Here is a 55,239-nt window from a genome sequence, read left to right as displayed (position 1 = left end):
GAGCAAAAGCAAGAGGATGGCTGGTTTCATGCGCCCCCGCGGACTGGCTATGGAGCCCGAGTCAGCGGGCGATTGCCGGCCATCATGCCGGCATATCGATCTCTCGACAAACCTCTAGACGACCAGCTGGTCTCTAATCGCTCGCCAGCGTGTCCAATCGGGCGCAATGCGGTCGGGCGCCGACAGGGACGATCTCATAGCCGGCGGCGATCAATTGGAGTTTCATCTCGTCGAAATGCCGCTTTGAGCCGCTGACGATCGATTCAGGCGTGTAGTTCCAGCCATTGCGGGCTGCACTGGCTAGGATGTCGGCATAGAGGCGCATGCTGGTGATTTTCACGTTCGATTCCAGCAATTGCCTGCATCCGCTTGCGAATGACGGCGACGCGGAAGAAAAACCCAGGATCGCGCATGCCAGCACTATGGAAACACGTCGCATGGAAACCTCCCTTGATTGCAGCCTGTTGCTGCAAGGGAGTTTGCGCCCTGTGCGCCTGCGGCGGGATCGGCCAGATGCGGTGTTTTGGGTCCTGCATTTGTAGTATTTTGCCGCGGCAGGCGTTGATAATGTGCCTGTCCGCGGGCAGGGGATCGGCATGAGCCACAACGCGACACCGGCCACGTCTTCACCGTCCTCGCCGGCGCTGTCCGAGCGCGAGCGTGCGGTGGCGGAGAAATTCGCGGCCGGCCTGACCTATCGCGAGATCGGCGAGGCGCTGTTCATCGCGCCGTCGACGGTGCGCACCCATCTCGCCGCGATCTATGAAAAGCTCGGCGTCCGCAACAAGGTGGCGCTTGCCGCGCATGTCAACCGCGCCGCGGGCGTGGACGTGCCGTCGCTCTTGCCTGACACCAGGCCGGTGCTGGCCGTGTTCCCGATCGAATGTCTGAATTCGGAGGAGCGCTGGCGCCGCTTTGCCGATGGCCTGTCGTCGGACATCACCATCGACCTGGGGCGCTACGCGGATTTGCCCGTCATCGCCTTCCACACCATGAAATCGCTGGGCAGCAAGCCAGCCGACTTCGCCGCCGACGGCAAGGCGCTGGGCGCTACCTATATTCTGTCCGGCCAGCTGCGCGCCGACGACACCCGTATTAGGCTGACCATCGAACTCGCCGATGCGAGGAACGGCGTCAGCCTGTGGAGCGAACGCTACGACCGTCCGGTCGAGGACATCTTCGCGCTGCAGGACAGCCTGACCGAAACCGTCATCAATGTACTCGCCGGCTGTTTCGGAGCGATCGCCACGATCGGGCGCAACGCGGTTCGCCGCAAGCCGCCGGCCAGCCTGCGTGCCTATGATCTTTATCTTCTGGGCGTCGAGCAGCACAACACCTTCAGCCGCGCCGGCAACGCGGAAGCGATCCGGCTGTTCTCACGCGCTCTGGAGCTCGACCCGACCCTGGTCAGGGCCTGGACCGAACTCGCCTACGCCTATTCGATCGAAGCCGGCAATTGTTTTGGCCGCGATCCCAGGGGATCGATCGAGAAATGGCGCGCGGCGGTCGAAAATGCGATCCGGCTCGACCCGTACGACAGCAGCGCCTGCAACTGCCTTGGCGATCTCATGGGATGCCTCGGCGACTTCGACGCGGCCGAGCGCGCCTACCAACGAGTCTACCAGTACGGCTCCAACCACGCCGACACGCTGGCGCTGCTTTCCGGCAGCAAGGCGCTGGTCGCCGGCGATCCGGCCGAGGCGATCCCGCTGATGGAGCGCGCCATGCGCCTCAATCCGCTCGCTCCGCCCTGGTATTTCGGCATGCAAGGCCGCGTCCTGTTCTGCGCCGGCAGGCACCGGGAAGCCATCGCGGCATTACGCAGAAGCACACTGGATTCTCCCAATGTGCTGATGTTCCTGGCTTTGGCGCACGCGGCGGCGGGTGAGGACGCCGAGGCGGCCGGATTCGTGGCCCGGCTGCGTGCCGAGTTTCCCGACTTCTCCGTCGAGGGCTTCATCTCGGGCTATCCCGTGACCAACCCGGATGCCGTCAAGGCCATCCGCGAAGCCGCGAAGCTGGCGGAGCTGGGCTAGGCCGGTGAAGCTGCCAATCTCCCCCGCAAGCGGGGAGATTGCGCGTTCGACCGCTTTGCGCATAGCCTCAGCCCAGCCTGGCGGGGAGGAGAATCGCTTGGACACCAATGTCGTCATTGTCGGCGCCGGGCCGGCGGGTCTTGCCGTTGGCGCCTGCCTGAGGCGGGCGGGGGTGGACTTCATCATCCTCGAAAAGGCCCATGAGGTGGCGTCGGCCTGGCGTCGCCACTACCGGCGGCTGCATCTGCACACGGTGAAGTCGTTCTCCTCGCTGCCCTTCGTGCCGTTCCCACGCGATCATCCGCGCTATGTGCCGCGCGAAAAGGTGGTCGCCTATCTCGACGCCTATGCCGAACGGTTCGAGCTCCGGCCGCGCTTCGGCGAGACGGTGACGGCGATCCGGCGCGAGAATGGCGGCTTTGTCGTCGAGACCGGATCGGACAGGCTGACATCGCGCCACGTCGTCATCGCCACCGGCAACAATGCCGAGCCGATCGTTCCCGGCCTGCCCGGCATCGAAGCTTTCAAAGGCAAGGTCCTGCACAGCGCCGACTATACCGAGGCAGCACCGTTCATCGGTCATCAGGTGCTGATCGTCGGCATGGGCAACACCGGCGCCGAAATCGCCCTCGACCTTGCCGAGTCCGGCGCCCATCCGACGCTGTCGGTGCGCAAGGGCGTCCATATCGTGCCGCGGCAATTGTTCGGCGTGCCGATCCAGATGGTCGGCATCGCGAGCCGGCCGATGCCGCAGGCGCTGAACGACTGGATGTTCCCGATCGTCCTCGACTTCGCACTCGGCAAGCTCGAGAAATACGGCATCGTCAGGCCGAAGCAAGGCATCCTCAAGCAGGTCGACGCCGGGCGCATCCCGGTCATCGATGTCGGCACGGTGGCGGCGATCAAGTCCGGCAAGATCAGCATAGCGCCCGACATCGCCGGCTTCACCGAGCATGGCGCCTCCTTCACCGATGGGCGGCAGGAGGCGTTCGAGGCCGTCATCCTCGCTACCGGCTACCGGCCGGCATACGACAAATTCCTGCCGGCGGAGCTGCGGCCGGCCAAAAGCGGCGTCAACCCACGCGCCTCCGAACTCGGCCTCTATCTGGTCGGCTTCCACAATCCGGTCACCGGCCTGCTGCGGGAGATAGGCCGCGAGGCGACCGCGGTGGTGGCCGACATCGAACGGCGGGGCTGAGGCGCCGCCGGCGAGGCCGACCGGGTCGATCCGGCCGTCGCGCTCATCAGCTGCTGCCGACATTTATCGACAACGCCGACTGGCCGGGCGTTGACGTTACCGAGCGGCAAAGACGCTGGATCGACCGGCCGATCGCCGAATTCTCGCTGGGCACGCGGGCCAAGATCGCGATTGCCGCCGCACTGCTCGGTGCGCCGCCGCTGCTGATCTTCGATGAATCGCTGAACGGGCTCGATCCGCTCGCCGCCTGGGAGATCAAGCGCATCATCCCCGCCGTGGCCGCAAGCCGTCGCCACGCCGTCATCATCTCCACCCATGTGGTGGAGGCCGTGCCCAGCCTGTGCAACCGCGCCGTGCTCCTGGCCGAGGGTTGCATCGCCCGCGACTGGGATGCCCGGCAATTGGCCGAGGCGGACGGCGATGCCTTCGAGGCCGAAGTCATGCTCGCACTGAAAGCCGGCGCATCCGCACCGGCGTGACGCGTGCCGAACCGGCGGCCAATCAGTCCGCAATGGTACGGATCGCTTCGCGGCCAGCCTCATCCAGCAGCCATTGCCGCACGGCCTGCGTCGGCTCGGGATGGCGCTGCTTCCTCGGCATCACGACGTGGAAATCATAGGTGCCGCGCATTTCCGCGCCGACCGGCTGGATCAGCCGGCCGGCCGCGATGTCGGCCGCGACGAGGAAGCGGCTGGCCAGCGCGATGCCCTGGCCGGCGATTGCCGCGTCGATCGCAAGACCGGTCTGGTTGAAGCGCATGCGTTTGGCTTCCGTCGCCATCTTCAGGCCGAGCGCCCGTTCCATGAATTCCGGCCACAGATTGTGCGTATCGTGCATCAGGACATGATGCTGGATGTCGGCCGGCGCGATCCCGCCAACACCGGGCGGCAGCAGGGCAGGGCTGCACACGGCGATGATCTGTTGCGGGAACAAAAGGTCGACGATGAGGCCGGGGCCGAACGGCGGCTGGCCCTGCCGCACGGCGATGTCGACGCCGTCGGCCTGGAAACTGGACAGGCTTTCGCTGGCCAGGATGCGCAGGTCGACCAGCGGATTGTGCGCCACGAATTCCGGCAGTTTCGGGATCAGCCATTTGGTGGCGAAGCTCGGCGTGACGCTGATCGTCAGCCGCGCCGGTTCGGGACGCAGCAGCGCCGTCGCCTCCGAGATCAGCTCGAAGGCGCGGCGGATATTGGGCACATAGGCACGGCCCTCGTCGGTCAGCGCCAGGCCGCGCGGTAGCCGCTCGAACAGCTTTGCGCCAAGGCTGGCCTCCAGCCCGCGAATGTGCTGCGCCACCGCGCCCTGGGTCACGTTGAGTTCATGCGCGGCGAGGCGGAAGTTGAGATGCCGCGCCGAGGCCTCGAAGGCACGAAGCGCGTTGAGCGGCGGCAGGCGGAGGAAGGCTTCGGGCATCGAGGAGTTTTTCTACAGTCTGATTTCAGGCTTTCTGGTTCGAGCCAGAGGCGAAAACCGGATATATCATGGCGGAGACGTCGAAGATATTGCGGCTTGCCGCTCAGGAAGGACAAAAAAGTGAGTGTAGAAAAAGTAGCAGTGGTCGTTGCCGGGGGCAGCGGGATGGGTGCGGCGGCGGCTAAGCGCCTGGCAGCGGACGGCTTCAACGTCGCCATTCTGTCCTCATCGGGCAAGGGCGAGGCGCTGGCCAAGGAACTTGGCGGCCTCGGCGTCACCGGGTCCAACCAGTCGAACGACGATTTGCAGCGCCTTGCCGACCTGACGCTCGAACGCTTCGGCCGCATCGACGTGCTGGTCAACAGCGGCGGCCATGGGCCGCGTGCGCCGATCCTCGAAATATCGGACGAGCAGTGGCACACCGGTATGGACGTCTATCTGATGAACGTCATCCGGCCGGTGCGGATCGTCACGCCGCACATGGTCAAGCAGAAGGCCGGCGCCATCATCAATATCTCGACGGCATGGGTCGTCGAGCCGAGCCCGATGTTCCCGACCTCGGCCGTGTTCCGCGCCGGCCTTGCCGCCTACACCAAGATCTTCGCCAACACCTACGCCGCCGACAATGTGCGCATGAACAACGTGCTGCCGGGCTGGATCGACAGCCTGCCCACCACCGAGGAGCGGCGCGACAGCGTGCCGATGCAGCGCTACGGCACTTCGGAGGAGATCGCCGCGACGATTGCCTTCCTGGCCTCGGAAGGTGCCAGCTATATCACCGGCCAGAACATCCGCGTCGACGGCGGCATCATCCGGGCGGTCTGACGGCCACCGCGTGCAGGACTGCGGCTTCCTGCTGACCGATTATCCGGCGGTGCTCGCCTGGACAGGCCGCGTGCTGAAGGCCATCGGCCCGGGCTACCCCGTGCATCCCTACAGCACAGATCCGCATTCCGGCGCCTGAGCAGCCGGGCGCACGAGGCGCCCGGTTCCGGTATCGTCAGTGCTTGCTCTTGCCGGTTCCGACGTTGCTGCCACTGATCGGAATGCGCCTGGATTTGGCCAGGGCGCGCTGGGTCTTCGGCAGCGTCACGGTGAGCACGCCATTGTGGAAAGCGGCACGGACCTTGTCTTCCTCGACCTCGGTGCCGAGCGGGATGCGCCGCTCGAAGCGGCCGTAGAAGCGCTCGGAGAACTGCTTGTCCTTGTCCTCGGTCTCGGCGCGCTTTTCGCCGCGCAGCGTCAGCATGCCGTCGTTGAGCATCACCTCGACGTCCTTTTCCTCCATGCCGGGGATGTCCGCCGTGACGCGGATTTCCGTCTCGCCATCGGAGATTTCCACGCTCGGCCAGTTGGCCCGAGCACCAAAACCCCCGACGAAGGACGGCAGCCGCGTCTCGAAGCCGCGCATGGCGTCGTCGAACAGGCGGTTCATCTCGCGATGCAGCATCATGAAGGGATCGCGCTCGCCCTCGCGATAGAAGTTCGGAGCCTGACTGCCTTCCCGGCTCCAGGGCATGAGATCACGAATAGCCATTTCATTAGCCTCCTTTTCTCGACTGGTCACATCAGGCGATGCCGGCCCGCATCGCGTGTTCAGCCTGGATCCGCAGACTCTCAAGTCGAACCGTGCCGCCGCTCCGGGTTCCAGGCAGGGCGGTCAAGGAGCCGGCGCTCCCTGCGCCGGTTCCGTTCGGCAAACCGGCAAATGTCGAACTGGAGGTTGCCGGCTCGAAGTCAAGCCCCAGATTCCATCCCGCGACACATTTTACCGATGCCGGTCTTCGGCTGAGCGCCCCCGGCGTCGTATCGTCACCCTTGCATCAGGCACGGAGGACACCATGACACGCAACGACATCATTTCGGTTCTGGGGCCTGTGGACGAGGCCGTCATCGCCGACATCGCGCTGACCGGCGCCAGCCTCGAGGAATTGCGCGAGGCCTTCGCCTGGATCGGCGCTGAGGAGGCGCTGGTCAATGAGGGCCATCCCTTGCCGGATGCCAGGGTGGCGCGGCTGATCGAGATTCTTGAAGTGCCGGAGGACGAAGATGGGCCAAGGGCGCCGGCGGCGCAGGGGTAGGGCAGTAGGGCAGTAGGGCAGTAGGGCAGTAGGGTTATGCACGGGTCCGCACCACCTTACTTCCCCAACTCCCCAACTCCCCAACTCCCCATTCCCCTTGCCCTTACGCCCCGACAGCACCCTGCGCATGATCAGCGAGGCGTGGCCGCCCACGCCATGCGCAGCTTCCCGCTTCTCGACCACTTCGAAGCCGTGCTTGCGGTAGAAGGCGATGGCCCGGTCGTTGCCTTCGATCACTTCCAGCGCAATGCTCGCAATACCCGCATGGGCGGCAAGCACCGCATGCAGCATGTCGGTCGCCAGCCCCGAGCCGAATTCGCTCCTGTCCACGTGCAGCCGGTCGAGCATGACGTCGCCCTTTTCGTCCATCGCCGCCATCGCGTAGCCGGCGATCGAGCCGTCGAGCCGTTCCGCCACGAAGGACATCTTGTTGTCGTCCTTGAGTTCCGCCGCCAGCCGCTCCGGCGCGTGCTTGTCGTCCGACAGCCGTGCCGTGGTCTCGGCGCCCATGATCGGCGCATAGGTCCGGCGCCAGGATTCTCCCAGCAGCCTTGATGCCGACGCCACGTCCTGTTCGGTCATCGCCCTGATCCGGTTCATCGCCAACTCCTGTCCTGGGTGACTTCGAAATTCACCGCCTCAAGCGCGACTTCAGCCAGCGATGGCGAAGGTGAGGATCAGATGCTTTGCGTGTGGAACGCAACGGCACACCAGCTGTTCCGCTGCATCGTTCTCCTCTGCTCGACGCCAGCCAGGCGATGCTAGCCAAGGGCAGGAGATCTCGCAAGAACCGTGAGGGCCGCAGCCGCACAGCGCCGAATCTGCCAATCTCCCGACAAAGGGACAGCGCGCGACGCGCGCCGCTCGCTTCTTGAAATAATAACTTTACAAAAATTCGTAATTATGTGAAGTAACGCAACTGAAAGGCCATCCATGACATCGCACCGCTTTGCCACCCGTCTGAATTCCTTTGCCTCGCGGCCCGAGGCAGAATGGCCCGGCCTTGCCGGCAAGCCGTCGCTGATGCAGATGGCGGCGCGCGCAGCCAAGGTCGAAGGACTCACCGACCTCGACCTCAACTTTCCCGACCATGTCGGTGAAAAGCCAACAGAAATTGCCCGGAAACTGGGCGATATCGGGCTTTCCATCAATGGCTTCGCCATGCGCTACTACTCCAATCCGGCTTTCAAGCTCGGCGCCTTCACCAATCCGGACCCGGCGGTGCGCCGCGAAGCCATCGACCTGACAAAGGCCGGTATCGACGCAGCGCGTGAAGCCGGCGCCAGCCTGATGACGCTGTGGCTCGGGCAGGATGGCTTCGATTATGCCTTCCAGGCCGACTATGCGACGCTCTGGCAACACGAAATCGATGGAATTCGTGAAGTTGCGGCGCATGATCCCGGTTGTCAGATCAGTCTGGAATACAAGCCGAACGAGCCGCGCTCTTACTCGCTGATGCCGGACGCTGCGACGACCTTGCTGGCGATCCGCGATGTCGGCCTGCCCAATCTCGGCGTCACGCTCGACTTCGCCCATGTGCTCTATGCCGACGAACAGCCGGCCTTCGCAGCCGCGCTCATTGCCCGCCACAGCAAGTTGCTCGGCGTCCATCTCAACGACGGCTACGCCAAGCGTGACGACGGCCTCATGGTCGGTGCTGTGCACACGTTGCAGACGATCGAATTGCTTCGTCAGATCCATCGGGATGGCTACGCCGGCGCCATCTATTTCGACACATTCCCCGACATGACCGGGCTCGATCCCGTGCGTGAGTGCGAGGTCAACATCGCCACCGTCATGCGCATGCTCGGCGTCGTCGAGCGCCTCGAGAAGGACAACCGCCTGTCCGCTGCCGTCGCAAGCCAGGATGCCGTCACCTCGCAGGCCATCGTCCAGGAAGCCATGCTTGGGCGCGACACGCCCGGAGTCACCTGAAGCGCCCGGCGTCGCCATACGCCGTTTTTCACCAAGGGAGGAATGACCATGAAACTTCTGCTTGCCGCCGCCACCGCTGCCCTGATGGCTTTGTCCAGCGGCTCGGCCTTTGCCGCCGACCTTGCGCCGCTCAACTCCGATACCGAGAAGGACCGCATCGACTGGTCGCAGCTGGAAGCAAAGTTCGGCGCGTTCCCCAAATTGCCCGACGGCACCAAGGCCGGCGCCGTCTCCAAGACGCTGACCAACGAATACTGGCGCTCGCTGGGCGAGGGCTACAAGGCATTCGGCGACCGCGTCGGCGTGCCGGTCGTCTATCAGGCGGCGCAAAGCGAGGGCGACCAGCTCGGACAGCTAACCATCGCCGAGGGCTTGGTGACGCAGGGCTACAATGTGCTGCTCGTCTCGCCGCAGACCGACTCCAATCTGCAGCCGATCATGGAACAGGCCAAGGCAGCCAATGTGCCGGTCGTCAACGTCAATGACGCCGTCATCCCGCAGGCCGAGCACTATGTCGGCAATGTCCAGCGCGACAATGGCGTGCGCGTCGCCAAATGGTTCATCAAGAACCGGCCGAATGGTGGCAAGGTCGCCATCGTCGAGGGCCAGGCCGGCGTCTATGCCGCTGTCCAGCGCACCGACGGCTTCAAGACCACCATCACCGAAGGAGGCAAGTTCGAGGTCGTCGCCAGCGTGCCCGGCAACTGGGACCGCCAGACCTCCTATGATGCGGCCACCAACATCCTGCAGCAGCACCCCGACCTGATCGGCTTCTACGCCAACAATGACGGCATGGCGCTGGGCATCGTCGAGGCGATCAAGGCGGCCGGCCTGCAGGACAAGGTCGCCGTGTTCGGCACCGACGGCATCTCCGACGCCTATGCCTCGATCCGCGCCGGCGAATTGACCGGCACTGTCGACAGCTTCCCGGTGCTGACCGGCGAGGTGGCGCTGGAAACGGCGCTGCGTCTCGTCGCCGGGCAGAAGCTGCCGCGCGTCGTCGCCACGCCGCAGGCGCTGATCACCAAGGACAATGCCGACCGCTATTCCGGCCCCGATGCACGCAAGGCATTGCTCGAGGACGCGGCCGTCGGCCAGTAGCACAAAAGACAGGGCGAGGCGGCGGGTGTCGGCAGAGCATTTTCGCTCGGCTGAGACTTGCCCGGAGAATGGTACCTATGTCACCCCGGCTGCAATTCGCAGGTATCTCCAAGCTGTTTCCTGCCGTGCGGGCCCTCGACGACGTGTCCTTCTCGGTCGGCGCCGGCGAGATCCATGGCCTGCTTGGCGAGAACGGCGCCGGCAAGTCGACGCTGCTGCGCGTCCTGTCGGGGGTCTACCGGCCGACAGCGGGAAGCGTCCTGATCGACGGCCAGCCAGTGACGCTGAACAACCCGGTCGCGGCGCGCGCCGCCGGTGTCGCCATGATCCATCAGGAACTGCAGCAGGTGCCGCGCCTCAGCGTCGCCCAGAACATGTTTCTCGGCCATCCGCTGACCCGTGGCGGCATCTTTGTCGCCAGAGGCGAGCAGGAACGCCGCGCCGCTGAAGCCCTTGCCGCCCTCGACCCATTTATCGATCCGGCAGCCCCGCTCGGCAGCCTGAAGGTGGCGCAGCGGCAGATTGTCGAGATCGCCCGCGCGCTGCTCGATCGCGCCAGGATCGTCGCCATGGACGAGCCGACATCGAGCCTGACGCCGAGCGAATTCGAGCGCCTGGCCGAGGTCATCGTCGGCCTTGCCCGCGACGGCGTCGCGGTCGTCTATGTCTCGCACAAGCTGGACGAGGTGTTCGGCATCTGCAAGCGCGCCACCATCATGCGCGATGGTGCCGTGGTCGATTCCGTTGATCTCGCGCAGGTGTCGGAAAAATCCGTCGTCGCCATGATGGTCGGCCGCGAGCTTGCCCAGGAACAGCACCGTTCTCATGCCACCGGCGATGTCAGGCTCATCGTGCGCGGGCTCGCCTCGGCGACCAAGGTGCACGACGTGTCCTTGAACCTCAATCGCGGCGAGGTGCTGGGCATTGCCGGCCTGGTCGGCTCGGGCCGCACCGAGTTGCTGCGGCTCTTGGCCGGCGCCGACCGTGCGTCGTCCGGTACCATCGAGATCGACGGCAAGGCGGTCAGGTTTTCCGGCCCGCGCGACGCCATCGCCGCCGGCATCGGCCTGGTGCCGGAGGAGCGCAAGCGCGAAGGCATCGTGCCGTTGCGCTCCATCACTAGCAACATGGCGTTGGCCTCGATGGGCGTGTTCGCGCCGCGCAGCGTCATCGATCATCGCCGCCTGAAGCGGGTGGCCGCCGAGAAGATGAAGCGGGTCAATCTCAGGCCGTTCCTGCTCGACGGGCCGATCCGCCTGTTCAGTGGCGGCAACCAGCAAAAGGCGATCATCGGCCGCTGGCTCGCGGCAGGGACCCGCATCCTTCTGTTCGACGAGCCGACGCGCGGCATCGATGTCGGCGCCAAGGCGGAGATCTACCACCTGATCGAAGAGCTCGCCGCCGAGGGCCATTCGGTTGTTGTCGTGTCTTCCGAACTGCCCGAGGTGATCCGGCTTGCCGACCGCGTGCTGGTCATGCGCGACGGCACGGTCGCTGCCGAGCTCGACCGCGCAAGTCTCAGCGAACAGGCGATCGCGGCGCATGCCATACCACAAACGCAAATGCAGGCCGGCAAAACCGGACCGCAGGCAAGGCAGTAGATGACGGACATATCGGAAAATACAGCAACGCGGCCCAAGGCGGATTTCCTGCACCGGTTTTCCATGCGCGACGCGGGCACGCTGATCGGCCTGATCGTCATCCTCGCCGTCTTCGGCGCGCTGGTGCCGGGCTTCTTCGCCGAGCGCAATTTGATCAACATCCTGCAGCAGTCGAGCATCAACGCTTGCCTGGCGCTGGGCATGACGCTGGTCATCATCTCCGGCGGCATCGACCTGTCCGTCGGGCCGACAGCTGCACTTTCGGCGGTCATCTCGGCCTCGATGCTGGTCGCGGGCGTGCCGTTTCCGCTCGCCATCGCCTCGAGCTTTGCCATCGGCCTTGCCTGCGGCGTGCTCAACGGCGTGCTCGTCGCCCATGTCGGGCTGCAACCCTTCATCGTCACGCTGGGAACGCTCAGCACCTACCGGGCGCTGGCGCTGATCTACACCGGCGGCAATCCGGTACTTGGCCTGCCGGCCGGCTTCCGCGCCATCTTCAACGGCTCGCTGTTCGGCCTGCCGCTGGCGGTCGTCATCGTCGCCGTCGTCGCGCTGGTCGCCTGGATCATCCTCAAGAAGACGCCTTTCGGCGAATATCTGCTCGCCGTCGGCGGCAATGAGGAGGCCGCCTACATCGCCGGCGTACCGATCGCCCGCACCAAGATCGCCGCCTACATGATATCGGGACTTCTGGCGGCCCTTGCCGCGCAGATCCTGATCGGCCGGCTGGGTGCCGCCGAGCCCATCCTTGGCAATCTCTGGGAGCTTGACGCGATTGCCGCGGCCGCTATCGGAGGCGCCTCGCTGATGGGCGGCAAGGGCAGCGTCATCGGAACCATTCTGGGCGCCGTCATCCTAGGCGCCATGCGCAACGGCCTGACGCTGATGAACGTCCAGTCCTTCTATCAGCTGCTTGCAACTGGCCTTATAATCCTCGCCGCGATGCTTATCGATCGCGTGACGAGGGGACGTGGATGACCTTGAGCAGCCTGGATCTGAAAGCCGTAGGACCGCGCATCCGCATGATGATGCCGCATCTGACCCCACTGGAGGCGAAGGTGGTGGAGACCGTCTTCGGCCGGCGCGGCTTCGACGACACCATTCCGCTGAAGCAGATCGCCGAGGAGGCCGGCGTCTCGGAGGCGATGGTGGTCAAGATCGCCAAGAAGCTCGGCTTTTCCGGCTATCGCGACTTCCGCACCGCCGTCTACGAGTACAGCCGCCTGCCGACCGCCGAGATGCATCAGGAACTGTCGGCCGACGACAGCTCGGCCGAGATCGTGCAAAAGGTGTTCCGCACCTCGATCCAGGCGCTGGAGGAGACGCTGGCCATCCTCGACATGGAGGATTTCGACCGCGCCGCCGATCTGCTCTACAGGGCGAAGAACCGCGACTTCTACGGTGTCGGCGGTTCGGCTCAGATCGCCCGCGACGTGTCGCACAAATTCCTGCGCATCGGAATCCGCGCCTCGGTCTACGACGACTCCCACATGATGCTGATGTCGGCCTCGCTGCTCGGCGCCGACGACGTCGCCGTCGGCTTCTCGCATTCCGGCAACACGTCAGCCGTCATCGACGCCATCCAGCTTGCCAGGAAGAGCGGCGCCCGCACTTTAGCCATCACCAATTACGACAACTCCCCGCTGGCCCAGATTGCCGACATCGTGCTGTGCTCGACGGCGCAGGGCTCGCCGCTGATGGGCGAGAACGCGGCCGCGCGCATTGCCCAACTCAACATCCTCGACGCGCTGTTCGTCGCGGTCGCGCAGCGCGACTACCAGGCGGCGGAGCGCAATCTCGGCCGCACCATGTCGGCAGTGACGTCGAAACGAAAAGACCGGGGCACATGACGCCGTCGACAACGCCGCTGGTCACCGTCTTCGGCAGCCTCCATTACGACATCATGGTCGATGCGCCCGACCGCCCGCGCAAGGGTGAGACGGTGACGGGCCATGCCTGGCACCCCAAATGTGGTGGCAAGGGCGGCAACCAGGCGGTGTCGGCGGCGCGGGCCGGCGTGCGTGCGGCGATGATCGGCGCCGTCGGGGACGATGATTTCGGCAGGGCGCTACTCACCAATCTCGACCGCAACGGTGTGAACCGCCGCTTCGTGCGGATCGAACCCGGCGCCGGCTCCGGCATGAGTGTCGCGATCTTTGACGCGAGCGGCGACTATGGCGCGGTGATCGTCTCGGGCAGCAATCTCACTCTGGGCGAACAGGACATCGCCGCCGCCCGCACAACGATCGCCGAAACCTCGGTGCTGTTGTTACAGAACGAGGTGCCGGAAGCCGCCAACATCGCCGCCGCCTGCGCCGTGAAGTCATCCGGCGGCTGTATCGTTCTTAACGCCGCCCCGGCTCGCGAACTGTCGGGCGAATTGATCGCGCTTGTAGACATCGTCATCGTCAACGCCATCGAGGCAGAGTTCCTGGCCGGCGTGCCGGTCGTCGACACGCTGCAAGGCGCCGTCGAAGCGGCGCGCCGCCTGGTAGATGCCTACCCGGCCGCGATCGTCACAGCCGGTGGGGATGGGGTCGCCTATTGCGACCAAACGGGTGAGGCCCTCGCGCTGGCGGGCATTCCGGTGAAGGTCGTCAGCACCCATGGCGCCGGCGACGAGTTCGTTGGAGCGTTTGCGACCGCACTTGCTCGTAGCGAGCCGGTCGAGGCGGCACTTGCCGCCGCCAACGCCGCCGCAGCTAGGCTGGTGGCGACGCCGGAAGGGGAGCGGTGAGGGGCGAGATGGTACGTGAAATCAGGGATTTGATTGAGTTTTTCAGGCCACATGTTCGCGAAGCTGAGACACTCGATAGGCTGCGCAAGATGGTCGACAACCGCGGTTCCTGGTCGAAGGCGTATCACCTATTCGGTCACATCCGGCATAAGACGCTGCGTGCAGAGAGGGCCAAGGACAATCAAGCCATTGCGCAGTACATGTTCGAGGAGGCATGCGCAAAAGCTCTCTTCAATCTCACACGCGGTGCGGCACCGTTCGATGCTGACTCGCCATACTGGGTGGTGCCGAATGCTCTGGTCTGCGCACGCAGCCTTGGGCTCGATCAGATGGAGGTGGTGAATATCGTCACCGCCGGCGATTGACGGCCCGAAGCGTCATTGGCCGCGGACGCCCAGACCCTACCGATCGATCATCGACATCGTCCGCTCGCCGTAGCGCGGGCCTGCGACCTTGCCTGGTGCCAGCGCCACGTCGAGTGCCAGCATTTCGGTGGCATCGAGTTCGATCGCGGCCGCCGCGACGTTTTCCTCCAGATAGTGTCGCCGCTTGGTGCCGGGGATCGGCACGATGTCGATGTCGAAATCATTACCCTTGTGCAGCAGCCAGGCCAAAGCGATCTGCCCGGGCTTGACCCCTTTGACACCGGCGATGTCGCGCACGGTTGAGGCCGCCGCGACATTGGCGTCATAATTGGCGCCCTGGTAGCGCGGGTCGCCGCGCCGGAAATCGCCTTCCGGATAGTCTTCGGCGCGTTTGACGTCGCCGGCGAGGAAGCCGCGGCCGAGCGGCGCGAACGGCACCAGGCCGATGCCGAGTTCCTTGAGCAGCGGCATGATCTCCGGCTCCAGATTGCGCTCCCATAGCGAATATTCGCTCTGCACCGCCGACACCGGATGCACGGCGTGCGCGCGGCTTATGTTGGCCGCACCTGCTTCCGACAGGCCGAAGAAGCGCACCTTGCCCTCGGCGACAAGCTGGCCGACCGCACCGGCCACGTCCTCCATCGGCACATCCGGATCGACGCGGTGCTGGTAGAGCAGGTCGATATGGTCGGTGGCGAGCCGGCCGAGCGAGCCTTCCACCGCCTCGCGTATATGTTCGGGCCGGCTGTCGCGGTCGGTGCCGACCTGCTTGCCGTTCTCGATGCGGAAGCCGAATTTGGTGGCGATCGTCACATCGGCGCGCCGGCCCTTCAGCGCCCGGCCGAGCAATTCCTCATTGATGTAGGGGCCGTACACTTCCGCCGTATCGAGGAAGGTGCAGCCGAGCTCGATGGCACGGTGCAGCGTCGCGATCGACTCCGCCTCGTCGGCCGGCCCGTAGGACTGGCTCATGCCCATGCAGCCGAGGCCGATCGCCGATACCTGCAGCCCCTGGCTGCCGAGTTTGTGTGTGCCGAGGGTCATCTGCCTATCTCCGGAGAAAAGTATCTCGGTGAAACTATAGGGGCCGCCTGCCTTGCGTCCAGCCGGCCGAGGGCGAGGCGAGGGGGAGATCGCGCGTCGCCGCCTCGCAAATTGACTCAATCGACGCTCTCCGCCATCCTTAAGGCAGGTCGCCCATGGCGGCCATGTGTGAAGAGTGAGCCGATGGCCAGTCCTGTCACTGCCCAGAAATCCAAGCGCGCCGCGGTGCGCAAGGCGCTTGATCGCCACAAGGTCTATGTCACCGCGCAGAGCTTCTCCGGCGGCGCCTATCAGGCGCGCGTGCTGGTCGACGGCGAAGCCTATTGGGTCGATGAGTTCCGGCTGAGCCAGCTGCAGCGGGGCTTGTCACCTGCCGAGCTCGAACTGACGCCGGCCACCGACGATTGAGCCGCGTGATCCCTTCGTCATCCCAGGGCGGAGCAGGAGCGAAGCGACGTCGCGCAGACCCTGGGATCCATGCCGTGACGTGGATCAAAGAATGCGAGCGGATCAGAAGTAGCGCTCTGTCGCGCCCCCCTCTGTCCTGCCGGACATCTCCCCCACAAGGGGGGAGATCGGCAGTTCCGGCGCTCCGCTCCTTGCAACGTTACCGATTGGCGAAATCGGCGGTGACATCCAATCTCCCCCCTTGTGGGGGAGATGTCCGGCAGGACAGAGGGGGGCGCGAAGGAATGAGGCGATTGTTCCCGTCTGCCGCGCGCCTCGGTTTCTGACATGCCAGCCCCTTCCAAACTCAAAGCCTATCGCGCCAAGCGCGAATTCACCAAAACGCCGGAGCCGGCGGGCGGGCTGCTTGCCGATGAGGGCAACCGCTTCGTCGTCCACAAGCACCACGCCACCGCCGACCATTACGATCTGCGCTTGCAGGTTGGCGACGTGCTGAAGAGCTGGGCGGTGCCGCGCGGTCCTTCGCTCAACCCGGCCGACAAGCGCCTGGCGATCGAGACCGAGGACCATCCGCTCGAATATATCGACTTCGAGGGCGTCATCCCCGAAGGCGAATATGGCGGCGGGCCGATGATCGTCTGGGACACGGGCACCTGGGCGCCGATGGACGATGTCGAGAAGAGTTTTCGCACCGGCGCCTTCAAGTTCCGCCTCGCCGGCGACAAGCTGAATGGCGGCTGGATGCTGACCAGGCTGAAGCCCAAGCCCGGCGAGGACGAGGGCAAGAAGAACTGGCTGCTGTTCAAGGAGCGCGACCTCGCCGCCGACACCAGGCTCGACATTCTCAGCGAGCGGCCGGAAAGCGTGAAATCCGGCCGCCGCATCGAGGAGCTGGTGGCGCCGCCGAAGCCTGCGGCAAAACCTGCCAAACCGCTTGTACTGGAGGCCGGCGCGCTGCCCGGCGCCGTGCAAGGCCCGGCACCCACCCGCATCGAGCCGCAACTGGCGACGCAGATGGCAAAACCGCCAGGCAGCGACGATCCCGCCGAACGCACCGGCGAGACCTGGCTGCACGAGATCAAGTTCGATGGCTACCGCACCGCGGCGCATCTGGCGGACGGGCAGGTCAGGCTGATCACCCGCGGCGGCATCGACTGGACGAAGCGCTATGGCGACCTGCCGCACGCTTTCGCCAAACTGCCGTGTCACGATGCCATCATCGACGGCGAGATTGTCGTGCTCGACGCCAAAGGCATCAGCCGTTTCGCCCTGCTGCAGGATGCGCTGGCCGAAGGCGCCGGCAACAAGCTGCATTTCTATGCCTTCGACCTGCTTTATCTGGACGGCTGGGATCTGAGGAAAGCGCCGCTCATCAGGCGCAAGGCGCTGCTTGCGCAACTGCTCGCCGGCCTCGGCGCCAACTCCGCCATCCAGTTTTCCGACCATGTCGAAGGCGGCGGGCAGGGGCTTTACGACCAGGTGACGGAGCTGGGATTGGAAGGCGTCGTCTCCAAGCGCGCCAGCGCCAGCTATCAGAGCGGCCGCACCAAGAGCTGGACCAAGGTCAAGGCGCTACAAAAGGACGATTTCATCATTGCCGGCTATACCACCTCCGATGCTGCCGAAGGGCTGGCCGCTCTGGGCATGGCCGAATTCGAGGACGGCGAGTTGCACTATCGCGGCAAGGTCGGCACCGGCTTCGATGCCGAGACGGCACGAGAATTGCTCGCCCGGCTGGAGCCGCTCACCGCAGGCGCCACGCCGCCGGAGGGCGTGCCGCGCGAGATCATGCGCGAGATGAACTGGGTGCGGCCGCTGCTGTCGGCCCGCATCCACTATGCCAACCGCACCGCCGACAATGCGTTGCGCCACGGTGTTTTCCGTGGCCTCAGGGATGTCGGCCTGTCGACGCCGGTCTCGGCCAAGCGTAAACGCCTGATTTCGGAGGCCGACCTCGCCACCATCTGGGTCACCAATCCCGAGCGGCGGCTGTTCGGCAAGACCGGGCCGACCAAGCTCGACATCGCCGTCTACTACGCGCTGGTCGGCGACTTCATGCTGCCGCACATCATCGGCCGCCCGGTATCACTGGTGCGCTGCCCGACCGGCCTGCCAAAGGACTGTTTCTTCCAGCGCCACGCCTTCACCGGCATGCCGCCTTCGGTGGCTGTCTTCGAGTCGATCAATTCCGAGGGCGAGACCAAAACCTACCTGTCCGTGGAGGATGCAAAAGGCTATCTGGCGCTCGCCCAGTTCGGCGTCGTCGAGTTCCACACCTGGGGCACGCACCGCACGAAACTCGACAAGCCCGACCAGATCGTCTTCGACCTCGACCCGGGCGAGGGGATTGCCTGGCGCGAGGTGGTGGAGGCAGCCGTGCACATCAAGGGCGGATTGGAGGCGCTGGGACTGGTGCCCTTCGCCAAGACGTCCGGCGGCAGCGGCATCCACATCACCGTGCCGGTGACGCAGAAGCAGAACTGGAAGAAACTGCACCAGGCGACCAGCGCCATCTCCACCCATCTGGCCGCCACCGCGCCCGACACCTTCACCACCACCATGGGCAAGGAAAACCGCAAGCGCCGCATCTTCATCGACTACCATCGCAACGCCCGCGGCCATACCTCGGCCGCGCCCTATTCGCTGCGCGCCCGCACCAATCTGCCGGCCTCGACCCCGGTGAGCTGGACGGATCTGGAGTCGATCGATGCGCCGCAGGATTTGAACTATGCATCGCTGCCAGGGTTGCTGGCGACGTCGGGCGATCCCTGGGCCGAGATCGATGAGTTTGCGCGGGATTTGCCGGTGTTTGAGGGAAAGTAGCTCAGGAGCGTCAGCGCAACCTCAACGCGTTATCATCCTAGAGCGTTGCAAGGAACGAAGCGACGCGGCACCCTCCCGGTGGCTGAAGAATGCAACGGACCTGAATGGTCGCTCCATGGGCATTGAGTCCCCTAAGGTCGCGATAACCGTTGGGTGCGAGAAATTGTGAATTGTGGGTGCGAGCGGTCTTGCGTCGCCTCAAGAAGTTGCCGACCCGTCCATCGTGCGGCATTGTGCGGCGACATGGCCAAGAAATCTACTTTCGAATACGATGTCGCCCTGTCGTTCGCCGGCGAGGACAGGGCAGTGGCTGAGGCTGTAGCGACAATCGTCAGACACCACTCTGTGCGGGTGTTTTACGACGAATTTGAGGTCGTTTCACTTTGGGGGAAGGACCTCTATCAGCACCTCAGCGAAATCTATCAATCCAAGGCACGATTTTGTGTGATCTTGTCATCCAAGCACTATGCCGACAAGCTCTGGACGAAGCATGAGCTAAAACAAGCGCAAGCGCGTGCGTTCAAACAAAACCAAGAATACATTCTTCCTGTTAGATTGGACGACACAAGCCTTCCTGGGATCAGTCAGACGATTGGCTACTTGGATCACAGGAAGGTAGGCGACGAGGGTGTTGCCGCTCTGCTGCCTAAGAAGCTTGGGATCAAAGAGCCCTCACTGCCTGAATCGCTCTCAACTCAACCGGAGTTTGTAGAGTATCAAGGCCAACGCATGCACCGTGCTCATCCTGCACAAATCGTCCTTGCTCAAACACAGCCGCATACACTGATAACGCAGGCGCTACCTAGAATACGTTATGGCAGCGAGCCTTGGATTATAGAAGACGGAATAACCCCTAAGCAGCACTGTCATGATTGTGGTGTTCTTGTGGGACAGTACCATACTCACGGATGCGATGTTGAGGTCTGCAGTCTCTGCAATGGGCAAGCAATTTCTTGTGGCTGCGTCCACAGGCCAATTACGACCGAACAACTTGCTCGATGGGAAGACGGTGAGGAAGACGTCTATTTTTGGGTCAGACTTCTCGGTGGCGGGACACGCGTCGCCTCTCCGGTCGTCATCCTCGGGCCTGATCCGAGGAGGAGGGGTGCCATCGACGCTTCCTACAATTTGAATTATTCTCCATCGTCAGCCCCATCCGTCGGCAACCCAACCCGCGCTAAAACATTTCGCTAGGGATTTGCCGGTATCTTGAGGCTCGATGTAGGAGTTCCGCAGCCTCCTTCGTCCTTCGGACGAAGCGCTGCAAAAAGTTTGTCAGTGCATGGCCGCGTAGGAGTGTTTCATGGCGCCCAGGGCAAGTTGGAAAGGTTACCTCAAGCTCAGTCTGGTCAGCTGTCCGGTGCGGCTATACCCCGCCACCAGCGCGAGCGAACGCATCAGCTTCAACCAGCTGCATAAGAAGACCCACAACCGCATCAACATGAAGCCGGTCGACCCCGAGCTCGGCCTGGTCGAGCGCTCGGACCTGGTCAAGGGCTACGAATACGAGGACAAGCAGTATATCATCATCGATGATACCGACCTCGACGCGGTCAGGATCGAATCCAACCACACGATGAACATCGAGGCCTTCGTCGACGAGGACGAGGTGGATGTCATCTACCAGGACGCGCCCTATTATCTGGCGCCGGACGGCGCCATGGCGGAAGAGACCTTCGCCGTGCTGCGCGAAGCCATGCGCAAATCCGGCAAGCTGGCGATCGCCCGCCTGGTGCTGTCCAGCCGCGAGCGCGTGGTGACCATCGGCGCGCGCGAGAACGGTATGTTCGTCTGCACCTTGAGGAACCCGAACGAAGTGCGTGGAACGGCTGAATATTTCGGCAACATCCCGGCCGGCAAGCCGGATGCCGAAATGCTGCAGCTCGCCGAAGCGCTGATCAAGCAGAAGGAAACCACCTTCGATCCGAAGAACTACGAGGACCGCTACGAGATCGCGCTGATGGCGATGATCCGCGAGAAGCTGAAGGGCCACAAGCCGATCATCGCGGCGGCCCCCGAGCGCGGCAACGTTATCAACCTCATGGATGCGCTGAAGGCCAGCCTGTCGCAGCAGGCCAAGCCGCCGGCCAAGTCGAAGAGCAAGGCGGACGAGGCCGAAAAGCCTGCCGCCAAGGCCAAGGCAGGCGCTGCCAAGGAAAACCCGTTGAAGGCCAACCTTCTGAAGGCCGTCGGCAAGAGCAAAGGGTGACGGCGGCCACCGGTATAGTTCCACCCGGCGCCGTCTTCGGCGTCGTCGGCGCGCTGGCGGCGTTTCCGCTCAGGCTCGCCGCGCGCGAGGTCGAGCGCCGGCAGGGCCAGTTGCGGCGCGGCGTCACCCGGCGCACGACCCATGTCGTGTTCGGCCGCGCGCTGCTCGCCAAGGCAGCGATCACCAAGAACGGCGACGCCCAGATCGAGCGCCGCGTCCTGGCCGAGCGCGCCGCCGACCGCGCGCTCGCCAGCGAAAACGGTTTTTTGCGCCTGCTCGGCCTGATGAAAGCGCCGGAGGCGTCCGCACTTTCAAGGCAGTCGCTCCTCGACCAGTCTCGGCTAGGCGCCACCGATCTCGACCTGCTCTCGCTCTTCGATGCCTTCGAGCACGATAGCGAGCCCTATTCCTTCCGCGACCTCATCCTCGCCCGCAAATATGCCGGGCTGATATCGGGTGGCGCGTCCTGGGGCGCGATCGCGCGCTCGGTGCACCGCTCCGGCCCGGTCGCTTCGCTTACCGCCAAGTCGCTCAATGTCGGCTCGCAGCACGGGCGCCCGGATGCGATCTATCTCGAGGATGGCCAAAGCGAGCTCGACGGCCAGCTGCTGTTCGATCTCGGGTCCCCTGACGATGACACGCTTGAGGAGCTGTTCGCGGAGGCCGAAGCGGCGGAGGAGGACGGCCGTCACGACGATGCGACGGCCCTCTACCAGCGTTGCCTCGCCATCGATCCGACCGACGCCATCGCCGCCTTCAATCGCGCCAACTGCCTGCGCGGCGCCAGCCGCACGGCGGAAGCAGCACACGACTATGCCCGCGCCATAAAACTCGACCCAGCCTTCGTCGAGGCCTGGTTCAACCTTGCGGGGCTTATGAGCGACGAGGGCCGCGTGGCCTCGGCCCGCCGGCATCTGCAAAAGGCCATCGCGCTCGACAAGACCTATGCCGATCCGGTGTTCAACCTGGCCCGGCTGGAATTCGATGCCGGCAATTTGCTAGAGGCGCGCCGCAACTGGGCGCGCTACCTCGAACTCGACGCCAGTTCCGAATGGGCGCGTATGGCGACCAAGGGGATCCAGTTCGTGGATTTGCAGCTGGCACGGACGGCGGGGTGACGATGGTTGGCGAAGGCCGAGATGACGGCCAATCTCCCCCCTTGTGGGGGAGATGTCCGGCAGGACAGAGGGGGGCGCTGTCCCGCCGACCGATCGGCTCGTTTCAGAGCGTATTGTTCCGGGGAGATTTGACCGAAGGCCCGCGTTCCTTCGCGCCCCCCTCTGCCCTGCCGGGCATCTCCCCCACGAGGGGGGAGATCGGCGCCGTCACCGTCGCGCGAAGGGCCACCCCATGACCTATTTCCTCTTCGACGGCGACGACAACGCCCCTGTCACCATCCTGCTTGCGCATGGCGCCGGCGCGTCGATGGACTCAACCTCGATGACCGCCACGGCCAAGGCACTGGCAGCGGCCGGCTTCCAGGTTGCGCGCTTCGAATTCCACTATATGGCCGCCCGCCGCTATGGCCACCGCAAGCCGCCGCCGCGCGCCGAGACGGTGAACCCGGAATACATCAAGGCGATCGCCGACCTCAGGGCAAAGGGCGTGGGCGGCCCGCTGATCATCGGCGGCAAGTCGATGGGCGGGCGCGTCGCTTCGATGGTCGCCGACGAGATGTTTGCCAAGGGCGAGATTTCGGGCCTCGTCTGCCTTGGTTACCCCTTCCATCCACCCGCCAAGCCGACGCAGTTGCGGACAAAGCATCTTGCGGAGCTGAAGACGCCGACGCTGATCTTCCAGGGCACGCGCGACGAGTTCGGTACGCCGGACGAGGTCGCGACCTACGATCTCTCCGACCGCATCGAAATGGTCTGGCTGGAGGACGGCGATCATGACCTTAAGCCGCGCAAGAGTATCTCCGGCTTTTCCGCCGCCGATCATCTGAAGACACTGGCCGAGGCGGTCAAGGTGTGGACGGGCAGGATCACCGCCTGACGCCGCCCGATGAAGATCGCCAGCTTCAACATCAACAACGTCAACAGCCGGCTGGATAACCTGCTGGCCTGGCTCGCCGCAGCAAAGCCCGACATCGTCTGCCTGCAGGAGCTGAAAGCGCGCGACACGCAGTTTCCGCGCTCGGCGCTTGCCGCGGCCGGCTATGGCGCGGTGTGGAAGGGCGAGCCGACCTGGAACGGCGTCGCCATTCTCGCGCGCGGTTCCGAACCGGTGCTGACCCGCGATGTCCTGCCCGGCGACGAGGCCGACAAGCAGAGCCGCTACATCGAGGCGGCGGTCAGCGGCATCGTCATCGCCTGCCTCTATGCGCCGAACGGCAACCCGCAGCCCGGCCCGAAATTCCAGTACAAGCTCGCCTGGCACGAAAGGCTGGAGGCGCATGCCGAGCAGCTGTTCGACACCGGCCTGCCGGTGGCGCTGGTCGGCGACTACAACATCGTGCCCGAACCGCGCGACATCTACCCGACCCGCTCCTATGACGACAACGCGCTGGTGCAGCCGGAGAGCCGGGCGTCGTTCCAGCGGCTGCTCGACCAGGGCTGGCTCGACGCGCTGCGCAAGAAGCATCCGAAGGAAACGCTCTACACATTCTGGGATTATCGCCGCAACCGCTGGCCGCGCGACGCGGGGCTCAGGCTGGATCACATCCTCCTGTCGAAGAAGCTCGCCAACAAGCTCACCGCCGCCGGCATCGACCGCGCCGTGCGCGGGCAGGACGGCGCCAGCGACCACGCGCCGGTGTGGGTGGAGTTGCGGTGAGGGAGACGCCTTCCCCTTCTCCCCTTGTGGGAGAAGGTGGATCGGCGCGCAGCGCCGAGACGGATGAGGGGTACTGGAAGAAATGAGGCGTCAGCGATCAAGCCACCGATGCGGCATTCTGGCTCGGTTGGAGACAGAAGTATTCGCCAAGCTGGAGCACCCCTCATCCGACCGAGCTTCGCTCGGCCACCTTCTCCCACAACAAGGGGAGAAGGGGAGGCGCTATCTGTCCAGCGGCCACATCCCAAGTTAGGTTGCGGGCAAAGCACCACCACGGATCGCAACGATGCCTAGCCTATTCGCCAAATCCGACACGTCCCCGCCGAGAGGTGCCGGGCTTGCCTGACATCGGCCTGACCGCAATCCTCGTCACCTCTTGCGTTATCCTCACCGCCGCCGCGCTGCTTGCCGTGCTGCTGCGGCAGGCGCGTGAGCGCAAGATCGCCCGACGCCGGGCCAATCCCGCCGGCGACTATGCGGTGCGCACGCGCTGGGCCCCCAGCACCACCAGCACGCTCAACTTCTCGTCCTTCGTCTATATGGACGTCGACGGAGACGGCAAATACGGCCTTGCCGACCGGCCAATGGCCGGTATCATGGTGCGGCTGTTCGACGAACGGGGCGCCTTCGTCAAGGCGGCGCGCAGCAACAATGGCGGCTTCGCCAACTTCACCATGTCGACGAAGCGGCGCCGGACCGCGCTCCGCGTGCCCGGCCTCTACCGGTTTTCGGTCTCCGTGCCGCCGGGCTGGCGCGCCAGCGGTGCCAACGAGAACCAGTCGATACGCTTGCACGCCGCGCCCGAATCCCTGGTCGGCCTCGCCGGCGATAGCCTTCCGACGCCGGTCGGCCTTGTACCCGGCCGCTACCTGGCGGGCAGGATGCCGGCGGCAGCGCAAGCGACGCTTTCGGTGATGGGCAAGGGCGAGGTTCTCGAAAGCCGGACACTGGCTCCAAGCTCGTCGTTTCGCGTCGATCTCGCCAGCCGGGCAGATGCGGTGGAGATCTCCGGCGACGGCCTCGACCGGCGGCTGGCGCTGTCGTCCTATCCGACCGATCTCGGTCTGCTGTCGCCCGGCTCCGTCGCGCCGGACGCACCGCTGCGGACGATCGGCTTCGACGACGTCACCAAGCGCAGCCTGCGCAAGGTCCCCTGCGGCCACGCCGGGCTCGACTGGCGCAATCTCAACGCCATGTCGCGTGACAACACGAAGAACAGCGAGGGCTACGTCAACGGCAACGTTTCCGGCGATCACTTCGCCTACACCAGCAGCGGCCATCCGGCCGAATTCGGCCGCGATCGCCCCTTCGGCTTTCATTCGGTGATGCTGACCGCCGCATGGCTGGCCTGCGAGGGCGAGATTGCGCTGGTCGAAAGCTGGCTAGGGGAGGAATTGCTGCGCAGCGACGAGATAGTCCTGTCGGCACTGACGCCGTGCCACTATGCCCCAATGCTCAAGGCCGTAACACGAGTTCGCCTGTCGACCAGACACCATTGGCAGCTTGTCGTGGATGACCTGGTTCTGGTCTTCTGAGATCAATCAGAGTGTTGGGTTCGAGAGCGCGCCGTTGGCCGTGATCGCCGAAAGCCTGTCCTTCTTGACAAGCGTCGGCTTCTCATAGGTCTTTTTCATGCCTGACCTCTCCAAAATCTTGTGCCGGCAACATCGGCTTGCCGTCAATCGCGGAAGGGCGCCTGGCCCGCCGAGATTATTGCGGCGTGATGACAGGTCCGGAAGCGCCGTTGACGGCGGTGATCGCGGAAAGCCTGCCCTTCTTGAAAAGCGCCGGCTTCTCATAGGTCTTTTTCATGTCCAAGTCCTCCAAGGATCTTATGCAGTCAGGTTGCCATCTTCGCTCAATCAAGGATGCTGAAATCAGCCTGCGGGCCCGATGGGGCCGGAAGCGCCGTTGCCGGCCGTGATCGCGGAAAGCCTGCCTTTTTTGACAAGCACCGGCTTCTCGTAGGTCTTCTTCATGCCCAACGCTCCAAGATTCCCAGCCCGGCAATGTCGGGCTGCCGTCTTCCGTCAATCATGGGTGAGTGTCTGCCCGGCTGAGATCAGCCCGGCAGCACAACAGGACCGGAGGCGCCGTTGGCGGCGGTGATCGCGGAAAGCCTGCCCTTCTTGACAAGCACCGGCTTCTCATAGGTCTTCTTCATGATCGAACTCTCCAGAATATCCCGCGTGGATAATGTCAGACTCGTGTTTCCTGTCAACCATGCCGGCCGCTGTTGCCCTCTATTCTTGAAGAAGTCGGCATTTCTGCTCTCGACGCCCGTGCGGAGTGACGCGAAAGACACAGGCAGCAGCGCGTTGCGCATTCGGATATTCGCGCGTCGGCCGCATAGATCTGTGATTCCAAGGTCTTTCCCGAAAGCAGTAGGCCCGCAATGGCTCCCTGATGGAGACGTCCCCGATCTCGCAATTTCCGACACTTGGATAGGTTCAGCTTTTGATCGAATTGATTGAATCGCCGACCTGCTCTAACTATTTGTTTTTACGCAATTACGGACGGAAAACCGCCGCGCGCTTTTCCTGGAATTGCTCTAGCCTTCGCGACGAGCTCGGCTAGGATGTTGATATCGCTTTCTTCCCGCGGGGGAGACTGGCGCCGCTGCGGGGGGAACCGATGAACAGGTCTGTTGACAGGCTGCTGGCGTTTCTTGTGCTGGCCGTTGCCTTGGCCTGTCTGGCGCATCTGTACCTGCTGCCAGGCACTTTCGCCTTGAGCCGCCTGGCGCATCCGCTGGCGGATGCGGCGTCCCTGCGGCTCGTGGCATTCCTGGCGGCGGCGCTGGTCTGCGCGCTTGGTGCGCTGCTGTTCTGGCAAGGCCTGTTGCCGGGCTGGCCGGGCCGCCAGCGCGGCGCGCGACTGTTCGGCCGGGCGGCGGAAGTGCAGGTTTCGGGCAGGCCGCGCCTGCGCCTGGTTTTCCTTGCCCTGCCGATGCTCGCCGTGCTGGCACTGCTGGCCGACCAGTTCGGTCCATGGCGGACGGGCGGGGAGGTGCCCGCCGAGCCGAAGGGTCAGGATGTCGCCGATGCTCCGCCGCCGGCGCCGGCGGCCCCATCGCCCGTCACGCCGGCTCCGCCACCAGAGCAGGTCGTCAAGACACCGCCTCCAGCCGAGCCGGCGCCGGTCACGCCGCCAGCTCTTGCGCCGGCCCCGGAAGAACCGCCAAAGACGGCACTGGCACCTGCGCCGCCGCAGGCTGCCCCGCCGCCACAGACCGTGGCGCCCCCGCCACCATCCGCGCCGCCGCAACCCACCCAGCCCGACGGCCATCGCGATGCCGTGGTCTGGCTGGCGGTGTCGGCCGACGGGCATCAGATCATGAGCGCCAGCACCGACCGCATGATCAAGCTCTGGGACATCGACGGCAAGCGGCTGATCCGCGATCTCGGTGTCCACAAGGACATGGCGCGCACGGCGCTGTTCATGCCCGACGGCAAGCGGGCACTGACCGCGGGCGACGACGGCGAGATCGTGCTGCGCCAACTTTCGGATGGCGCGGTGCTGCACGTCTTTTCCTCAGGCACGAATGGTGGCGTCAGGAACCTGGCGATCAGCCCGGACGGCAGACTGGCCGTCAGCGGCCACGACACCGGCAGCGTCATCGTCTGGGATATCGACAAGGGCAGCGTGCTGCATGTGCTGCCGGGCCACGACTGGTCCGTCAGCGCCGTCTCGCCTGACGGCACGCGCGCCATCTCGGGCAGCATCGACGGCGAGTTGAAGCTCTGGGACATCGTTTCAGGCAAGCAGTTGCGCAGCTGGCACGGCCACGAGCAGGGCACCTATGGCGCCGTCTTCACCGCCGACGGCCACCATGCGGTGACCGGCAGCGGCGACTACACGATCAAGCTCTGGGATCTCGACACCTTCAAGGAAGTGCGCCGCTTCGAGGGCCATTCCGGCACCGTCTATGAAATCGCGCTTTCCTCCGACGGCAAGCGGCTTGCCTCGGTCTCGCTCGACGGAACGGCGCGGCTCTGGAACATGGACACCGGCGCCGAGATCGCCGAGTTCGATCCAGGCACCGGGCCGCTTTATTCGGTCGCCTTCGCCGCCGACGGCACGCTGCTCACCGGCGGCTACGACCGCGCCATCAGGGACTGGCCAGGGGCGGGCGGCGACGGCGTGGTGCTGTTCGCCGGCGCGCCGGAATAGCGGAGGTATCCACAACCGCGGATATTCCACATCAGCGCGGCTTGCGCTAATGATTGCTGGGGATCGCAAATGGGTTGGGGACCGTGAGCAACAACGACTGGCCGCTTGAAGCGGATACGACAGTTTTCAGTCCGACCGCGCCGCGTCGCCGAAGAATTGTTCCGATCGTCTTGCTTGTGCTGACTGCGGTCGTGCTGTTTTGGCCGGCTCGCAATTATTACGTTCAGTGGTCTGCCATAAGAAAGGTGCAGGCGGCATTCCTCGCCAAGGACTACATCGAGGCATACCGCCAGATGTCGCTGTTGGCGAAGATGGGCAATGCCGATGCACAAGGCCAGCTCGGCGCGCTGTACTGGCGCGGCCAGGGCGTGGCGCAAAATGACGGCCAAGCGGTGTATTGGTGGAAAAAATCCGCCGAGCGCGGCAATGCGGAAGCCATGGCCGCACTGGGTCAAGCCTACTTTATGGGCAGGGGAGTCGAAAAGGACAATCAGCTTGCCGAGAGTTTTTCACGAAAAGCCGCCGACAAAGGCAACATGAATGGGCAGTACCAGCTCGGCGTCTTGTACTGGCATGGCCAGGGTCTGGCGCAAAGTTATGAGCAGGCTCTCTATTGTTGGCGCAAGGCGGCTGATCAGGGGAGCGGGGAAGCCGAATATTCTCTCGGCCAAGCCTACTCCAACGGCCAAGGGGTCGAAAGAAACGATCAGCTGGCGTTGAAGTTTGCCAGGCAGTCAGCCGACAAGGGCAATGCGAATAGTCAGTACGTCGTCGGCGTCCTGTATGCGAAGGGCCAGGGTGTTACGCAAAGTTATGAGGAGGCCCTCTCCTGGTGGCGCAAGGCAGCCGATGGCGGGAGCGCCGAAGCCATCTTCTGCATCGGCCGTGCCTACTATCTCGGCCAAGGTCTCAAGAAGGACGATCAGCTCGCCGTGATGTGGACGCGAAGGGCGGCCGACAAGGGCGAGCCGAATGCCCAGGCTCTGCTGGGCACTCTCTATTCGCTTGGCCACGGCGTTGGTCAGGATGACCGCCTGGCATTCGAATTGTGGATGAAGGGCTGCAACTGCCGGTCTGGCCGATGCGCAATACGCGGTGGCGGCTGCTTATGGGCAGGGAAAAGGCGTCGCCACGGACGACGGCCAGACATTTGCGTGGATGAACAAGGCTGCCAATCAGGGCTATTTGTTCGCTCAGTCGAATCTGGGCGGATATTATTCGATGGGCCGAGGCGTCGCGAAGAGCGACGAGCAGGCGGTCTATTGGTGGCGCAAGGCCGCGGAAGCGGGGAATGCCGAAGCCGGTGCCAATCTGGCCCGGGCATATTCCCTTGGCGAAGGCGTCAGGCGGGACGATGCGTTGGCCGCGACTTGGGCACAAAAGGCGTCAGACGGCGGAAACGCCGACGCTCAATACCTGCTTGGCATCCTTTACAGCCAGGGTCACGGCCTCGCGCAGAACGATAATCTGGCCTTCCAATGGTGGATGAAGGCCGCCCTCAAAGGCCATGTGGTCGCGCAGTACAATGTCGGGGTCGTGTATCGGGACGGGCAGGGCGTCGGGAAGGACGAGGGGCGGGCATTCGATTGGCTGAGCAAGGCGGCCGACAAGGGCAACGACCTTGCGCAGTTCGCTCTCGGTGGACTGTATTGGGATGGTATGGGAGTGACGAAGGACGCCTTTCGGGCGGCAAGGCTCTGGCGCAAAGCCGCCGACCAGGGCAATGCCTTCGCACAGAAAGCGCTCGGCACAGCCTATTCCGAGGGTGTCGGCGTTCCGCAAAGCGGTGCGGATGCGGCGGCATGGTGGCTCAAGGCGGCGCGACAGGGAAATCGATGCCCAGCTCAGTCTGGCCTACGCCTCCGCCAACGGCGTGGGCATTGCAAGAGACGACAAGGCTGCCGAGTCCTGGTGGCTGGAAGCTGCAAAGGCGGGCAATGTCGATGCCGAGTTCAGCCTGGGCACGCTCTACTATCGCGGGATCGGCGGGAAGCCCAACTACAAGGAAGCCGCCAAATGGTTCTTGAAGGCGGCGGGGCACGGCAACGCCAGTGCCAAGACCTGGATTGAGCTGATGAAGGAAAACGGCCAGCTCGACAGCAAGATGTTGTGAGCTGAGTGCCCAAGCAACGCTGCGAAATCGGCGAAGCTTCCAAATCTCCCCCTTGCTGCGGAGATGCCCGGCCGGGCAGAGGTGAAGAAATGCCATCCGAGTAGTATCCGATGACCAACCTCCACCTCGTCGAAGCCTCAATCGCCGACCTGCGCCGTGCGCTGGAAGAGGGCACCGTCACCAGCGTCGAACTGGTTGGCGCCTATCTCCGGCGCATCGCCCAGTACGACCGCCATGGCATTGCCCTCAACGCCGTGCCCGTCCTCAACCCCAAAATGTTCGAGGAGGCGGCTGCCTCCGACCGCCGCCGCAGGGCTGGCGCGACCCGCGGGCCATTGGACGGCATCCCCTACACCGCCAAGGACAGCTACAAGGCGGAGGGACTGACTGTAGCCGCCGGCTCGCCGGCCTTCGAGCATCTCGTCGCCAGTGAGGACGCCTTCACCATCGCGCGCCTGCGCGCCGGCGGCGCTGTGCTGATCGGGCTGACCAACATGCCGCCGATGGCCAATGGCGGCATGCAGCGCGGCGTCTATGGCCGCGCCGAAAGCCCCTACAATGGCGACTACCTGACCGCCGCCTTCGCCTCCGGATCGTCCAACGGATCGGGGACGGCAACGGCCGCGAGCTTCGCTGCCTTCGGCCTCGGCGAGGAGACATGGTCGTCCGGCCGGGCGCCGGCCTCCAACAACGCGCTGGTCGCCTATACGCCGTCGCGCGGCGTCATTTCGGTGCGCGGCAACTGGCCCTTGGTGCCGACCATGGACGTGGTGGTGCCGCACACCCGCTCGGTGCCTGACATGCTGGAACTGCTCGACGTGATCGTCGCCGACGACGCGGAGACGCGCGGTGATTTCTGGCGCGCGCAGCCCTGGGTGGCGCTGCCGAAGTCCAGTGACGTGCGGCCGCAAAGCTACACCGCGCTCGAGCTGAAGGGCGCGCTGAGTGGCAAGCGGCTCGGCGTGCCACGCATGTATATTGGCCGCGATACGGAAGCCGCCAAGCCGATCGAAATCCGCGCCTCGGTGCTGGACCTGTGGCAGCAGGCGGCGCGCGATCTGGAGCGGCTCGGCGCAAAGATTGTCGAGGTCGATTTTCCCGTCGTCTCCAACTACGAGCGCGACCGCCCGGGTACGAAAACCATGGTCGAGCGCGGTCTGCTGCCGCAAGAGTTCGCCGAGCGCGAGATCTGGGATCTCTGCATCTTTGCCTGGGATGACTTTTTGCGCGCCAATGCCGATCCGGCCATTCCCGATCTTGTCTCGGTCGACGGCCCGAAGATCTTCCCGCAGCCGCCGGGGACGCTGCCGGATCGCTATGGCGAGGACGGTTTCGACCTGGCGGAGTATGTCGAGCGGGCGAAGCTGGGCGTGACGCCCTTCGCCGACATCCCGACGCTGGAAGCGGGCCTGAAAGGCCTGGAGGCGACGCGACGGATCGACTTCGAGGACTGGCTCGACGATCAAGGCCTCGACGCGGTGGTGCTACCGGCCGTGGCCGATGTCGGGCCGGCGGATGCCGATATCGACAAGGCCTCGGCAGCCCTTGCCTGGCGCAACGGCACCTGGGTCGCCAACGGCAATCTGGTCTGGCGTCACCTCGGCATTCCGACCGTCACAGTGCCGATGGGCACCATGGCCGATATCGGTATGCCGGTCGGCCTTACCTTCGCCGGCAAGGCTTATAGCGATGTGGAACTGCTTCGCATGGCCGGCGACTATGAGCGCTCAGCTGCCCGCCGCACAAGCCCGCCGCGCACGCCGGAATTGCCGGACGATGTGTTTTCCGCTGGTCGCGGCCGGGTGGGTGACTGGCAAGGCGAGCCGCTCAGCATTGCGCTTGCTGCCGAGAAGCGAGATTCCGGCGATCAGGACCAGATCGTTGTCACGCTCGACTTGCAGGTCGATGCAGACGAAGCATCAACGGCGAGCGTAACGCTTCACGTCAATGGCGAGCTCGTCGCGTGCGAGCGCATCGGCAGGCGCTTCACCGGGCGCGTGCTGGTTCCGGCGCGCGAGCACGCCGGGTTCCACAGCATCTGGCGGAGCGCCTACGGCTCCATCGTCACCGCGCTGGTGCGAGCTGAGGACGGCCGCACCGCCGGCGCTTATGCGGTGACCGGCGGGATCGGGTGAGGGGCGGAAGCTGCGATCTCCCCCCTTATGGGGGAGATGGCCGGCAGGCCAGAGGGGGGCGCTGTCCCGCCAGCCTCTCAGTCAACCTATCCGCCATCCTCGCGGGCTTTCGGATGGGCGAATGCAGGAAGGCCGCGATCCTTCGCGCCCCCCTCTGCCCTGCCGGGCATCTCCCCCACAAGGGGGGAGATTGGCTGCTTCAGCGTCGCCCTATCCTTGACCCACCCGCCACCCACGCTATGTTCGCGCCATGCCAGAACCAGCCCTCGCGCCCCTCATCGTCATCGATCTCCAGACCGGCATGTTCGACGGTCGCTTCGAGCCGCCTATCCATGATGCCGACGGCATGGTTGCCCGCGCCCGCGCGCTGATCGACTGGGCGAGGCGGAGCGGGCGCAAGGTGGCCTTTGTCAGGCATGATGGGCCGACGGGCGATCCGCTGGCGCCGGGCGAGCCGGGCTGGCCGGTGTGGCCGGCGCTCGGCCAGGCCGGGGATGAGCCGACTTTCGCGAAGAGTGTTCGCAATGCTTTCAGCAACTCAGGCCTTGGCGAATGGGTGGCCGGGCAAGGCGCCGGCGAGGTCGTGCTTGCCGGCGCGCAGACCGATTTTTGCATTGCCGCGACGGTGGAGGGTGCCTTTGCCGAAGGGCTCGGCGTCACCGTGGTTTCCGACGCCCACTCGACAATGGACACGCCCGGCGAGACCGCCGCCGAGATCATCGCCCGCCACAACGCGGCCTTCACGGAGGCCGGCGTCACGCTGGTTACGACGAAGGCGCTGACGGGGAACTGAGCTCCCCTTCTCCCCTTGTGGGAGAAGGTGTCGCCGAAGGCGACGGATGAGGGGTGTTCCAGGGAACGCCAGCGTCTCACTCCGCTGGAACACCCCTCATCCGTCTCGGCGCCCTCGCGCCGATCCACCTTCTCCCACAAGGGGAGAAGGGATAACGCAACCATGGAGGCCACCTTGCCACACCTGACCTTGCCGGCCGAAGGCGGATGCCGTTGCGGGCGCGTGCGGCTGAAGATTTCCGCGCCGCCCTTGCTCACCATGGCCTGCCATTGCACGGGCTGCCAGTCGATGTCGGCCAGCGCCTATTCGCTGAGCGCCGCCATTCCGAGCGACGGGTTCGAAGTCATTGAGGGCGAACCGGTGATCGGCGGCCTGCACGGCGCCTCGCGGCATTTCTTCTGCCCGCATTGCATGAGCTGGATGTTCACGCGGCCGGAGGGGCTCGACTGGTTCGTCAACCTGCGCCCGACCATGCTCGACGATCCAGGCTGGTTCACGCCCTTCGTCGAGACCTGGACCAGCGAGAGGCTGCCCTGGGCGACGACGCCGGCCGTGCACAGCTATGCGGCGCTGCCGGCGATGGAGGAGTATGAGGCGCTGACGGCCGAGTTTGCCCAGAACTTTGTGAGAGGCGGCTCCGCCGGCTGATCGCTTTTTGGTCGCGCCGGTGCCGACGGAGCAGGGGTGGTTGCCACCACATATTGCCTGATGGGGGCGCGGGCCTGCCGTGGTCGACGCGGCTGCGGGGGCGCATGTTGGGGTGTGCTCTGAGCTCGCGCCGACCAGGGCGGCTCGTACCGCCGCAAAATCAGCATCGCACATCGCTGGTTCGCCGAAACTTCCGCGAAAGCGGAATATGCGGGCGCTAAAGAACGGATTCGGCGCAAACACTTTCTCGCCTTTCCCGCATTGACCTCCTTCGAACGAGCGGCGACGACTGGCGCTTCAACCGATGGACGGCGCCCTTGACCGAGCAGACGATTTTCCTGAACGCAAAACTGGCCGATGGCGCGCTGGTCGATCTCATCGTCACCGACGGGCGCTTCAGCGCCATCACCCCGGCAGCCGAGCGGACGCAAGCAACCGCCGCCGCCACCATCGACCTCGGTGGGCAGCTCGTCGTGCCCGGTTTCGTCGAGGGCCATATCCATCTCGACACCTCCTTTTACGGCGACGCCTGGCGTCCGCACATCCCGTGCACCGACGGTTTCGACGTGCGCGAGCGCGTCGCGTTCCAGGCACAAAACCTCGCCGCCGCCGCGCCGATGGCGGAACGCGCGAAAAGCCAGCTCGAGCTCTGCATCGGCAATGGCAGCCTTGCCATGCGCAGCCATGTCATGGTCGATGGCTCGGTCGGCCTGAAGCACCTCGAAACAATCCTTGCCGTGCGCTCGGCCTATCACGACCTGATCGACATCCAGCTCGTCGCCTTCCCGCAAAGCGGTATTTTGTCTTCGCCCGGCACGCCGGAACTGCTCGACGAGGCGCTCAGGCTGGGCTGCGACCTGATCGGCGGGCTCGACCCAGCTAGCTTCGATCGCGACGTATCGGGCCATCTCGACGTGGTATTCGGCCTCGCGCAAAAGCACGGCGTCGGCGTCGATATCCATCTGCACGATGGCGGCAGCCTCGGTCTGTTTCAGATCGAGGAGATCGCACATCGGACAAAGGCACTCGGCATGGCCGGCCACGTCGCGGTCAGCCACGCCTATGCGCTGGGCGACATTCCCGCCGATGCGCTCAACAAGGCCGGCGCGATGCTCGCTACCTCAGGTGTTTCGATCATGACCAACGCCCCGGGCAACCACGCCTTTCCGCCGGTCGCGGCGCTGCGGCAGGCCGGGGTCACCGTCTTCAGCGGTTCCGACAACATCCGCGATTCCTGGTGGCCCTATGGCGATGGCGACATGCTCTCGCGCGCCAATTTGATCGGCTACCGCTCCGGCTTTTACGAGGACCGCGAACTTGCAGCGGCCTTCGACGTGGTGACCTATGCCGGCGCAAAAGCGCTGCGGCTTGAAGGCTATGGCATCGCGGTCGGCGCCGCCGCCGACTTTGTCGCCATGCCGGCCGAGCATGTCCCCGAGGCTGTGGTCGCCGTGCCGGGAGCGCGCACCGTATATCGCCGGGGCAGGGCTGTCGCGAAGGATGGGAAGATGGCGCGGTGATGAGGGGCGGCTAATATATCGTTCGCCAAGTTTTGTTCGAAAGCGTACACTGAGCAGATCGCCAGCCACATTCATGGGCGCTGACGCCGGGCGCACGCGGCCGGGAGATGACATGCGCTCTTGCCCCTTTTCGGGAGAGTGCGATGGACCAGACGGTCAGCAGGGATAAAAGCGACCTTTTGCGCCGCATGAACCCAGACGACTTTGCGCTGCTCGCGCCTCATTTGCACAATCGTTTCCTCGACCTCAGGGATCCGCTCGAAACGGCAGGCGAGCCGATCAGCTCGGTTTGCTTCCTCGAAAGCGGCATCGCCTCGGTGGTGGCCAGGAACCGGCCGGGCCTCGACACAGAGGTCGGCATCATCGGTCGCGAAGGCATGTCCGGGTCCGCGCTGGTGATGGGCGCCGACTGGGCACCTCACGATTGCTACATCCAGATGACGAGCGAGGCGGTCTGCATGGATGCGGCACCCTTCAACGCCGCGCTCCAAAGCAGCCAGACGCTTCGCCCCTTCCTGCTGCGCTATGTCCACTATCTGCATATCCAGACCAGATCCACTGCGTTGAGCAATGCCCGTGCGAAGCTGGAGGATCGGCTGGCCAGATGGCTGCTGATGTGTGATGACCGGGTGGCCGGCGAGCAAATCCTGATCACCCACGAACTCCTGTCGGTCATGCTTGGGGTCAGGCGTCCCGGCGTCACGGTCGGTCTTCAGATTTTGGAAGGGCGCGGCCTCATCAAGTCTCGACGCGGCGCGATCACCATTCGCGACAGGGACGGTCTGGTCAGCATCGCCGACGGCTTCTACGGCCAGGCCGAGGCCGACTATGACCGGCTGCTTGGCTAGCACCTTCAGCGGCGTGGACCGGAAATGGCCGACGCGAATGCCGGTGAGGCCAGGTGGATGTATCCGCCTTTGACTGCGACATCCTGCGAACCGCTTTCATCAAATCGGTCATGGAAGGCAATGTCCCGGAAGCCCGGTGGCGCACGCTCGCCGCGTCCCTCATCCGCGACTTGACCGGCCACGAAGACATCGACCCCGACATGCTGGACTGGCTCACGCGCAAATAGCGCCGCTGGTTTTTGCCACGCTGACCTTTCGGTTTGGAAAAGGCCGTGGCCAACACGCCTGGCGACGGCAGGCCAGCGCCGCCGCACCTACCCCAACCCAAGCGGCCTGCCGTCTTCGGCAGATACGCTGCGGCAAAACAATAAGTTGCAAAGAAAATTGCGAGCCGCCGGGTGGATAGACAAAGGGCCTGACACCGGGGGGTAGTGTGGTGCCAGGCCCTTGCCGTCGGGTTCGACAGCAAGAATGCGCATGTGCCGGCTGGTGTCGCAAGGCGGACCATGGTCCGCACCAAAGGTCGCCTGTGATCGCGGACTTGAGGCTATCGCTCCGGGCTTCTACGAGGGCCGGGCTGCGAGCTTCGGCGTGGTGACTTGTGCCGACGCGAAAGCGGCGCCAGGACTTTCGTGGAGACATTTGCGCGTTGCAGCCTTCGCTCTCCACGACTGGCCTGTTGCTACTTTGCAACTGCGTTCGATCACAATTTCGAGAGGTAAAACTTTTGGTTGAAGCGGCTGATTTGCCGAGCGATATCAACCTTAGTCGATTCACGCGGAGGGCTTCATGAAACTGGTATTGCTCTGTTCGGTTGCATTTCTGGCAGCCACTTCTCCAATTCTGGCCGCGGACCTTGTCCAGCCCGTCGCCGCCATGCCTTTTTCGTGGACCGGCTTCTACGTTGGCGCTCAAGCGGGCGGCGGGTGGAATGACAGCCGTTGGTCGGGTACCACCTTCATTCCCTTCAATACAAATGGGTCCGGCGGTATTTTCGGCGGCCAGATAGGCTACAACTACCAGATCAACCAGTTCGTCATCGGCATTGAAGGCGACCTTGCAGGCTCGACTGTGAAGGGCGACAACCAATGTTCCAATGTTACCGGCACGGTCTGCGAAACCAAGCAGGACTATCTGGGCTCGGTGCGCGGGCGTCTCGGTTATGCTGTCGATCGGTTCCTGGTCTATGGCGATGGCGGTGTTGCCTTCACCAACTACAAATTTGCGGAAGTCGACAGCTTTCAGCAATCGTTTGGAGGCGGGTCTCGGGTTGGCTGGACCGCCGGCCTGGGCGTCGAATACGCCTTCACCGACCATTGGACCGCGGGCGTCGAATGGAACTACTATGATTTTGGCACCAAGTCTGGCGAAAGCGACGTGAATACGGGCTTCTTCGTAGACAATCGCGACACAGAAAATGTCGTCGTCGGAAAGATCAACTACAAATTCTGAGGCGCTGGGCAGCAAGCCGTACCGACGGGCCATTTCGATGTGGTCCTGACGCGGAAGCACGGCGCTGTTGCCATAGCTGACTTCTTGCGGCAACCCAATGCCGTTAATGTGAACCACGATGCCCATGAACGGCCCGGTTCGGCCCGCAGGAGAGATGTGCGAGGACATCAATCCACACGGCGCTCTGGGGCAAGCCTCGCCCCCGACATCATGACGTGCCGGGATCAGGGAGCTTGTCTCATGACTCAGGCCGCAAAGGATGTTCCGCTTCGTTGCCGCTGCGGCCGCGTCAGCGGCGTCGCCAAGGACGTTGCACCGCGCACCGGCTTCCGCTTCACCTCTACTGCCGGGACTGCCAGGCCTTCGCGCGCTTCCTCGAGCGGCCGGACATGCTCGACGTCGCCGGCGGCACGGACATCTTCCAGATGCTGGCTGGCCGTGTGACGCTTGCCGCGGGCAAGGACGCCGTGCGCTGCCTGCAATTCTCCGGCAAGGTGCTGCGCTGGTACACCTCTTGTTGCCGGACCCCGATCGGCAACTCGGCCGGCCCGCGCTTCCCGGTGGTCGCCATCACTCATTCCTTCATGTGCCACGACGCCGCGCCCCGCGACACGGTGCTCGGCGCGCCGCTTTGCCGGATCCATGAACTCTCCGCCGTCGGCCCGCTGCCACCCAACGCGCCGCCGCCACCGACGTTCAGCCTCTTTGCGCGGCGCGTCTCAAAACTTCTCTTCTGGTGGCTGCGGGGCCTCGGCCGGCCGAATCCGCTCTTCGACCAGCACACGAACGCCCCGCTTTCCCTGCCGCGCGTCATCGCGCCGGCCGAGCGCGATGCACTGGCCGGTGTGCCGATGCCCGCTCGCTTGGAGTCTTGATCCGCCACTTGCTGACAAATGATCTGGCTGGCTCGGTCTTTGGAGCCGGGAAGGTGAATCAGCGCATCAGCCAATAAGGCTAAGTGGCGGATATCGCAGGCCGCATGCTTGGCGGTGTCGCACATCCCTCCAAATTAATTTGCATACAAATGTTTCGGATTGGCACGGTTTCGTGAAGCACTTCACCGTTCCCGCGTAATCGATCGGATACAGAAGCATCGCAAAACCGGCGCGGCGTGAGAGGGCAGCACTGCTTTTTCCACCGCTACGATATGGAGGATGTCGATGTTCAAAACCCTTGGCCGAATTGCAGCTGCTCTCAAGCGAGCCGGCAAGCGCAACGAGACGATGCGCGCATTGGATAATCTGCCGCCGGAAACCCAGAAGGACATCGGCTGGTCGAAGTCCCCTTCTGACGAAATCCGGCTGCCGTTTTAACGGGCCGAGCCGGACGCCTTGCTCTGTCGAACGCATCCGGCCGGCGGCGTCCGGTCGCCTCTCGCCCAACCACCACCGCAGCGCCGCGATCACGGATCAGCGCTACCTGGCTTCGTCCGATGTCCATACGGGCTTGAAAGACACCGTCTTCAGGCCCGCGTTTCGGACCCGATCGACGAACACGTCGTTGACGAACACGGACGACGCGCGCATCGGCAGCTTGAAGATCTCGGCGTTGCCGATGCGATGCGCGTGGAACACGTAGCGTTCGATTGCGAGGATGCCGCCGTCTTCGAAAGTGACGATCTGCGACCGCTCCTTGTCCAGCGCGTCGATCACATTGGTGACGTTGAAGAGCCAGACCGGATCGCCGCTAAGCGGCAGCAACTGGCCATAGGGCTGCAATGATGCCGCCAGCGCATCGACGGCGGGCTTGCGCAGCAGCGGTGCGTGTTCGCCAAGCCAGGGGAAGTCCGAATAGAGGTAGACGCGGTCGTCCTCGGCGATGCGCTGCATGACCGGCGGATCCCATGTGTCGAGAACCCTTCCATCCAGGCCGAAGAAGAACTCGAAGTAACTGTCATCAACCGGCAGGACCCACTCCTGATCCTCCAGGACCGCGAACTCGTAGAGGCTGATCGGCATCGGTCGGTATCCTTGCGTCAGGGGTAACGCTCTCCACCTTTTTCTGTTGATCGCGCCAAAAAAACAACGCTAATTGATGCCTGCGAGGGGCCATGCTGACAGTTGATGAAGTGGGAGCGATCCCGTTGTTCTCGGGTCTGCCGGCGGCCGAGCTGGAGCGCCTGGCGCGGATGGCCGCCGACCTTCATCTCAGCCCCGGAGAGTTCGCGGTCCACGAGGGCGGCGAGGCAGCGCTCTTTGCGGTTCTCGCCGGCAAGATCGAAGTCGTAAAAACCTTCGACGGCGTCGAGCGGACGCTCGGCTGGCGGTTGCCGGGAACGATCTTCGGCGAGGTGCCGATCGCGCTTGGCTCGGGTTTTCCGGGCGGCTATCGCGCCGCCGAGCCGTCCCGCGTCATGCGCATCGAGGTCCAGCAATACTATTCCATCGCGGCGGTTTCGAAGGACGTCGCCCAGAAGGTCAGCGCGCTGGCCCGCGAGCGCATGGGTGGGCTGCAGAGCGTCACCGCCGAACCGCAGAAGCCGCGCGTCACCCTGGTCGGCCACCGTTGGGACACGGCCTGCGGCGACCTGCGCCGGTTTCTCGCCCGCAACCAGATCTCGTTCACCTGGCTGCTGCCCGACACGTCGGATGCCGAGGCTTTCTGGTCCGCCCAGGGCAGGCCGGCTCGGGATGGTCCCGTCGCCCTCCTGACGGACGGCGAGATCGTCGAAAGACCCGCCGTGCGCGATCTTGCCATTCGTCTGGGGTTGCAGACGCGCCCGCGCGGCGCCGAGTACGATGTCGCGATCGTCGGCGGCGGGCCGGCCGGTCTTGCCGCGGCGGTCTATGGCGCCTCCGAGGGCCTGCGCACCATCGTCGTCGAGCGCGAGGCGCCCGGCGGGCAGGCCGGCACGTCGTCGCGCATCGAGAACTATCTCGGCTTTCCGAGCGGCATTTCCGGCGACGAGCTCGCCAGCCGCGCGCTGCAGCAGGCAAAGCGGCTCGGCGCCGAAATCCTGGTCACCCGCTCGGTCGCCGGCATCGATCCGGCGACGCATGAGGTGGTGCTCGACGGCACCGATGTCGTGCGCGCCCGCAGCCTCATCCTGGCCACCGGCGTCGCCTGGCGCCGCCTCGCCATCGACGGGTTCGACCGGCTGATCGGCAAGGGCGTCTATTATGGTGCCGCGCGCAGCGAGGCGAGCAGCACGCATGGGCAGGATGTCTACCTGATCGGCGCCGGCAATTCGGCCGGCCAGGCGGCGATGCATTTTTCCGGCCATGCGCGCAGCGTCACACTGCTCGTGCGCGGCCCGTCGCTTGCCGACAGCATGTCCCACTATCTGATCGAGCAGCTCAGGGCGAAATCGAACGTAAAGGTCCAGCTTCGCTCCGAAGTCCAGGCCGTGCACGGCGAGACGCACCTGACGGCGATCGACATTCTCGACAAGACAAGCAACGAGGTAAGCCGGCACGAATGCGGCGGGCTGTTCGTGTTCATCGGCGCCAACGCCGAGACCGAGTGGCTGCCGGCCGAGGTCGCGCGCGATGCGCGCGGCTATGTGTTGACCGGCGACGACGTGAAGAAGGCCGGGCTCTGGTCGCATGGCCGCGACCCCTATCTGCTCGAGACCAGTGCGCCCGGAATCTTCGCCTGCGGCGATGTGCGGCTGAGCCCGGTCAAGCGGGTCGCGTCAGCAGTCGGCGAGGGCAGCATGGCCATCGCCTTCGTCCACCAGTATCTGGCCAATGAGGGCAAGGCCCAGCGCATTTGATGGCCGGACCGCCTGCTTGACAGGCCGGCCCCATTGCCTCAGCCTTTGGGCCAAGCAGGGGAACGCGCGATGAAGAAAGAATACTCGAAGCCCATACTGGTCAGAAAAGGCCGGCTCTCGGCCCAGACCGCTCAGCAGGCCGGTTCGCAGGCACCGGATTAACACCGGCGCAACCGCCTAGAGCGGTTCAACGTTTCACGGAAACGCAGAACCGCTCTATCTCTTTGTTTTCACGCAATTCCGGACGGAAAACCGCTGCGCACTTTTCCTGGAATTGCTCTAAGATCGTCATCTGATACGCAAGGACGGAACTGACGCCGGCCAGCCTAGCTGGCGCGCCAACCGCGGTATATTTCGGGACCCGGCAGCACGGGCACCGTTCGATCGAGCCGTGCTGCCTTCAGGCCGGTCAGCCGGCAGGCTTGTAAGAGCCGGCAGCCTTTTTGGCGGCGGCGAGCACCCCCTTCATGTCGAGTTCTTCGAGGATGACGAGGTCGCTCACCGAACCGCTTGCCCGTACAGCAAGGGCCATGCCCATCCCGGCTGTCTGGTCAGGCACCTCGCCATTGACGACGACGTCGTAAGCGCCGCGCGTAAACATCAAACTGGTCATCTTGCCGCCAACGCTTTCGAACGTTGCCTTGATTGCGGCTTCCCGGTCTGATCCCTGCATCAGTCCCTTGGCGGCGTGGGGTTCATAGTTTGCCAATATGGTAACCTTCATGGCTGTCTCCTCCAAATATCGTTGCCTCGTGCTGCTCAAACGTTTGAGCAGCACGGAGGTGCTTGTCTTTTCACTGACATTTTGACGTGGCCTGTGGACCGCCAGGGCAGCCATGGCCAACGGCAGTTCATGACCGGAGCTAAGCTGCGGTCTGCCGCAATATGCGCCTATTCTAATATGACGACAATCCCGGCTAGCGCACTAACCCAGCCACCACCAGAGCGCCGCGATGACCGCCACCACGCCGGCGATCGACAGCCCCAGCATGATGTAGGCGCCCTTGATGATATCGCCGATGACCTTCTTGAGGCTGGCGCGGTCGTTGAGGTTGGGGAAAGGCTCGTTCGGGTGCGCCACGCCGAGGAAGTCGCAGAGCGGCGCCCAGCCGTCGGTCACCTTGAACACCAGCAGCTTTTCCGGCGGCACCGCCGCCTTCACCTCCTCGGTGTAGGCGTTGTAGCGCGCGACCGCCTTGGCACGGTCGTCCATCACGCCGGCCAAGGTGCGGCCCCACACCAGCTTGCTCGACATGTCGCCGAATTTTCGGCCGAACGGCGTCAGCCATTCCAGGATCTTGAACTGCCAGACATTCTCGGTGAAGTAGATCGTGTCGATCGTGCTCTCGTACCAGGCTTCGGCGCCGCGCGGATGCAGCGTCAACAGCACCTTGGCGTCGGGATAGGCGGCCAGCAATTCCTGCCAGACGCAGCAGCCGGGATTGTCGACGGTGGCCGTGTACTTGGCGAACACCTGGTTCCAGTCATGCTGGCTGCCGGGCGGGCTGTTCGCCACCTTGCGCCAGAAGTCGAGATGGCCCTTGTTGGCCTTGTTGAGGATGACTTCCTGCATGTGATAGCTCGGAAAGCCGAGCCTGTTCAGCGCGGCGAAGGTCGACCACGTGCCGGTGCGGCCGAATCCGGCCCCGATGAGCTTGAGCGTCATTCCCCATCCCCATTTTTCTGGACCGCTGTTCTTTTTATGCGGATCCATCCGAAACGAGGTTGCATCGACCCCAGCAAGCGCGCAACAAATTTCCATGCGCAACCAATAAAACGTGAATTTTTGCTTTGGGTCACGCAGAAGGACCTTCTGGCTATTCCAGCGGGCGGGGGAGCCTGATAATAGGTCAGCCAGATTGACCTAATTGCCCGAGCTGATCCTGGTCACGCTCGAAGAAAATCCACGGGGAGGTGGGCTGTGACATTGATGGACCTCTTGGCGTCGCGCTCGTCGCGCATGAAGGCCTCGGAAATCCGCGAGCTGCTGAAACTGCTCGACCAGCCCGACATCATCTCCTTCGCCGGCGGCATCCCAGACCCGGCGCTGTTTCCGACCGAAGCCATATCCGATGCCTATGCTTCGGTGCTCGGCGGCGCCGAGGCGGGGTCGGCACTGCAGTATCAGGTCAGCGAAGGCTATCTCCCGCTGAGAAGATGGCTGGCCGGTCAGATGGGCAAGCTCGGCGTCGCCTGCGACGAGCACAACATCTTCATCACCTCGGGCTCGCAGCAGGCGCTGGATTATCTCGGCAAGCTGTTCCTCTCGCCCGGCGACACGGCTTTGGTCACCTGGCCGACCTATCTCGGCGCGCTGCAGGCTTTTAACGCCTATGAGCCGCGTTACGACCGGCTGACGCCGGACGGCGGCAACATGACGCCAGCGGCCTATCACGCGGCCGCTGCTGCCGCCGGCGGCAAGGTGAAGTTTGCCTATCTGGTGCCGGATTTCGCCAACCCGACCGGCGAGACGCTGAGCTTCAGGCAGCGCGAGGCGGTGCTCGATCTCGCCGGCGAGCTCGACATCGCCGTCATCGAGGACGCCGCCTATCGCGCGCTGCGCTATGATGGCGAGGGCGTGGCGCCGATCCTGGCGATCGACTGCGCGCGTTCCGGCAGCATCGAAAACGCTCGCACGCTCTATTGCGGCTCGTTCTCGAAAATCCTGTCGCCGGGCATGCGCGTCGGCTGGGTCTGCGCGCCGCGCCGCGTCGTGGAGCGCCTGGTGCTGATGAAGCAGGCCTCCGACCTGCATAGCCCCTCGATCAACCAGGTGGCCATGCACCGCGCCGCCGAAGCCGTCTTCGACCGCCAGGTGGAGAAGCTCATCGGCGCCTACCGGGAACGCCGCGACGGCCTGCTTGGCGCGCTCGAGGCCAACATGCCCGAAGGCGTGACCTGGAGCCGGCCGGATGGCGGCATGTTCGTCTGGGTGACGCTGCCCGAAGGCACCGACGCCACCGCATTGCTCACCCGCTCGGTCAAGGAGGCGCGCGTCGCCTTCGTGCCGGGCAACGCCTTCTTCGCCGACGGTTCGGGCCGCAACACGCTGCGGCTGAGCTTCACGCTTGCTGACAAGCGTGCGGTGGAAGAGGGCATACCGAGGCTGGCGGCGCTGCTGAAGGGGTAGGGGCTCGGCGATCCTTCCCTTCTCCCCTTGTGGGAGAAGGTGGCCTCGCGAAGCGAGGTCGGATGAGGGGTGCTGGACGGATCTCGACATAGGCGACGTAAGCGATTTGAATCCTTCGATTTTTTGCACCTCATTTCTTCCAACACCCCTCATCCGTCTCGGCGCTGCGCGCCGATCCACCTTCTCCCACAGGGGGAGAAGGGGAGCGCTGCACCATCCCCTCTTGAGCCCTCCGCCGGGAGGTGACAGGTTGGCGCGCCATGGCCGCCGCGTCGACATCGCCCCGCATCATCCTGCTGATCGGCAGCGCGCCCGATGTGGTGCGTTGCGAGGCCTGGCCGAAGGCGGCCTTCAGCCGGATCGTCGCCATCAACAATGCCTGGCGCGTGCGCGCCGACTGGGATTTCCTCGTTCATGCCGGCGATTTTCCGCCGGACCGGCTGCCGCCGCCGCAGATGCTGCGCCAGGCGCAGATCTTCAGCGCAGCAGACTACGTGCCGGCGCAAAACAGTTTTGGCGGCTTCGTCTATGCCGGCGGTACCATGGCGATGACGGCGGCCTACTGGGCCATCCACAGCCAGAAGCCGGACGTGCTCGCCTTCCTTGGCTGCGACATGATCTACGACCAGCCGGAAAAGACGCATTTCTACGGCATCGGCCGTGCCGATCCGCTGCGCGACGACCCGACGCTGCAGAGCCTCGAGGCCAAATCCGCCCGCCTGCTCATCCACGCGCTGAGGCGCGGCACGTTCTGCGTCAACCTGTCGGACCTGCCGCACAGCCGGCTGCTCCTGCCGAGGCTTTCCTTCGATGAGCACAGGCATTTGTCGCCCCAGCGGCTCGCCGACATGAAGGCGGGCGTGCTCGCGGGCATCCAGTCCCAGGCGGTGGAAGAGGCCGAGCGCATCGAAGGCGAGCTCGGCTATTTCTACGAGGACGGCATGTACTGGAACCATCTCGACGAGATCGACGGCAGGTTTCTCGCGGACATCGACAAGCTGTGGATGGCGGCGGTCGGGGAGGTAGCGACTTGGCCGGCCGAGGAATGCACCGCCGCTGAGTAGAGACGCTCTGTGGCGATCCGTCGCCATCCCGTCACGCAAAGTTGCGCGTCGCCGGGCGGCCGTTTTGGCTAAACTCTGCGGCAATCCAGCCAGAAGGATAGGAATGCCATGACCGCGCGCTTTGGTCTCATCGCCCTTGTTGTTGTTGGCTTCGCCAACCAGGCGTCAGCCTTCGAGATCGCCAGCCCATCTGTATCGGACGGCAAATGGGACCAGAAATATCTCGGGGACCGCGCCGGCAGCTGCACCGGACAAAGCGTTTCGATTGCCTTGAACTGGAAGGACCCGCCGACCGGCGCCAAGAGCTATGCGCTTACCATGTTCGATCCCGACGGCGCAGGCGGCAAGGGCTTTTGGCACTGGCTGGCCTGGAACATCCCGGCGAGTGCCAACGGGTTGCCTGAAGGGGCTGGCTCGGAAGGCGGCAAGGGCCTGCCCAAGGGCACTGTGCTCGGCAAGGGCGGTGGCGGCCGTGCCGGCTATTTCGGCCCATGCCCGCCGTCCGGCAGCGGCACGCATCACTATGTCTTCACTCTCTATGCCATCAAGGCGGACAAGCTCAACGCCAAGGCGAACGCTTCCCCCGCCAGCATAGCGGCCGCCGCCAAGGCGCAGTCGCTCGGCACAGCGACGGTGACTTATACTTACGGGAAGTAGGGAGCCAATCTCCCCCTCGAGGGGGAGATTGGGAGCTTGGGCGCCTGGCCTTACTCCGCCGCGAGCTTGTCCTGCGTCTTGGTCTCGAAATCGCTGGCGTCGTGGCGTTCGTGCAGCTGCATGGCCGGGTCGCCGAAGGCGCGGTTGACCATGCGCCCGCGCTTCACCGCCGGCCGGGCGTCGATGGCGTCGGCCCAGCGCTGCACGTGCTTGTATTCCTGCACGGCCAGGAACTCGCCGGAATCATTGTACATCCGGCCCTTGGCGAGCCCGCCATACCAGGGCCACACCGCCATGTCGGCGATCGTGTAGTCGGGGCCGCCAAGATATTCGCTTTCCGCCAGCCGCCGGTCGAGCACGTCCATCTGCCGCTTGGTCTCCATGGCGAACCGGTCGATGGCATATTCGATCTTTTCCGGCGCATAGGCGTAGAAATGACCGAAGCCGCCCCCGAGATAGGGCGCGGAACCCATCTGCCAGAACAGCCAGGACAGCGCCTCGGTGCGCGCCGCCCGCTCGGTCGGCAGGAATTCACCGAACTTTTCGGCGAGATAGACCAGGATCGATCCGGATTCGAACACCCGGATCGGCTTCGGTTCGCTGTAGTCCATCAGCGCTGGGATCTTGGAGTTGGGATTGACCCCGACAAAGCCGCTACCGAACTGGTCGCCATCGTTGATGCGGATCAGCCAGGCGTCGTATTCGGCGCCCTTGTGGCCACGCGCCAGAAGCTCCTCCAGCATGATCGTCACCTTGACGCCGTTCGGCGTCCCCAGCGAATAAAGCTGCAGCGGATGCTTGCCGACCGGCAATTCCTTGTCATGCGTCGGGCCGGCGATCGGCCGGTTGATGCTGGCGAAGGTGCCGCCATTCGCCTTGTTCCAGGTCCATATTTTCGGCGGTGTGTATTGGTTCATCGGGGGAGGCCTTGTGGTTTTCGACGGGGGGTCTTGGGAGGGTCAGCTTGCGCGAGGTTGGATGGGGCGGGTTTGGTTTATTCCGGTATAGATAGCGAAGGCTGCGGAAAGTTCAACTTGTGTTGAACTACTATCGATGATGTCGGCGCCGACTCCCTTCTCCTGTGCGGGAAGGAGGCCGCCAGCCCTTGCACCCCACTCAATCCGCCATACCTATGGAAAAGACCCGACCTAGCCAGGATGAACGGATGAACATCGATACCATTTCTCGCTCCGTCGTGGCCGTCCGCGCCACGATCCCGGACGACGCCTTCACTGCCGATGCGCTGGGCACCCGCCGCGAAGGCAGCGGCGTCGTCATCCGCGACGACGGGCTGGTGCTCACCATCGGCTATCTGATCACCGAGGCCGAGGAGGTCTGGCTGACCGACCAGGACGGCCGCGTCGTCCCCGCCCATGCGCTCGCCTACGACCAGGAATCCGGCTTTGGCCTGGTGCAGGCGCTGTCGCCGCTCGGCCTGCCGGCGGTGGCGCTCGGCGATGCCCACAGGGCCAAGCCCGGTGACGCCGTGGTGCTCGCCGACGGCATCGGCCAGCAGGTCCATGCGCATATCGTCACCAAGCAGGAATTCGCCGGCTATTGGGAATATCTGCTGGACGAGGCGATCTTCATTGCGCCGGCCCACCCGTCCTGGGGCGGGGCGGCACTGTTCGACGAGGATGGCAGGCTGCTTGGCGTCGGATCGCTGCGCCTGCAGATGAGCCGCGCCGGCGAGGTCGCCGATATCAACATGATCGTGCCGATCGACCTCCTGCCGCCGATCCTCGACGACCTCTTGACGCGCGGCCAGGTCGCCAAGCCGCCGCGCCCATGGCTCGGCGCCTTCTCGGCCGAGAGTAACGGCGTGGTCATGGTGATGAGCGTCGCCGAAGGCGGCCCCGCCGCCAAGGCCGGCCTGCGCCAGGGCGACATCATCTCGGACGTGCGCGACGGCGAGGTCGACGGCCTCGCCGACTTTTACCGCAAGCTGTGGGAAAGTCCGGCCGGCGCCGAGATCCCGCTCAGGGTGGTGCGCGACGGCCGTGAAACCTGGCTGCGGGTGAAATCGGCGGATCGCAACAGCTTTTTGAAGAAGCCGCATCTGCAGTAACACAACCGATCTCCCCCCTCGTGGGGGAGATGCCCGGCAGGGCAGAGGGGGGCGCGAAGGATCGCGGCCTGTGGCTGCTCCTCACCGAGAATCACGAGGGGGCAACTCGCCGACAGGCTGGCGGGACAGCGCCCCCCTCTGGCCTGCCGGCCATCTCCCCCACGAGGGGGGAGATTGGCAGCTTCGGCGCGGCGCTCCGCCATCACTCTCCACAAGCCGAAAACCCCGTGCCCGCGTTCCACTCGGCGAACGGGATGACCGCGCCCTCGACCGACACTTTCTTGCGCACCGTCTTGCCGTCAGGCTGCTGCTTGCTGCTTTTGCCCTTGCCGGTCAGCACATTGTAGTCGCAGCTGCTTTTGGAATTTTCCTTCAGGGCATCGTCATGGTCGTAGGCAAATCCGGCGACGATGAAGGCGCCTTCGCGCCAGGCGACGGTCAGCGTCTTGTTGGTGCGCTCGCTGCCTTGCGGCATCGCCGGCAGATAGAATTTTATCGAGCCGTTGGGCAGCGCGGTCAGCTCCGGCTCGGTGTCGGAGTTCTCGTAGCCCGGCCGGTCGTAGCCGTTCCATTCGCCGTAGACCTGCTCGCGCACCACGCCCGCCGGCTTGAGATAATTGTGCTCCTTATCCCCAAGGAAGAAATGCACGTCCATCGGGTCGCTGGGCTGGGTCTCGACGATCATCACCAGGTCGGTGGCGCCGTCGCGGTTGAAGTCGCCGGTGGCGGCGGTGATGATCTTCTGGCTTTCGATCGGTTCGGCCATGGTCGAGGTCGACAGCAACAACGCAAGCCCGAACAATATGGATCGCACGGCATTCCCCCGAATTGCAGTCTGCCTTGCCCGGCTTCGACCAACGGGGATGCAGCGCGCTTTGCGAACTTTCACGCCTGGAAACTGGCATGGGCGTCGGCTGCGGCGCAAGCCACTCCCGCAAGGTTTGCTACGAGGTTCCGCTGCTGCTTTATTCGAGGATGAGGAGGAAGGACGCTAATGCTCGCAAAAGGAAAATCCGCCTGATGGCGCCGGTCAAGGTCGACCACGACAAGGTCAGGGAATTCCGGGATCCGGAGAGCTTCTACGCCTGGCTCGGCCAGCATCACGCCACGGAGACCGAAGTCTGGATCAAGGTCCACAAGGTGGGTTCCGGCCTGCCGTCGATTACACCCAAGCAGGCCATCGACATCGTGCTGTGCTTTGGCTGGATCGACGCCGTACGCAAGAGCCTCGACGACATGAGTTACCTGCAGCGCTACACGCCGCGCGGCAAAAAGAGCATCTGGAGCCAGATCAATGTCGACAATGTCGCCCGCCTGATAGCGGAGGGCCGCATGACCGAGCATGGGTTGAAAGAGGTCGAGGCGGCCAGGGCCGACGGCCGTTGGGGCCGTGCCTATGCCAGCGGCAAGGACATGAAAATCCCCGACGACCTGCAGGCCGCCATCGATGCCGAGCCCAAGGCGAAAGAAATGCTGGCCAAGCTCAGCGCGCAGAACCGCTTCGCGCTCGCCTTCCGCACCCACAACATGAAGACCGAAGCCGGCCGCAGGAAGAAGATCGAGACCTTTGTCGAGATGCTGAAGCGCGGCGAGACGATCTATCCGCAGGGCAAGAAATAATCGCGGGCGGCTCGACCGAGAGCGCCCGCAACGGGAATGAGGCGCTACCGGCCGAGATCAAGCGCCGCCGTCAGGTCTCCCATCGGCGGCTGGTCGAAGCAAAGCTTCTTTCACAACGGCTACTTCCATTCGCTGCGCGACGCCGTCGCCTTCTACGCCACGCGCGACACCGATCCCGGCCGCTGGTACCCCAAGAATGCCGACGGCACCGTCCGCCAGAATGACGACCTGCCCAAGCCGGCGCTGACCGATGCCGAGATCGACGACATCGTCGCCTTCCTGCAGACGCTGACCGACGCCGACCAGCAGGCCGGCGCGCCGCCGGTGCAGTGAGCGGCCGGGATTATCACCGGCGTCGACGCTCGAGGGCCGGCAGGCCAGCGAGCAGCTTCACGCAGTCGTGACCGGCCGGCCGGGGTGACGCGCGGCATGCTACGAAAATAGCATTCTCGCACCTTGGGGTGGATGCTAGGGTCGCGGCCCGTGCACCCAAGGCACGCAGCGGCCCGCAAGACGGAGGCATACTGAGCGGGACGCCGGCCGTATTCTCAGCAAATCGGACGACACTGTTGAACCATCGTGACGCTGCCGCGTTTCCTGCGGTTGGCCACAAGGGAGGAAACCACCTGTGAAAGCATCCTATCTCGTCTCGGTCGCGTTGCTTGCGGCGACCGCCATGCCTGCAGCCGCGGGCGAAATCTCCGACGGCAAGGTCAAGATCGGCATCCTCAACGACCAGTCCGGCGTCTATGCCGATTTCGGCGGCAAGTGGTCGGTCGAGGCCGCCAAGATGGCGGTCGAGGATTTTGGCGGCAAGGTCCAGGGCGCGCCGATCGAAATCATCAGCGCCGATCACCAGAACAAGCCCGACATCGCCTCCAACATAGCGCGCCAGTGGTACGACACCGAGCAGGTCGATGCCATCATGGAACTGACCACGTCCTCGGTGGCGCTCGCCGTCCAGGGGCTTTCCAAGGAAAAGAAGAAGATCGACATCGTGACCGGCGCCGCTTCGACCGATCTTACCGGCAAGCAGTGCTCGCCCTATGGTTTCCACTGGGCCTACGACACCCATTCGCAAGCCGTCGGCACCGGCGGAGCGCTGGTGCAGCAAGGCGGCGACAGCTGGTATTTCATCACCGTCGACTACGCCTTCGGCTATTCGCTCGAGGGGCAGACCGCCAAGCTGGTTGAAGCCAGCGGCGGCAAAGTGCAGGGCGAGGTGCGTTATCCGCTGGGCTCCACCGACTATTCGTCCTTCCTGCTGCAGGCGCAGTCCTCCGGCGCCAAGGTCATCGGGCTCGCCAATGCAGGCCTCGACACCTCCAACTCGATCAAGCAGGCGGCCGAGTTCGGCATCGTCGCAGGCGGCCAGCGGCTGGCGGCGCTGCTGTTCACGCTGGCCGAAGTGCACGGGCTCGGCCTGCAGGCGGCGCAGGGCGTCGTGCTCACCGAAGGCTATTACTGGGACCGTGATGACAAGAGCCGCGATTTCGCCGACCGCTTCTTCAAGCGCACCAACCGGATGCCCAACATGATCCAGGCCGGCACCTATTCGGCGGTGACGCAGTATCTCAAGGCCATCGACAAGGCCGGCACCGACGAGACCGAAGCGGTGGCCAAGCAATTGCATGAGATGCCGGTCAACGACGTCTTCACCGCCAACGGCAAGGTGCAGGCCGACGGCTCCATGGTGCACGACATGTATCTCTACCAGGTCAAGAAGCCGGAAGAGAGCAAGAAGGACTGGGACTACTACACCTATCTTGCGACCATTCCGGGCGACAAGGCCTTCATGAAGGCCGAGGAAAGCGGCTGCCCGCTCGTCACCAAGTGACGAGCGCAACCGCCGCGACCGTCCGGCCGGACGGTGATCAGGATGTGCCGCGGGTGGTGCTTTCCGCCCGCGGCCTTCGGCGCGACTTCGCCGGCTTCGTCGCGGTCAACAATGTCGATCTCGACGTTCATCACGGCAAGATCCACGCGCTTATCGGGCCGAACGGCGCCGGCAAGACCACGATCTTCAATCTGTTGACCAAATTCCTGCAGCCGACCAGCGGCAGGATCGAGCTGCTCGGCACCGACATCAGCCGGACCTCGCCGGCAAGGGTTGCGCGCATGGGCCTGGTCCGGTCGTTCCAGATATCGGCGATCTTTCCGCATCTGAGCGTCCTCGACAATGTGCGCGTCGCGCTGCAGCGGCCGAGCGGGCTGGGCTTCCAGTTCTGGCGCTCGCTGTCAGCACTCGATGAACTGACGCCACGGGCACGCGAACTTCTCGGCATCGTCGGCCTCGATGACGCTGCGAACCGGCTCGCCGGCGATCTGTCCTATGGCAGGAAGCGCGTGCTCGAAATCGCCACCACGCTGGCGCTCGATCCGAAAGTGCTGCTGCTCGACGAGCCGATGGCCGGCATGGGGCACGAGGATGTCGGCACGATCTCGCAAATCATCCGTTCGCTGGCTCGCGACCGGGCCGTGCTGATGGTCGAGCACAATCTGACCGTCGTCGCCGATCTTTGCGACTGGATCACCGTCATGCAGCGCGGGCAGGTGCTCGCCGCCGGCGACTACGCGACCGTAAGCCAGGACGAGCGCGTCAGGATCGCCTATATGGGGACGGAGCATGAGTGAGCCGCTGCTTGCCGTGCGCGATCTTCACGCCTGGTACGGCGAAGGCCATGCGCTGCATGGCGTGAACCTCGATGTCTCTCGCGGCGAGACCGTGACCTTGCTTGGCCGCAACGGCGTCGGCAAGACCACCACGCTGCGTGCCATCATGGGGCTGGTCCGCAAGCGCACCGGCAGCGTCACTTTCAACGGCACGGACCTGATCGGCCTGCCGCTGCACCGCGTCGCCCGTCAGGGCATCGGCTTCGTTCCCGAGGAGCGCGGCATCTTCGCCACGCTGACGGTCGACGAGAACCTGATCCTGCCGCCGGTGGTGGCCAAGGGCGGCATGAGCGTCGACGAGATCTTCGAGCTCTTCCCCAACCTCAAGGAACGCCGCAACAGTCCGGGCACAAGGCTCTCCGGCGGTGAACAGCAGATGCTGGCGATTGCCCGCATCCTCAGGACAGGCGTGCAGATGCTGCTGCTCGACGAACCGACCGAAGGCCTGGCGCCGGTCATCGTCCAGCGCATCGGCGAATTGCTGGCGACCTTGAAGAAGCGCGGCATGACGATCCTGCTCGTCGAGCAGAATTTCCGCTTCGCCGCCCGCATCGCCGACCGCTTCTATTTGATGGAGCACGGCAAGGTGCTGGAGGGGTTCCCGGTCGGCGAACTCGCCGCGCACACTGAACTGCTGCACGAAGTGCTGGGAGTATGATGGCGCCATGACGATGATCTTCGGCATCCCCATCCAGGCCTTGCTCGGGCAGTTGCTGGTCGGGCTGATCAACGGCTCCTTCTACGCCATGCTGAGCCTCGGACTGGCCGTCATCTTCGGCCTGCTGCGCATCATCAATTTCGCCCATGGCGCGCTCTACATGCTCGGCGCCTTCATCGGCTACTTGCTGCTCGTCCATGTCGGCATCGGCTACTGGCCGGCGCTCGTCCTGGTGCCGGTCGCCGTCGGCCTGTTCGGCATGGCGGTCGAGCGCGCGGCGCTGTCGCGGCTCTATCGGATAGATCCGCTCTACGGCCTGCTCTTCACCTTCGGCATGGCGCTGGTCATCGAAGGCGTGTTTCGGTTCAATTACGGCGTGTCGGGAAATCCCTATGCCGTGCCGGCGCTGCTTGCCGGCGGCACCAATCTCGGCTTCATGTTCCTGCCCAACTATCGCGGCTGGGTGGTGCTGGCCTCGCTTGTCGTCTGCATCGGCACCTGGCTGCTGATCGAGAAGACCAGGCTCGGCTCCTATCTGCGGGCCGCGACCGAGAACCCCGAGCTGGTCCAGGCCTTCGGCGTCAACGTGCCGCTGCTTCTGACGCTCACCTACGGGCTGGGCGCCGCCCTTGCGGGACTTGCCGGCATCCTGGCCGCACCCGTCTACCAGGTCAGCCCGCTGATGGGGTCGGATCTCATCATCGTCGTCTTCGCCGTCGTCGTGATCGGCGGCATGGGCTCGATCCTCGGCGCCATCGTCACCGGCTACATGCTCGGCCTTGCCGAGGGCCTGACCAAGGTATTCTATCCCGAGGCGTCGAACCTCGTTGTCTTCGTCATCATGGCGATCGTGCTTCTGCTGCGGCCGGCCGGCCTGTTCGGAAGGGATGCCTGATATGAGCGAACTGACCCTTCAGGAAAGACGCACCGCTGCCTCCGTGCGGCTGGAATGGGCCCTGGTGGCGCTTGGCATAGCGGCGCTGATTGCCGCGCCGTTCTTCATCTACCCGATCTTCGTCATGAAGATGCTGTGCTTCGCGCTGTTTGCCTGCGCCTTCAACCTGCTGCTCGGTTACACGGGGCTGCTGTCCTTCGGCCACGCCACCTTCTTCGGCGGTGCCGCCTATTTCTGCGCCTATGCCGTCAAGGCCTGGGGCTGGCCGCCCGAGGCAGGCATCCTGCTCGGCATGGGCGGCGCAGCACTGCTCGGGCTGGTGATGGGCTTCCTCGCCATCCGCCGGCAAGGCATCTATTTCGCCATGATCACGCTGGCGCTGGCGCAGATGTTCTATTTCTTCTGCGTCCAGGCACCCTTCACCGAAGGCGAGGACGGCATCCAGGGCGTGCCGCGCGGCACTCTGTTCGGCATCGTCGACCTGAACGTCACGATGAACATGTACTATGTCGTGCTCGCCATCTTCCTGATTGGCGTGTTCGCCATCTGGCGCATCGTCAATTCGCCCTTCGGCATGATCCTGCGCTCGATCCGCGAGAACGAGAACCGCGCCATCTCGCTCGGCTATTCGGTCGGCCGCTACAAGCTCGCCGCCTTCGTCATGTCGGCGGCACTTGCCGGGCTTGCCGGTGCTACCAAGGCAATCGTCTTCCAGTTCGCCACGCTCACCGACGTGACCTGGCAGATGTCGGGCGAGGTGATCCTGATGAACCTGCTCGGCGGCATCGGCACCATGGTCGGGCCGGTCGTCGGCGCCGGCCTCGTCGTCGGCCTGGAAAACACCTTGGCCACTTCGGGCTTCCCGGTGACCATCGCCACCGGCCTGATCTTCATGGTCTGCGTGCTCGTCTTCCGCCGCGGCATCGTCGGCGAAATCTACGCGCGCTGGCTGGCTCCGGCGGCAGCCGGCAGAGACCGCTGACCGATCCCGAGATCGACGACATCGTCACCGAGATGGGTGGAAAGCGGAACGGCAGATTTCGGGGAAGCAGCTCAGGAAAGCAGACGTGCAGTTCGCTCGCTTCTATGTCTGTCATGGGCCGAGAGAGGACTGGCAGCTTCAAGACTCGAATCGTCAGAAGCGGACATTCAGCTTCTTGGGGGCATCGACGTGATTTACCCGAAGCCGACATCGCCCCTGGCTCTTCCCGCATTGCTCTCGATCGCGCAATTGCACCTTGCGCGCCTATCCCGATTGTCGGATCAGAATTGAAGCCAGTTGCTAGTCGGGCAATCCTGCCAAGCGCATGCATTCGATGAGGTCGTCAGCCATCTTGGGGTCAACAAA

Annotated in this window: 59 protein-coding genes and 3 pseudogenes (1 of these 62 only partly in view); 46 read left to right on the top strand and 16 right to left on the bottom strand. The window is 64.4% G+C overall.

Features of this window, described 5'->3' with window-relative positions; all coding sequences use genetic code 11:
- Both AC04SI_RS26085 and AC04SI_RS26080 read right to left on the bottom strand, forming a co-directional pair.
- On the bottom strand, positions 1–30 hold the beginning of the coding sequence (locus tag AC04SI_RS26085; protein ID WP_488475157.1) for a DUF922 domain-containing Zn-dependent protease. Its footprint begins 618 nt before the window's first position; only the first 30 of its 648 coding nucleotides appear in the window; the start codon lies at positions 28–30; its stop codon lies beyond the left edge, outside the window.
- A 103-nt stretch (positions 31–133) separates the two neighbouring features.
- On the bottom strand, positions 134–340 hold the full coding sequence (locus AC04SI_RS26080; protein WP_404281306.1) for a hypothetical protein: 207 nt from the start codon (positions 338–340) through the stop codon (positions 134–136).
- Between AC04SI_RS26080 and AC04SI_RS26075 the strand changes: the two genes are divergently transcribed.
- The 3 genes from AC04SI_RS26075 (at position 324) to AC04SI_RS26065 (ending at position 3,234) form a co-directional block, all read left to right on the top strand.
- Positions 324–542, top strand: coding sequence for a hypothetical protein (locus AC04SI_RS26075; protein ID WP_404281305.1), 219 nt, complete (start codon positions 324–326; stop codon positions 540–542). The genes AC04SI_RS26080 and AC04SI_RS26075 overlap by 17 nt on opposite strands.
- Positions 543–596: 54 nt before the next feature.
- Positions 597–2,036, top strand: a complete 1,440-nt coding sequence (locus tag AC04SI_RS26070) for a LuxR C-terminal-related transcriptional regulator (RefSeq protein ID WP_404281304.1) — start codon at positions 597–599, stop codon at positions 2,034–2,036.
- A gap of 97 nt (positions 2,037–2,133) precedes the next feature.
- The gene (locus tag AC04SI_RS26065) at positions 2,134–3,234 is read left to right on the top strand and encodes a flavin-containing monooxygenase (protein ID WP_404281303.1); all 1,101 of its coding nucleotides are present in this window, start codon (positions 2,134–2,136) and stop codon (positions 3,232–3,234) included.
- Positions 3,235–3,280: 46 nt separating this feature from the next.
- Here the strand turns inward: AC04SI_RS26065 and AC04SI_RS26060 are convergent, their stop codons facing one another.
- Positions 3,281–3,502 carry a hypothetical protein gene (locus AC04SI_RS26060; protein ID WP_488475156.1) on the bottom strand — a complete coding sequence of 74 codons (222 nt, stop codon included), beginning with the start codon at positions 3,500–3,502 and terminating at the stop codon, positions 3,281–3,283.
- Here AC04SI_RS26060 and AC04SI_RS26055 point away from each other — a divergent pair.
- On the top strand, positions 3,399–3,713 hold the full coding sequence (locus AC04SI_RS26055; RefSeq protein ID WP_488475161.1) for a P-loop NTPase family protein: 315 nt from the start codon (positions 3,399–3,401) through the stop codon (positions 3,711–3,713). The two genes, AC04SI_RS26060 and AC04SI_RS26055, sit on opposite strands and share 104 nt — an antisense overlap.
- A gap of 22 nt (positions 3,714–3,735) precedes the next feature.
- On the opposite strand, the gene gcvA is transcribed toward AC04SI_RS26055, so the two are convergent.
- On the bottom strand, positions 3,736–4,650 hold the full coding sequence (gcvA, locus tag AC04SI_RS26050) for a transcriptional regulator GcvA (protein ID WP_404281301.1): 915 nt from the start codon (positions 4,648–4,650) through the stop codon (positions 3,736–3,738).
- A 120-nt stretch (positions 4,651–4,770) separates the two neighbouring features.
- Here gcvA and AC04SI_RS26045 point away from each other — a divergent pair, with 120 nt between their 5' ends.
- Positions 4,771–5,475: an SDR family oxidoreductase gene (locus tag AC04SI_RS26045; protein WP_404281300.1), complete on the top strand. Its 705-nt coding sequence runs from the start codon at positions 4,771–4,773 to the stop codon at positions 5,473–5,475.
- A gap of 10 nt (positions 5,476–5,485) precedes the next feature.
- Positions 5,486–5,614, top strand: a complete 129-nt coding sequence (locus tag AC04SI_RS26040) for a hypothetical protein (RefSeq protein WP_404281299.1) — start codon at positions 5,486–5,488, stop codon at positions 5,612–5,614.
- 36 nt (positions 5,615–5,650) lie between these two features.
- On the opposite strand, the gene AC04SI_RS26035 is transcribed toward AC04SI_RS26040, so the two are convergent.
- Both AC04SI_RS26035 and AC04SI_RS26030 read right to left on the bottom strand, forming a co-directional pair.
- On the bottom strand, positions 5,651–6,187 hold the full coding sequence (locus AC04SI_RS26035; protein WP_404281298.1) for an Hsp20/alpha crystallin family protein: 537 nt from the start codon (positions 6,185–6,187) through the stop codon (positions 5,651–5,653).
- Positions 6,188–6,473: 286 nt separating this feature from the next.
- A complete protein-coding gene (locus AC04SI_RS26030) occupies positions 6,474–7,331 on the bottom strand; it encodes a GNAT family N-acetyltransferase (protein ID WP_488475155.1) in 858 nt (285 codons plus the stop codon).
- Positions 7,332–7,664: 333 nt separating this feature from the next.
- Between AC04SI_RS26030 and AC04SI_RS26025 the strand changes: the two genes are divergently transcribed.
- The 7 genes from AC04SI_RS26025 (at position 7,665) to AC04SI_RS25995 (ending at position 14,470) form a co-directional block, all read left to right on the top strand.
- Positions 7,665–8,666 carry a sugar phosphate isomerase/epimerase family protein gene (locus AC04SI_RS26025; RefSeq protein WP_404281295.1) on the top strand — a complete coding sequence of 334 codons (1,002 nt, stop codon included), beginning with the start codon at positions 7,665–7,667 and terminating at the stop codon, positions 8,664–8,666.
- A 48-nt stretch (positions 8,667–8,714) separates the two neighbouring features.
- Positions 8,715–9,767 carry a sugar ABC transporter substrate-binding protein gene (locus tag AC04SI_RS26020; protein ID WP_404281294.1) on the top strand — a complete coding sequence of 351 codons (1,053 nt, stop codon included), beginning with the start codon at positions 8,715–8,717 and terminating at the stop codon, positions 9,765–9,767.
- A 77-nt stretch (positions 9,768–9,844) separates the two neighbouring features.
- Positions 9,845–11,368, top strand: a complete 1,524-nt coding sequence (locus AC04SI_RS26015) for a sugar ABC transporter ATP-binding protein (protein ID WP_488475154.1) — start codon at positions 9,845–9,847, stop codon at positions 11,366–11,368.
- The gene (locus tag AC04SI_RS26010) at positions 11,369–12,346 is read left to right on the top strand and encodes an ABC transporter permease (RefSeq protein WP_404281292.1); all 978 of its coding nucleotides are present in this window, start codon (positions 11,369–11,371) and stop codon (positions 12,344–12,346) included.
- Entirely contained in the window at positions 12,343–13,218 is an 876-nt protein-coding gene (locus tag AC04SI_RS26005) for a MurR/RpiR family transcriptional regulator (RefSeq protein WP_404281291.1), read from the top strand. The genes AC04SI_RS26010 and AC04SI_RS26005 overlap by 4 nt, the downstream gene beginning before the upstream one ends.
- Positions 13,215–14,105, top strand: a complete 891-nt coding sequence (locus AC04SI_RS26000; protein WP_488475153.1) for a ribokinase — start codon at positions 13,215–13,217, stop codon at positions 14,103–14,105. Before AC04SI_RS26005 ends, AC04SI_RS26000 begins: the two co-directional genes overlap by 4 nt.
- An 8-nt stretch (positions 14,106–14,113) precedes the next feature.
- Positions 14,114–14,470 (top strand): hypothetical protein, encoded by a 357-nt coding sequence (locus AC04SI_RS25995; RefSeq protein WP_404281290.1) that lies wholly within the window; start codon positions 14,114–14,116, stop codon positions 14,468–14,470.
- A 36-nt stretch (positions 14,471–14,506) separates the two neighbouring features.
- On the opposite strand, the gene AC04SI_RS25990 is transcribed toward AC04SI_RS25995, so the two are convergent.
- Positions 14,507–15,514 carry an aldo/keto reductase gene (locus tag AC04SI_RS25990; protein WP_404281289.1) on the bottom strand — a complete coding sequence of 336 codons (1,008 nt, stop codon included), beginning with the start codon at positions 15,512–15,514 and terminating at the stop codon, positions 14,507–14,509.
- 183 nt (positions 15,515–15,697) lie between these two features.
- Between AC04SI_RS25990 and AC04SI_RS25985 the strand changes: the two genes are divergently transcribed.
- The 8 genes from AC04SI_RS25985 to AC04SI_RS25950 all read left to right on the top strand — a co-directional run bounded on the left by AC04SI_RS25985 (position 15,698) and on the right by AC04SI_RS25950 (position 25,264).
- On the top strand, positions 15,698–15,922 hold the full coding sequence (locus AC04SI_RS25985; protein WP_404281288.1) for a hypothetical protein: 225 nt from the start codon (positions 15,698–15,700) through the stop codon (positions 15,920–15,922).
- A 327-nt stretch (positions 15,923–16,249) separates the two neighbouring features.
- Positions 16,250–18,745, top strand: coding sequence for a DNA ligase D (gene ligD / locus AC04SI_RS25980; RefSeq protein WP_488475152.1), 2,496 nt, complete (start codon positions 16,250–16,252; stop codon positions 18,743–18,745).
- A gap of 243 nt (positions 18,746–18,988) precedes the next feature.
- Positions 18,989–19,939 (top strand): toll/interleukin-1 receptor domain-containing protein, encoded by a 951-nt coding sequence (locus tag AC04SI_RS25975; RefSeq protein WP_488475151.1) that lies wholly within the window; start codon positions 18,989–18,991, stop codon positions 19,937–19,939.
- A gap of 109 nt (positions 19,940–20,048) precedes the next feature.
- A complete protein-coding gene (gene ku, locus AC04SI_RS25970; RefSeq protein WP_404281285.1) occupies positions 20,049–20,954 on the top strand; it encodes a non-homologous end joining protein Ku in 906 nt (301 codons plus the stop codon).
- A 14-nt stretch (positions 20,955–20,968) separates the two neighbouring features.
- Positions 20,969–22,072, top strand: a complete 1,104-nt coding sequence (locus tag AC04SI_RS25965) for a tetratricopeptide repeat protein (RefSeq protein WP_404281380.1) — start codon at positions 20,969–20,971, stop codon at positions 22,070–22,072.
- Between the two features lie 232 nt (positions 22,073–22,304).
- Positions 22,305–22,949, top strand: coding sequence for an alpha/beta hydrolase family protein (locus AC04SI_RS25960; protein ID WP_488475150.1), 645 nt, complete (start codon positions 22,305–22,307; stop codon positions 22,947–22,949).
- A 9-nt stretch (positions 22,950–22,958) separates the two neighbouring features.
- Complete coding sequence (locus AC04SI_RS25955; protein WP_404281283.1) at positions 22,959–23,729, top strand: exodeoxyribonuclease III; 771 nt, start codon at positions 22,959–22,961, stop codon at positions 23,727–23,729.
- Between the two features lie 338 nt (positions 23,730–24,067).
- A complete protein-coding gene (locus AC04SI_RS25950) occupies positions 24,068–25,264 on the top strand; it encodes a hypothetical protein (RefSeq protein ID WP_404281282.1) in 1,197 nt (398 codons plus the stop codon).
- Positions 25,265–25,270: 6 nt separating this feature from the next.
- Here AC04SI_RS25950 and AC04SI_RS25945 read toward each other — a convergent pair whose 3' ends face one another.
- The 4 genes from AC04SI_RS25945 to AC04SI_RS25930 all read right to left on the bottom strand — a co-directional run bounded on the left by AC04SI_RS25945 (position 25,271) and on the right by AC04SI_RS25930 (position 25,893).
- Positions 25,271–25,363, bottom strand: a complete 93-nt coding sequence (locus AC04SI_RS25945) for a putative RiPP precursor (protein ID WP_404281281.1) — start codon at positions 25,361–25,363, stop codon at positions 25,271–25,273.
- Between the two features lie 76 nt (positions 25,364–25,439).
- The gene (locus AC04SI_RS25940) at positions 25,440–25,541 is read right to left on the bottom strand and encodes a putative RiPP precursor (protein WP_404281280.1); all 102 of its coding nucleotides are present in this window, start codon (positions 25,539–25,541) and stop codon (positions 25,440–25,442) included.
- Between the two features lie 65 nt (positions 25,542–25,606).
- Positions 25,607–25,708 (bottom strand): lasso RiPP family leader peptide-containing protein, encoded by a 102-nt coding sequence (locus tag AC04SI_RS25935; protein WP_404281279.1) that lies wholly within the window; start codon positions 25,706–25,708, stop codon positions 25,607–25,609.
- A gap of 83 nt (positions 25,709–25,791) precedes the next feature.
- Positions 25,792–25,893 (bottom strand): lasso RiPP family leader peptide-containing protein, encoded by a 102-nt coding sequence (locus AC04SI_RS25930; protein ID WP_192181609.1) that lies wholly within the window; start codon positions 25,891–25,893, stop codon positions 25,792–25,794.
- A 470-nt stretch (positions 25,894–26,363) separates the two neighbouring features.
- On the opposite strand from AC04SI_RS25930, the gene AC04SI_RS25925 reads away from it, so the two are divergent.
- The 13 genes and pseudogenes from AC04SI_RS25925 (at position 26,364) to AC04SI_RS25865 (ending at position 38,724) form a co-directional block, all read left to right on the top strand.
- The gene (locus AC04SI_RS25925; RefSeq protein WP_488475149.1) at positions 26,364–27,902 is read left to right on the top strand and encodes a WD40 repeat domain-containing protein; all 1,539 of its coding nucleotides are present in this window, start codon (positions 26,364–26,366) and stop codon (positions 27,900–27,902) included.
- Between the two features lie 293 nt (positions 27,903–28,195).
- A pseudogene (locus AC04SI_RS25920) lies at positions 28,196–28,948 on the top strand (tetratricopeptide repeat protein); the annotation flags it as partial.
- Positions 28,949–28,997: 49 nt separating this feature from the next.
- Positions 28,998–29,687: pseudogene (locus AC04SI_RS25915) on the top strand (tetratricopeptide repeat protein); the annotation flags it as partial.
- Positions 29,626–30,015 carry a tetratricopeptide repeat protein gene (locus tag AC04SI_RS25910; RefSeq protein WP_488475148.1) on the top strand — a complete coding sequence of 130 codons (390 nt, stop codon included), beginning with the start codon at positions 29,626–29,628 and terminating at the stop codon, positions 30,013–30,015. The pseudogene AC04SI_RS25915 and the gene AC04SI_RS25910, both read left to right, overlap by 62 nt.
- A gap of 110 nt (positions 30,016–30,125) precedes the next feature.
- Positions 30,126–32,150: an amidase gene (locus AC04SI_RS25905; RefSeq protein WP_404281276.1), complete on the top strand. Its 2,025-nt coding sequence runs from the start codon at positions 30,126–30,128 to the stop codon at positions 32,148–32,150.
- Between the two features lie 250 nt (positions 32,151–32,400).
- On the top strand, positions 32,401–32,943 hold the full coding sequence (locus AC04SI_RS25900) for a cysteine hydrolase family protein (protein ID WP_404281275.1): 543 nt from the start codon (positions 32,401–32,403) through the stop codon (positions 32,941–32,943).
- 162 nt (positions 32,944–33,105) lie between these two features.
- On the top strand, positions 33,106–33,591 hold the full coding sequence (locus tag AC04SI_RS25895; protein ID WP_404281274.1) for a GFA family protein: 486 nt from the start codon (positions 33,106–33,108) through the stop codon (positions 33,589–33,591).
- Between the two features lie 317 nt (positions 33,592–33,908).
- Positions 33,909–35,111, top strand: a complete 1,203-nt coding sequence (locus tag AC04SI_RS25890; protein WP_404281273.1) for an amidohydrolase family protein — start codon at positions 33,909–33,911, stop codon at positions 35,109–35,111.
- 143 nt (positions 35,112–35,254) lie between these two features.
- Positions 35,255–35,959 (top strand): Crp/Fnr family transcriptional regulator, encoded by a 705-nt coding sequence (locus AC04SI_RS25885; RefSeq protein ID WP_404281272.1) that lies wholly within the window; start codon positions 35,255–35,257, stop codon positions 35,957–35,959.
- A gap of 53 nt (positions 35,960–36,012) precedes the next feature.
- Positions 36,013–36,186, top strand: coding sequence for a hypothetical protein (locus AC04SI_RS25880; RefSeq protein WP_404281271.1), 174 nt, complete (start codon positions 36,013–36,015; stop codon positions 36,184–36,186).
- A gap of 562 nt (positions 36,187–36,748) precedes the next feature.
- The gene (locus tag AC04SI_RS25875) at positions 36,749–37,411 is read left to right on the top strand and encodes an outer membrane protein (RefSeq protein WP_404281270.1); all 663 of its coding nucleotides are present in this window, start codon (positions 36,749–36,751) and stop codon (positions 37,409–37,411) included.
- 215 nt (positions 37,412–37,626) lie between these two features.
- Positions 37,627–38,286 carry a DUF6151 family protein gene (locus AC04SI_RS25870; protein ID WP_404281269.1) on the top strand — a complete coding sequence of 220 codons (660 nt, stop codon included), beginning with the start codon at positions 37,627–37,629 and terminating at the stop codon, positions 38,284–38,286.
- Between the two features lie 285 nt (positions 38,287–38,571).
- Positions 38,572–38,724 (top strand): DUF1127 domain-containing protein, encoded by a 153-nt coding sequence (locus tag AC04SI_RS25865; protein WP_404281268.1) that lies wholly within the window; start codon positions 38,572–38,574, stop codon positions 38,722–38,724.
- A 102-nt stretch (positions 38,725–38,826) separates the two neighbouring features.
- Here AC04SI_RS25865 and AC04SI_RS25860 read toward each other — a convergent pair whose 3' ends face one another.
- Positions 38,827–39,369, bottom strand: coding sequence for an imm11 family protein (locus tag AC04SI_RS25860; RefSeq protein WP_404281267.1), 543 nt, complete (start codon positions 39,367–39,369; stop codon positions 38,827–38,829).
- A 92-nt stretch (positions 39,370–39,461) separates the two neighbouring features.
- Here AC04SI_RS25860 and AC04SI_RS25855 point away from each other — a divergent pair, with 92 nt between their 5' ends.
- A complete protein-coding gene (locus AC04SI_RS25855) occupies positions 39,462–41,126 on the top strand; it encodes an FAD-dependent oxidoreductase (protein ID WP_404281266.1) in 1,665 nt (554 codons plus the stop codon).
- Positions 41,127–41,535: 409 nt separating this feature from the next.
- Here the strand turns inward: AC04SI_RS25855 and AC04SI_RS25850 are convergent, their stop codons facing one another.
- Together AC04SI_RS25850 and AC04SI_RS25845 are read right to left on the bottom strand one after the other, a co-directional pair.
- Positions 41,536–41,850, bottom strand: coding sequence for a GYD domain-containing protein (locus tag AC04SI_RS25850; protein WP_404281265.1), 315 nt, complete (start codon positions 41,848–41,850; stop codon positions 41,536–41,538).
- 201 nt (positions 41,851–42,051) lie between these two features.
- Complete coding sequence (locus tag AC04SI_RS25845) at positions 42,052–42,792, bottom strand: sulfotransferase family protein (RefSeq protein WP_404281264.1); 741 nt, start codon at positions 42,790–42,792, stop codon at positions 42,052–42,054.
- Between the two features lie 264 nt (positions 42,793–43,056).
- On the opposite strand from AC04SI_RS25845, the gene AC04SI_RS25840 reads away from it, so the two are divergent.
- The 3 genes from AC04SI_RS25840 (at position 43,057) to AC04SI_RS25830 (ending at position 45,977) form a co-directional block, all read left to right on the top strand.
- Positions 43,057–44,256, top strand: coding sequence for an aminotransferase-like domain-containing protein (locus AC04SI_RS25840; RefSeq protein WP_404281378.1), 1,200 nt, complete (start codon positions 43,057–43,059; stop codon positions 44,254–44,256).
- A 260-nt stretch (positions 44,257–44,516) separates the two neighbouring features.
- Positions 44,517–45,320, top strand: a complete 804-nt coding sequence (locus AC04SI_RS25835; protein ID WP_488475147.1) for a hypothetical protein — start codon at positions 44,517–44,519, stop codon at positions 45,318–45,320.
- 108 nt (positions 45,321–45,428) lie between these two features.
- Positions 45,429–45,977 carry a YbhB/YbcL family Raf kinase inhibitor-like protein gene (locus AC04SI_RS25830; protein ID WP_404281262.1) on the top strand — a complete coding sequence of 183 codons (549 nt, stop codon included), beginning with the start codon at positions 45,429–45,431 and terminating at the stop codon, positions 45,975–45,977.
- Positions 45,978–46,027: 50 nt separating this feature from the next.
- Here the strand turns inward: AC04SI_RS25830 and yghU are convergent, their stop codons facing one another.
- On the bottom strand, positions 46,028–46,894 hold the full coding sequence (gene yghU, locus AC04SI_RS25825; RefSeq protein WP_404281261.1) for a glutathione-dependent disulfide-bond oxidoreductase: 867 nt from the start codon (positions 46,892–46,894) through the stop codon (positions 46,028–46,030).
- Between the two features lie 248 nt (positions 46,895–47,142).
- Between yghU and AC04SI_RS25820 the strand changes: the two genes are divergently transcribed.
- Positions 47,143–48,045 carry a S1C family serine protease gene (locus AC04SI_RS25820; RefSeq protein ID WP_404281260.1) on the top strand — a complete coding sequence of 301 codons (903 nt, stop codon included), beginning with the start codon at positions 47,143–47,145 and terminating at the stop codon, positions 48,043–48,045.
- A 202-nt stretch (positions 48,046–48,247) separates the two neighbouring features.
- Here the strand turns inward: AC04SI_RS25820 and AC04SI_RS25815 are convergent, their stop codons facing one another.
- Positions 48,248–48,859 carry a hypothetical protein gene (locus tag AC04SI_RS25815; protein ID WP_404281259.1) on the bottom strand — a complete coding sequence of 204 codons (612 nt, stop codon included), beginning with the start codon at positions 48,857–48,859 and terminating at the stop codon, positions 48,248–48,250.
- Between the two features lie 206 nt (positions 48,860–49,065).
- Between AC04SI_RS25815 and AC04SI_RS25810 the strand changes: the two genes are divergently transcribed.
- The 7 genes and pseudogenes from AC04SI_RS25810 to AC04SI_RS25780 all read left to right on the top strand — a co-directional run bounded on the left by AC04SI_RS25810 (position 49,066) and on the right by AC04SI_RS25780 (position 54,873).
- A complete protein-coding gene (locus tag AC04SI_RS25810) occupies positions 49,066–49,665 on the top strand; it encodes a YdeI/OmpD-associated family protein (RefSeq protein WP_404281258.1) in 600 nt (199 codons plus the stop codon).
- Between the two features lie 96 nt (positions 49,666–49,761).
- Positions 49,762–49,998 (top strand): annotated as a pseudogene (locus AC04SI_RS25805) (cytochrome-c peroxidase); the annotation flags it as partial.
- Positions 49,999–50,293: 295 nt separating this feature from the next.
- Positions 50,294–51,502 (top strand): ABC transporter substrate-binding protein, encoded by a 1,209-nt coding sequence (locus AC04SI_RS25800; RefSeq protein WP_488475146.1) that lies wholly within the window; start codon positions 50,294–50,296, stop codon positions 51,500–51,502.
- Positions 51,499–52,299, top strand: coding sequence for an ABC transporter ATP-binding protein (locus AC04SI_RS25795; protein WP_404281256.1), 801 nt, complete (start codon positions 51,499–51,501; stop codon positions 52,297–52,299). Before AC04SI_RS25800 ends, AC04SI_RS25795 begins: the two co-directional genes overlap by 4 nt.
- On the top strand, positions 52,292–52,996 hold the full coding sequence (locus AC04SI_RS25790; protein ID WP_404281255.1) for an ABC transporter ATP-binding protein: 705 nt from the start codon (positions 52,292–52,294) through the stop codon (positions 52,994–52,996). Before AC04SI_RS25795 ends, AC04SI_RS25790 begins: the two co-directional genes overlap by 8 nt.
- A 7-nt stretch (positions 52,997–53,003) precedes the next feature.
- The gene (locus tag AC04SI_RS25785; protein WP_404281254.1) at positions 53,004–53,891 is read left to right on the top strand and encodes a branched-chain amino acid ABC transporter permease; all 888 of its coding nucleotides are present in this window, start codon (positions 53,004–53,006) and stop codon (positions 53,889–53,891) included.
- 1 nt (position 53,892) lies between these two features.
- Positions 53,893–54,873, top strand: coding sequence for a branched-chain amino acid ABC transporter permease (locus AC04SI_RS25780; RefSeq protein ID WP_404281253.1), 981 nt, complete (start codon positions 53,893–53,895; stop codon positions 54,871–54,873).
- Positions 54,874–55,239 lie beyond the last annotated feature (366 nt).

The sequence above is a fragment of the Mesorhizobium sp. CNPSo 4689 genome (assembly GCF_057784325.1).
This window is presented reverse-complemented; position numbering and strand designations above follow the sequence as displayed.

Coding starts and splice junctions, on each gene's coding strand:
- AC04SI_RS25865 (WP_404281268.1), top strand. CDS start 38,572: ATGTTCAAAACCCTTGGCCGAATTGCAGCTGCTCTCAAGCGAGCCGGC.
- AC04SI_RS25790 (WP_404281255.1), top strand. CDS start 52,292: ATGAGTGAGCCGCTGCTTGCCGTGCGCGATCTTCACGCCTGGTACGGC.
- AC04SI_RS26070 (WP_404281304.1), top strand. CDS start 597: ATGAGCCACAACGCGACACCGGCCACGTCTTCACCGTCCTCGCCGGCG.
- AC04SI_RS25850 (WP_404281265.1), bottom strand. CDS start 41,850: ATGAAGGTTACCATATTGGCAAACTATGAACCCCACGCCGCCAAGGGA.
- AC04SI_RS25975 (WP_488475151.1), top strand. CDS start 18,989: ATGGCCAAGAAATCTACTTTCGAATACGATGTCGCCCTGTCGTTCGCC.
- ku (WP_404281285.1), top strand. CDS start 20,049: ATGGCGCCCAGGGCAAGTTGGAAAGGTTACCTCAAGCTCAGTCTGGTC.
- AC04SI_RS25930 (WP_192181609.1), bottom strand. CDS start 25,893: ATGAAGAAGACCTATGAGAAGCCGGTGCTTGTCAAGAAGGGCAGGCTT.
- AC04SI_RS26030 (WP_488475155.1), bottom strand. CDS start 7,331: ATGAACCGGATCAGGGCGATGACCGAACAGGACGTGGCGTCGGCATCA.
- AC04SI_RS25855 (WP_404281266.1), top strand. CDS start 39,462: ATGCTGACAGTTGATGAAGTGGGAGCGATCCCGTTGTTCTCGGGTCTG.
- AC04SI_RS26035 (WP_404281298.1), bottom strand. CDS start 6,187: ATGGCTATTCGTGATCTCATGCCCTGGAGCCGGGAAGGCAGTCAGGCT.
- gcvA (WP_404281301.1), bottom strand. CDS start 4,650: ATGCCCGAAGCCTTCCTCCGCCTGCCGCCGCTCAACGCGCTTCGTGCC.
- AC04SI_RS26060 (WP_488475156.1), bottom strand. CDS start 3,502: ATGATGCGCTTGATCTCCCAGGCGGCGAGCGGATCGAGCCCGTTCAGC.
- ligD (WP_488475152.1), top strand. CDS start 16,250: ATGCCAGCCCCTTCCAAACTCAAAGCCTATCGCGCCAAGCGCGAATTC.
- AC04SI_RS25990 (WP_404281289.1), bottom strand. CDS start 15,514: ATGACCCTCGGCACACACAAACTCGGCAGCCAGGGGCTGCAGGTATCG.
- AC04SI_RS25960 (WP_488475150.1), top strand. CDS start 22,305: ATGACCTATTTCCTCTTCGACGGCGACGACAACGCCCCTGTCACCATC.
- AC04SI_RS25945 (WP_404281281.1), bottom strand. CDS start 25,363: ATGAAAAAGACCTATGAGAAGCCGACGCTTGTCAAGAAGGACAGGCTT.
- AC04SI_RS25910 (WP_488475148.1), top strand. CDS start 29,626: ATGCCTTCGCACAGAAAGCGCTCGGCACAGCCTATTCCGAGGGTGTCG.
- AC04SI_RS26010 (WP_404281292.1), top strand. CDS start 11,369: ATGACGGACATATCGGAAAATACAGCAACGCGGCCCAAGGCGGATTTC.
- AC04SI_RS25785 (WP_404281254.1), top strand. CDS start 53,004: ATGACGATGATCTTCGGCATCCCCATCCAGGCCTTGCTCGGGCAGTTG.
- AC04SI_RS26000 (WP_488475153.1), top strand. CDS start 13,215: ATGACGCCGTCGACAACGCCGCTGGTCACCGTCTTCGGCAGCCTCCAT.
- AC04SI_RS25895 (WP_404281274.1), top strand. CDS start 33,106: ATGGAGGCCACCTTGCCACACCTGACCTTGCCGGCCGAAGGCGGATGC.
- AC04SI_RS26025 (WP_404281295.1), top strand. CDS start 7,665: ATGACATCGCACCGCTTTGCCACCCGTCTGAATTCCTTTGCCTCGCGG.
- AC04SI_RS25940 (WP_404281280.1), bottom strand. CDS start 25,541: ATGAAAAAGACCTATGAGAAGCCGGCGCTTTTCAAGAAGGGCAGGCTT.
- AC04SI_RS25830 (WP_404281262.1), top strand. CDS start 45,429: ATGACCGCGCGCTTTGGTCTCATCGCCCTTGTTGTTGTTGGCTTCGCC.
- AC04SI_RS25900 (WP_404281275.1), top strand. CDS start 32,401: ATGCCAGAACCAGCCCTCGCGCCCCTCATCGTCATCGATCTCCAGACC.
- AC04SI_RS26075 (WP_404281305.1), top strand. CDS start 324: ATGCTGGTGATTTTCACGTTCGATTCCAGCAATTGCCTGCATCCGCTT.
- AC04SI_RS25835 (WP_488475147.1), top strand. CDS start 44,517: ATGGCCGCCGCGTCGACATCGCCCCGCATCATCCTGCTGATCGGCAGC.
- AC04SI_RS25845 (WP_404281264.1), bottom strand. CDS start 42,792: ATGACGCTCAAGCTCATCGGGGCCGGATTCGGCCGCACCGGCACGTGG.
- AC04SI_RS25860 (WP_404281267.1), bottom strand. CDS start 39,369: ATGCCGATCAGCCTCTACGAGTTCGCGGTCCTGGAGGATCAGGAGTGG.
- AC04SI_RS25885 (WP_404281272.1), top strand. CDS start 35,255: ATGGACCAGACGGTCAGCAGGGATAAAAGCGACCTTTTGCGCCGCATG.
- AC04SI_RS25820 (WP_404281260.1), top strand. CDS start 47,143: ATGAACATCGATACCATTTCTCGCTCCGTCGTGGCCGTCCGCGCCACG.
- AC04SI_RS25840 (WP_404281378.1), top strand. CDS start 43,057: ATGGACCTCTTGGCGTCGCGCTCGTCGCGCATGAAGGCCTCGGAAATC.
- AC04SI_RS25935 (WP_404281279.1), bottom strand. CDS start 25,708: ATGAAGAAGACCTACGAGAAGCCGGTGCTTGTCAAAAAAGGCAGGCTT.
- AC04SI_RS26020 (WP_404281294.1), top strand. CDS start 8,715: ATGAAACTTCTGCTTGCCGCCGCCACCGCTGCCCTGATGGCTTTGTCC.
- AC04SI_RS25810 (WP_404281258.1), top strand. CDS start 49,066: ATGGCGCCGGTCAAGGTCGACCACGACAAGGTCAGGGAATTCCGGGAT.
- AC04SI_RS25925 (WP_488475149.1), top strand. CDS start 26,364: ATGAACAGGTCTGTTGACAGGCTGCTGGCGTTTCTTGTGCTGGCCGTT.
- AC04SI_RS26015 (WP_488475154.1), top strand. CDS start 9,845: ATGTCACCCCGGCTGCAATTCGCAGGTATCTCCAAGCTGTTTCCTGCC.
- AC04SI_RS25780 (WP_404281253.1), top strand. CDS start 53,893: ATGAGCGAACTGACCCTTCAGGAAAGACGCACCGCTGCCTCCGTGCGG.
- AC04SI_RS25905 (WP_404281276.1), top strand. CDS start 30,126: ATGACCAACCTCCACCTCGTCGAAGCCTCAATCGCCGACCTGCGCCGT.
- AC04SI_RS25955 (WP_404281283.1), top strand. CDS start 22,959: ATGAAGATCGCCAGCTTCAACATCAACAACGTCAACAGCCGGCTGGAT.
- AC04SI_RS25875 (WP_404281270.1), top strand. CDS start 36,749: ATGAAACTGGTATTGCTCTGTTCGGTTGCATTTCTGGCAGCCACTTCT.
- AC04SI_RS25985 (WP_404281288.1), top strand. CDS start 15,698: ATGGCCAGTCCTGTCACTGCCCAGAAATCCAAGCGCGCCGCGGTGCGC.
- yghU (WP_404281261.1), bottom strand. CDS start 46,894: ATGAACCAATACACACCGCCGAAAATATGGACCTGGAACAAGGCGAAT.
- AC04SI_RS26005 (WP_404281291.1), top strand. CDS start 12,343: ATGACCTTGAGCAGCCTGGATCTGAAAGCCGTAGGACCGCGCATCCGC.
- AC04SI_RS25995 (WP_404281290.1), top strand. CDS start 14,114: ATGGTACGTGAAATCAGGGATTTGATTGAGTTTTTCAGGCCACATGTT.